This is a genomic window from Curtobacterium sp. Csp1 (assembly GCF_013347185.1).
The window spans coordinates 2,705,207-2,761,273 of sequence record NZ_CP054594.1 but is presented as its reverse complement, the minus strand read 5'-3'; the positions used below and the strand labels follow the sequence as shown (position 1 = coordinate 2,761,273).

Below are 56,067 nucleotides of genomic sequence, written 5' to 3'. Positions count from 1 at the left end.
GCTCGTCGCCTCCGGCGGGCACGGCGACCGCGGGGACGGTCGGGCACCGGACGCCGACACCGTGTACCGCATCGCTTCGTGCACGAAGAGCGTCACCGCGGCGACCCTCCTCACGCTCGTCGCCGAGGGCCGCGCCGACCTGGACGCCCCGATCACCGACGCGGTCCCGGCGTTCGCCGAGGTCACGCTGCCGTCGCGGGACGCCCCGGTTCCGACCCTGCGCATGCTCCTCACCATGGCCGGCGGGTTCCCGACGGACGACCCGTGGGCCGACCGGCAGGAGTCGATCGCCGACGCGGAACTCGACGACGTGCTCCGGGGCGGGCTGCTGTTCGACTCGGTACCCGGGACCCGGTTCGCCTACTCGAACACCGGGTACGCCCTGCTCGGTCGCGCGGTGGCCGTCGCAGCCGGGACGACGTTCCTCGAAGCCGCGACCAGCCGCGTGCTGGCACCCCTCGGCCTGGACGACACGGTGTTCCGCGCCGAGGATGCCCGCGGGTACGTGGTGACCGGGCAGCGCGACGACGACGGGTCGTGGACCCCGCAGCCGATGACCGGACCCGGGGCGTTCTCGTCGATCGGCGGACTGTTCTCGACCGTCCGCGATCTCGCCCGGTGGGCACGACACCTGGCCTCCGCGACGTCGACCACCCCGGAGCCCGGACCACTCTCCCCCGCCGACCGACGGCTCATGCAGCAGGCGATGCGCGTCGTGCCGCCGTCGGTGGTCCCGACCTCGACCCGGGCGACCGCGTACGGCTTCGGGCTGTTCGTCGAGCAGGACCCGCGGTTCGGTGAGCTCGTCAGCCACTCTGGCGGCTACCCCGGCTTCTCCGCGCACATGCGCTGGTCCGTCGAGCACGGCCTCGGCGTGGTCGCGTTCGAGAACGCCACGCAGGCCAAGGTCTCCGCGGCCGCCGACCGGGCGCTCGACGTCGTGCTGGAACGAATCCCGGGCCAGCCGTCCCCGGTCGCACCGGGCGTCGAGCGGACCGCCGCCGCCGCCCGGGACGCCCAGCGCTCGGTCACCACCCTGCTCCAGCAGTGGGCCGACGCCCCGCAGGACCCCGCCGGCGACGCCCTCGCCGACCGCGTCTGCAGCCCGAACGTCCCGATGGACCAGCCGTACGAACGGCGACGGCGGGCACTGGCCGAGGCCGTCGCCCGCGTGGGTGCCGACCTGCACGCGGACCCGGTCGAGGAGCACGCGACCGTGCCCTCACAGCTGCGCTGGTGGCTCCCGGGGACGAACGGACGGCTGCGGGTCGAGATCAAGCTCGCGCCGCTCGCCGCCGGACTCGTGCAGACCCTGACGGTGATCGCGGAGCCCACCGAGCGCTAGGCCCCCGCACCGAGCGGGAGCGGCCGGCGGGACCTCCGGCGGTCAGACCGGCGGCCGTCCGCCCACGAAGCCCAGCGCACGCGACGCCACCCGGGTGCCCTCGCGCGCGGCGGCGCCGACCCGCACGGGGTCGGTCGCCCACGCACGCAGGAACCCGGCGGCGAAGGCGTCCCCGGCCCCGAGCGTGTCGACGACCGTCGCCGGGGTGGCCGGGACCCGCTGCGGGCTCCGGCCCGGGCGTCCGAGCAGCGCCCCGTCGGGCCCGGTCGTCACGACGACGAGCGGCACGACCTCGGTGAGCCGGCGGGCGCCCTCGGCTGCGGTCGCCGCGCCGGTCAGCGCGCGGGCCTCGGCCTCGTCCGGGAAGAGCACGTCGACGCCGTCCAGGGCGGCGAGGAACGCCTCGGGGCCGACGGAGCGGACCACGGCCTCGGCGGACGGGTCGAGCGACACCCGCGCACCCGCGGACCCCGCTCGTGCGACGAGCCCTGCGATCCGCTCGGCACCACCACCACCGAGCATCGCCGCCCCGGTGAGGTGCACGATGTCCGCGCGCGCGACGAGGTCGCCCGGCACGTCCGCCGCGTCGAGGTCACCGCTCGCCGCGGGATCCGTCATCGCGGTCCGGCCGCGGCCGTCACGTACGGAGACGATCGCCCCGGTCGCGGCGCGCGCGTCGTAGCGCACGTGCGCCCGGACGCCGGCGTCCGCCAGGGAGCGCTCGTGCCGGAGGACGTCGTCGACGCCGACGCGGGCGACGAGGTCGACCTCCGCCCCGAGCCAGCCGAGCCAGGTGGCGGTGTTGCCCGCGGCGCCGAGCGACCGGTGTTGGATGACGGCCGCCGGGTCGTGCGTCCCCACCGCCTCGGCGCTCGTCTGCACGAGGACCCCGTCGAGCACGTCGCCGACGACCAGGAAGCGCTTCCCGACGCCGCGACGACGACCCGTGACCTCTCGTCCGGCGCGGGTGGCTGCGGGCCGTGGGGGCACCACGACGGGCTCGGAGGACGATGACACGTCCGCCATCCTAGTCAGACCCGAGCATTCCTCTACTTCAGGGAAGCTGCGAGCAGATGTCGATCCTCGCAGGTGCGGGATGTCATGGTGATCGGCTAACATTTCAGGTGATCGGCTGCGTCGTGCGCGTCGACCGACCACCACGCGACCGCGACCCCCGGAGATCCCATGCCCAGGAAGCCCGACCCGACGCTCAAGCCCGCGATCGTCGAGAAGGTCGCGCAGCACCTGCTCGACACCAAGCTCGAGGACGTCTCCGTCCGCAGCCTCGGCCGGGTCCTCGGCACGAGCGCGTACCCGATCGTGTACCACTTCGGCTCGCGGGAGTCCCTGATCCAGGCGGTGGTCGACCACCTCGAGGCCGACGTGGTCGATCTCGTCCTCGATCCCGAGGGCGACACCGACGCACTGGGCCGGCACCTCGTCACGGTGTTCGGCGGACTGGACTCCCCCGAACGCGCACTCGCCGCGCGGCTGACGTTCGAGCTCGGCTGCGTGGAGTCCATCGACGGGCGGGATCGCGAACGGCGATCGTTCCGGCGTCGGATCGCGGAGATCGCTGCCTGGTGCACCGCGCACGGCGCCTGCCCGGACACCGCCGAGCGCACGGCACGCGCCGCCGTCGGTGCCGCACGTGGCGTGCAGTGGGGCGCCCTCGTCGACCCGGCCGGCACGGACGTCGACGGCGCACTCCGGGCGATCGCGCTCGAGGTGTCCGTCGGCTCCCTCGCCACCGCCTGACGGCGCCCGTCCGCCCGCCGGTAGGTCACACAGGATCGATGAACCGCCGGCAGACGCGTGCCGGTCAGCCCACCCGCGGCCACCAGCCGACGCCTGCCACCCGACCGCGCGCGACCGCCAGACTGCGCACGGCGACCAGACGACGGACGGGAGGCGCGGTGCCAGCTGGCACCGCGCCTCCCGTCCGTGGGCCGGTCACCGTGGTGACCGACGTCGCGTCACAGGGTGACGAACGACTGCGCCTTCGCGTTCGCGAAGCGGGCCGCCACGTTCTCCCAGTCGACGATGTTCCACACGGCCTTGACGTAGTCCGCCTTGACGTTGAGGTAGTCGAGGTAGAAGGCGTGCTCCCACATGTCGAGCATGAAGATCGGGACGACGCCGAGCGGGACGTTGGCCTGCTGGTCGAAGAGCTGGAACGTGACCAGCTTCTGGCCGACCTGGTCCCACGCGAGGACGGACCAGCCGGAGCCCTGGATGCCGTTCGCGACCGCAGCGAACTGCGCCTGGAACTGCTCGAAGGAGCCGAAGAACTCGTCGATCGCCGCGGCGAGCTCACCCTCGGGGACCTTCGTGTCCGGGCCGAGGTTGGTCCAGAAGATCGAATGGTTGACGTGCCCGCCGAGGTGGAAGGCGAGGTCCTTCTCGAGCTTGTTGATCGCACCGAAGTTGCCCGACTCACGAGCCTCGCCGAGCTGCTGCAGCGCGGTGTTGGCACCGGTCACGTAGGCCTGGTGGTGCTTGTCGTGGTGCAGCTGCATGATCTTGCCGCTGATGTGCGGCTCGAGGGCGGCGTAGTCGTACGGCAGGTCGGGCAGGGTGTACTCAGCCATCGGAGGTCCTTTCGTTCGTGGTTGTCGGACGGTGCTCCGCGGCTCAGGAGAGCCGGGAACGTTCGGAGAGGGAGTGGAACTCCCGGTTGTGGTAGACCAGCGGCTCGCCGTGCTCGCGGCCGACGACGATGTCGAGGACCTCGGCGACGACCACGGTGGACGAACCGATCTCGGTCGTCGAGCGAGGCCGGCAGCGCAGGGCGGTGGCCGCGGCCGGCAGGTAGCGCTCACCCGTGGGCAGGGTGCCCCACATCGGGTCGTCGGCCGCCGGGCTGCCGGTCGCGGCGAAACGCTTGGCGAGTCCGACGCTCAGCGAGTCGACGAGGTGCACGACGAAGACGTCGGCGCCGAGCACGACCCCCGCGGAGCCGGACTTCGTGGAGAGCGAGAACACCAGGACGGGCGGGTCGACCGCGACGCTCGCGACGCTCGACGCGGTGAGACCGGTGGGCCCGTCGGGTCCCTCGGCGGTGATGACCGCGACACCGGCGGGGTGTCCGCGGAAGGCGGCCTTGTACGCGTCGGCGGTCGTGGCCGGGGCTTCGTCGGGCATGGCAGTCGTGGGGTTCCTCCGGGGTGGGGTGGGCCGCGGCTGCGCGGCCACGTCCCAACGTAGGACTTCAACCGTGGTTCAGGTCAACGATTCCCAGGTTCGTCCGATCCCGGGCGCGCCGGAGGAGGCGCCGGAGGGGGCTCGGTCGCGCCGGAGCCTACCCGGGGCCTTTCGATGGAGCAGAAGACGTCGGGTGGCGGTCACCGACCCGACGTCTTCTGCTCCACAGAGTGTGCGCGAGCAAGCACGGGACCACGCAGGACCGCCCGCGCCGGTCGCGCGCCGTCGGGTCAGTCGCGCTTGAGCATGACGACCGAGGCGGCCGCGGCGACGAGCATGAGCACCGCGGCGACGCCCGCCGTGATCGTCACGCCGGAGTCGAACGCCGACCGGGCGCTCTCGAGCAGCGCCTGCCCGGCCGTGCCGCCGAGGCCCTGCGCCGCCGACACCGCGCCGCCGAGGGTCTCCTGCGCCGCCGTGTGCGCCGACCCGCTCAGGCCACCGGGCACCACGACGTGCGCCCGGTAGGCGGTCGCGAGGATGGTGCCGAGCACGGCCGTCCCGAGGACCGCGCCGATCTCGTACGCCGTCTCGGACACCGCCGACGCCGCACCGGCCTTGTCCGCGGGCGCCGTCGAGATGATGAGGTCGTTCGTGACCGTCTCGGACGCCCCGATCCCGATGCCGAGCAGCACGAACGCGAACGCCAGGGCGACCACCGACGCGTGGTGCCCGAGGACCGAGACCATCGCGTACGCCGCGGCCGAGAACGTCAGCGACACCGCGACGACCCACCGCGGGGCCACCCGGGCGACGATCGGCACGACGACGAGTCCGGCGACGATCGTGAGCACCGACCCGGGGATGAGCACCATCCCGGAGGCGAACGGGTCGAGCCCGGCGACGAGCTGCAGGTGCTGCGCGATGAAGAACAGGAAGCCGGTGAGCGAGAACATCGCCGCCATGTTCATGAGCACGCTGCCGCTGAAGGCCGTGCTCCGGAACAGCCGGAGGTCGAGCATGGGCGTGCGCGACCGGAGCTGCCGGCGGACGAACGCGATGCCGCAGAGCACGCCGACGGCGAGCATCGCGATCGCGAAGCCGCGCTCCTCGGGGTGCACGACCGACTTGATCGCCCAGGCGATCGGCGCGAGCGTGCCGAGCGAGAGCAGCATGCTCGGGACGTCGACGGGCCCCGGCGCGGGGTCGCGGGACTCCGGCACGAAGAACGGCACGCCGACGAGCACGAGCACGAGGATCGGGACGGCGACCAGGAAGACGCTGCCCCAGTGGAAGTGCGCCAGGAGCACACCGCCGACGAGCGGGCCGAGGGCGTTGCCGGCGGCGAACATCGTCGACCAGACGGCGAGCGCCATCCGCCGCTCCCCCGCGACGGTGAACACGTTGCGGATGATCGAGAGCGTGGCCGGCATGAGCATGGCACCGAACACGCCCATCGCGATGCGGGCCGCGACGAGCATCCAGGCCTCGGTCGCGAACGCGGCGGCGACGGAGAACAGCGCGAACCCGGTCGCGCCGACGACGAGGATCCGGCGGCGTCCGATCCGGTCGCCGATGCTGCCCATGACGACGAGGAGACCGGCGAGGACGAGCGGGTAGGCGTCGACGATCCAGAGCTGCGTGGTCGCGCTCGGGTCGAGGGCGCGGGCGATCGTCGGCAGCGCGAAGCTCAGGACGGTGTTGTCCACCGAGATGAGCAGGACGGGCAGCATCAGCACGGCGAGCGCGGCGAACCGTCGGGCGCGGCTGCCGGTGACGGCGGTGGCGACGGGGCTGGTGAGCAGTGCGGACACGGTGACTCCCTGGGGGTTCGAGCCGGACCAGGTCGACGGCGGAGCAGACGAGACGGGGCGCGGTGTCGACACGCGCCTCGTCAGGACTCCGTAAGTGTACCGTCTGGACGGTGTTGGTTGCAAATGCAACCGAACGGCGGACGGGAGGCCCGTGGCGGCGCCGCCACGGGCCTCCCGTCCGCCTCGTGGTCACCCTGCGGACGCGGGTCGCTCAGGCGGACTCGCGCACCAGCAGGCGGTGGCGCACGGTGCGCTGCACCGACGTACCGGAGCGCGGCAGCTCCCCCGCGAGCATGCCGAGGGCGAGGTCGAGCGCTTCGCGCGCGACCTCGCCGAGGTCGACCGCCAGGGTGGTCAGGGTGGGGGCGACGAGCGTGCCGACCGCGAGCCCGTCGACGCCGACGACACGGACGCGTCCGGGCACGTCGACACCGGCCCGACGGCACGCGGCGAGGACGCCGAGCGCCATCACGTCGTTGAACGCGACCACCGCGTCGACAGCGGGGAACCGTTCGAGCGCCCGCGCGGCCATCGCGGCTCCGTGCTCGGACGTCGACGCCTCGGCGATCGCGATCTCCGGGCGGTGCCCACGGCGCCGGAGTGCGTCGAGCACGAGGAGCCCGCGACTGCTCGGACGGCCGGTGTGCGAGGCGTCGACGATCACCGGGTGCCGGACCCCCGTGGCCGTCAGGTGGTCGGCGAGGTCCTCGACGGCCGACGCCGGGTCGATGCGGACGGCGCCGCGGAGGACCTCGCCGGCGGGGTCGAGCTCGACCACGGGGACCGTGCCGAGCCGCTCGATCCACTCGGGCGCGCGGATGCCGAGGTACCCGATCACCACGTCGGTCTGCGCCCCGAGGGCCTGCACCGCGCGGTCGGAGTCCCCCGCGAGCCCGACGTCGGCGAGCATCACGTTCCACCCGCGGGCCGCCGCCAGGCCGAGCACCGCGGCCGCGAGCTCGGGCGAGTAGGGGTTCCGGAGGTCGTTCACCACGAGGCCGAGCTGACGGTCACCGCCGGTGACGAGCCCGCGGCCGAAGCGCGACGGCCGGTAGTGCAGGGCCGACGCGGCGGCCAGGACGCGCTCCTTCGTCGCCGCGCTGATGCCGTACATGCCGTTCATCGCACGGGTCACGGTCTGACGAGAGACCCCGGCAGCCGCGGCGACGTCGTGGATCGTGGCGCGGGTGGCCGACCGCCCCGCGGACGCGTCGGCGCCTGCTGCTTCGTCTGCTGCTGCTCCGTCCGCTGCTGCTTCGTCCGCGGGGTGGGTGGTGTCGGTCGCGCCGGGGGGCGTGGTGTCGGTCACGTTCGGGTCGTGCTGTCGGCCGGGCGCCGCGGTCAGGCGCGCAGGTCCAGCCAGGCGACCTGCTCGGGGCTCAGCTCGACGGACAGTCCGGTCATCGACGAACGGGCCTCCTCGATGGTGCGCGGACCGAACAGCGGGAAGGTCGGGAACGGCTGGTGCAGCACGTACGCCAGGGCGATCGCGGTCGCGGGCACGCCGTGCTGCGCGCCGAGCTCGCGTGCGCGGCGGAGGCGCTCGAAGTTCTCGTCCGAGTAGTAGCAGCGCACGAGCTCCGGGTCGCTCGTGTCGCCGGGAGCGGCACGGCCGGTGAAGAACCCGCGGGCCTGGGACGACCACGGCAGGAGCGGGACCTGTCGTTCCTCGAGCCAGCGCTTCGACTCCGGGTCGGTCGCGTGGCGGCAGCCGGCCCACGGCACGTCGTACGCCTCGGCGAGACCGAAGTGGTTGCTGAGGACCTCGAACCCGTGCTTGCCGTTCGCCCGGGCGTACTCGTTCGCCTCGTCGAACCGGGCGGTGCTCCAGTTCGAGCCGCCGAACACCCGGATCCGACCGGCGCGGCGGTGCTCGTCGAGCACGTCGACGAACTCCCCGACCGGCACGTCCTCGTTGTCCCGGTGCATCATGTAGACGTCCGCGTGGTCCGTGCCCTGGCGCTCGAGGCTCTCGAGCAGCTGCCGGGTGAGCGACTCCGGGTCGCAGTACGGGGTGTGGGCGCCCTTGGTGATGACGACCACGTCGTCCCGGATGCCGCGGTTCTCGATCCACTTGCCGAGCCGACCCTCGAGCACGCCGCCGCCGTAGACGTAGCCGGTGTCGAAGACGTTGCCGCCCTGCTCGACGAACATGTCGAAGAGCGCGCTCGCGTGAGCGAGGTCGGGCTGGTTGTCGACACCCATGACCAGCCGGGACATGCGCTTGCCGACGCCGGGGACCTCGCCGTACCGCATCGGGGCGTCGTCGCGGACGCGCAAGGGGGCACCGCTCACCGTGGGGATGTCGGCCGTCTCCGCCTCGAACGGGTAGCGCAGGCCGATCGCGGCGCGCCAGCGGTCGAGCGTGCGGGCGGTCGCGAGCGTCTCGTCCAGGGTCATCTGCGATGCCTCGACGGCTCCGGCGCGCAGGGCGTCGGTCGTCGCGTCGGCCTCGCGGGCGTAGGGGTGCTCGCCGGCGAAGGAGATGGTGCGGGGCTCCTCGTCGACGGTGCTGACCGTGATCGTCGGGTCGGCCGACAGCGTCCACGGGTCGGCGAGGACGATGCGGCCGCGGCTGCCGTGGACGGTCACCGCGTTGTCGTCCTGCAGGTGCACGCCGGTCCGGACGCTCGCCGTGATGCCGCCGCGGTAGGTCAGCTGCGCGACCGTCCACTCGTCGACCCCGGTGGGGCCGAGGGTCCCGGTGGCCGTCAGGTCGACCGGCTCGGCGACGGCGACACCGGTCGCCGCCTGGACGATCGCGGCGGACATCGTGACCGGGTACCCGCCGACGTCGAGGATGCCGCCGCCCGCCGTCGCCGGGTCGTACAGTCGACCGCTGCGCTCGCCCGTGCGGAACGCGAAGGACGCGTCCACGTGCAGGACGTCGCCGATCGCACCCTGTCGGACGAGGTCGAGGAGCGCCGCGGTCTGCGGGTGGAAGCGGTACATGTAGGCCTCGACGAGGGGCAGACCCGCCTGGCGTGCGGCGTCGACGAGCGCCATCGCGGTGCCGTGGTTCGGGGCGAGCGGCTTCTCGCAGAGCACGGCCTTGCCGGCGGCGAGGGCGCGGAGCACGAGGTCGGCGTGGCCGGTGTGCACCGTCGAGACGTAGACGGCGTCGACCCGGTCGTCCGCGAGCACCCCGGCGTGGTCGACCGCGGCGACGTCGGCGAACCCGTGCTCGGCGGCCTCGTCGGCGAAGGCCTGCGCGCGCTCCGGAGACGAGCTCCCGGCGGCCACGAGCGTGCCGGTGCTCGCAGGCAGCTGCGACAGGAAGCGGCGGGCGATGCTGCCGGGGCCGAGCACCGCCCATCCGGGCCGGTCGGCGCCCGTGGACGGCGTGGTCGAGGGGGTCGCGGTCTGCGCTGACATGCGGTTCCTGTTCGTGCGGTGGGCCGTGCGGTCGCTGCGACGCTACCCACCGCCGAGCGCGTGGACAAGGAGTTCGTGAACGTTCACGGAACCGGCCGTTCGTCGGCGTGCGGGCGGTTGCCTAGACTCGTGCGCATGGCAAGCGCCCGAGACCGTGTCCTGGACAGCTTCGTCGCCATCGTGTGCGAGGAAGGCGAGCGTCCGGCGACCCTCGACGCCGTCGCCGCGCGGGCGGGCGTCTCGAAGGGTGGACTGCTGTACCACTTCGGCTCGAAGGCAGCCCTGGTGGAGGGGCTGTGCGAGCGGCTGTCCGACCTCGGGGCGATCGACGTCGAGCGGATGCGCGAGGCCGAGGACGGCGCCGCGCGCTACTTCGTGCGGAACTGCCTGTTCGTCGGCAGCGAGCTCGACCTCGCCCTCCTGGCGGCCAGCCGGCTGCAGCAGGCCGGGTACGAGGAAGCCGGCCGGACCCTCGACGACACCGAGAACGCATGGCTCGAGACCCTCGTCGACGAGCTCGGCGACGCGCCCACCGCGCAGGCCGTCAAGCTCCTCGGCGACGGGCTGTACCACCAGGCCTCCCTCGGCGCGGTGACCGGCTCCGAGGTCCGGCCGAACCGCGGCACCGTCGACATGGAGACGCTGCTCGCCGTCGTCGACCGCCTCATCGCCACCCGCCCCGCTGCGTGAACCGGCGCCCCGTCGTCGGGGCGTGCACCGGCCCCGGCCGACCTGGGGATAGACTGGTCGGGATCCACCCGCTCGAACCGGAGGTACCACCGTGGGCCGCGTCATCGCCGCTTTCTTCTCGATCCTGCTGCTGCTGGTGTCGATGTACCTGTTCGGGTTCGCGTTCCAGGTGCAGTCCGGCCAGGCGTTCGTCTTCATGGGTGGCCTGCTGCTCATGTCGCTCTCGTTCTACCTGCCGATCCACGTCTTCGGCAAGCGCTGACCTCCGCGCCCCCGGCGCTCGTCAGGACGGCCCCGCACCGATCGGTGCGGGGCCGTCCTGCGTCTGCCCGGCTGTCGCGCTCCGCGTCCGCCGGTCGCGCTGCGCCCGACGGCCGGCGTCGAACCACGGAGCCGACGTCGAACCACCCCCCACAGCTGGTTCGACGTCGGTTCCCTGGTTCGACGCGGCGTCGCCCCTACCCCAGCGGCGTCGGCAACGGCTCCACGGCCGGGACCGGGACCACGGCGGCGGCGCGGCGCAGCTGACCGATCCGGGCAAGGGCACCCGCGACCGCGGCCGCGATGCCGAACGGCACCGCGTAGACCAGCCCGAACAGGAGCGCGTCGGCACGGAACGGGGCCGTGTACGAGGTCGCCCCCGCGATCACCTCGATCATCACCGCGGCGGTGAGCCCGGCCGTCACGGCCGTCCATCCGACGTGTGCCGCGTCCGAGTCCACCCGCCGCAGGCACCGGCCGACCCCGTACGTCACCGGCAGGACGACGATCGCCGCCCCGAGCGCCGGCAGCGCCGAGGTGAGCGGGACGGCGACCGCCCACCACAGGACCGACCAGTCGAGGCCTCCGTTCCCGGGGCCGAGGACGACGACCTGCATCGCAGCGAGGGTGACGGCCGGCAGCGTCACGAGGACCAGCCAGCCGTACGCGCGGGCCTCGAGCTCGACGGACTCGGCGACGGTCCAGCCGCGCTGCGGTCCGGCGGTCACGCGTCCCGCCCGGCGACGATGCCGACGATCTCGGTGACCGTGCGGCGGAAGGGCCGGACGCGGAGCATCGGCAGGGCGAAGCGGAGCACCCCGAGGGCCGTGTCGACGAGCCGGTCCGTCCGACGCTGGTCGGGCGAGGTGTCGTACACCCAGAACAGCGTGACGAGCAGGTAGGCGGTCCAGAGGGCCCGCGGCAGGTCCTCGCCGAGCGGCGCGGGGAGCTTCGTACGGGAACCGTCGACGGCCTGACGGAAGAGCCCGAGCACGACGTCGCGCGCCGGCGCGGACTCCGGCGACATCGGGTTGTTCGGGGACCCGGGCGCGATCGCGGTCGTCAGGAACTGCGGCGCGATCCCGTGCCAGGACCGCAGGTTCGCCAGGCCCGTCCGCACGACGACCCCCACGCGGTCGGCGAGCTCCTCGACGCCCTCGAGCTCCGGAGTGGCTCGGACGACGTGCTCGTGCTGCACCTCGACGTAGAGCTCCTGGACGAGGTGGTCCTTCGTCGGGAAGTGGTAGTAGGCGTTGCCGACCGACAGCCCGGCCTCGTCCGCGATCCCCCGCATGGTCGTGCCGTCGTACCCGTGTTCGCGGAGGGACCGGATCGCCACCTCTCGGATCCTGGCGCGGGTGCGGTCGCGCTTCGTCATCGGCACCGCATCATTTTCGAACATGTTCAAAACCTACACCCCGGACCGCTCCCGGGCACAACGACGACGAGCACCCCGCACGAGGTGTGCGGAGTGCTCGTCGGGTGGGTCGGGTGGTCAGCCGGCCATCTGGCGCAGGCTCCGGAGGGACACAGCCGTGGCGATCGCGGCGTGCGCGGCCTCGGCTCCCTTGTCCTCCTTCGACCCGGGCAGGCCGGCGCGGTCGAGGCCCTGCTGTTCGTCCTCGAGCGTCAGCACGCCGAAGCCGACGGGCTTGCCGGTGTCGATCGCCACCCGGGTCAGGCCGCTCGTCGCCGCGTCCGAGACGAACTCGAAGTGCGGGGTCCCGCCGCGGATGATCACCCCGAGGGCGACGACCGCGTCGAAGCCGGACTCGAGCGCCGCCTTCGCGACGACCGGCAGTTCGAAGCTCCCCGGAACGGGAACGACCTGCGCCGTCGCGCCGAGCCGCTGCACCTCGCGCTGGGCGCCGGCGAGCAACCCGCCCGCGATCGTCTCGTGCCACTGCCCGGCGACGATCGCCACCCGGACGCCCGTCCCGTCGACGTGGTCGCGCTCCGCGGCTCCTGCTCCGCTCATCGTGTGGTCCCTTCGGTGGACGCGACGTCCGTCGCTGCCCGGTCGGCCGCGTCGAGCCAGTCGACGAGTGCGGCGATGGTGATGACGGGCACGCCCTCGCGTGCCCCGAGTTCGACGAGCTGCGGCAACCGCATCATCTCGCCGTCGTCGCCGACGATCTCGCAGATCGCCGCGGCGGGCCGGAGCCCTGCCGCGGTGACGAGCTCGATCGAGGCCTCGGTGTGCCCGGCGCGCTCCCGGACCCCACCTGGTCGCGCGCGCAGCGGGACGACGTGCCCCGGACGGTGCAGGTCGTCCCGCACGGACGTCGGGTCCGCGAGCACCCGGAGCGTCCTGGCGCGGTCGTGCGCGCTGATGCCGGTCGTGACCCCGACCGCGGCGTCGACGGTGACCGTGTAGGCGGTGCCCCGGACGTCCTCGTTGTGCGCGACCATCGGCGGCAGGTCGAGCGCGTCCGCGATGTCCGCGCTGACCGGCGCGCAGATGAACCCGGACGAGTGCGCCACGGTCCAGGCGATCCACTCCGGCGTCGCGAGCTCCGCGGCGAGGACGACGTCGCCTTCGTTCTCGCGGTGCTCGTCGTCCGCCACGATCACGGGCCGACCCGCCGCGATGGCCGCGACGGCGTCCTCGACCGAGGAGAGACCCCGGGTCGCGGACGGGCCCGAACCAGCCGCGGACGGGCCGGAGCCCGCCACGGGCGCGCCGGAGTCGGCCACGGGCACGGGCACGACGTGGGCGGCGTCGAGGGCACTCACCGTGCCTCCAGGGCGGGTTCCGCGGCGACCGCCGCGTCGAGCCGGAGCATGCGCCGGACGTGGCGGGCGAGGACGTCGGTCTCGATGTTCACGCGGTCGTCGGGGACGCGTTCCCCGAGGGTCGTCGCGGTGAGCGTCTCGGGGATCAGGCTGACCTCGAACCAGGCGGACGCCGGGTCGGTGGTCTCGTCGGAGACGGCGCTGACGGTGAGCGAGACGCCGTCGATCGCGACCGAGCCCTTGTCGACGACGAGCGGGCTGAGGTCCGGTGCGAGCGAGAACCGCACGCGCCGCCACCCGTCGCCGTCGTTCGTCGACAGGACGGTCGCGGTGCCGTCGACGTGCCCCTGCACGATGTGGCCGCCGAGCCGGTCGCCGACCGAGGCCGCGCGCTCGAGGTTCAGGCGGTCCCCCACGGCGAGCGAGCCGTGCGCGCTCATGTCGAGGGTCTGCGCCATGACGAAGGCCGTGAAGGTGTCGTCGGTCCGCTCGACCACGGTCAGGCAGACGCCGCTCGTGGCGATGGAGTCGCCGTGCCGGGCGTCCGCGACCACGACCGGTCCGCGGACGGTGAGCGCGACGGAGTCGCCGTGCTGCTCGACGGCGGTGACGGTGCCGAGTTCCTCGATGATGCCGGTGAACACTGGTGTCCTCTCAACGGGACTCCGGGTGTGCTCGACGGACGTCGGCATCGGCGGGAGGGGACGACGGATCGCCCTGCCCGCCAGCGCTTCCTCCCATCCGGACTCTCACCGTCGGTCCCGGAGTCCCACCGGGTCAACCTCGGTCGGGCGTACCCGACGTCAGCTCGTGGACTGTCACCACCGGTTCGGAATTGCACCGACCCCGGAGCGCTTGCGTACCCCGAACCATACCCCACCCCACCGGCACGACGTCCGGCCGGTTGCGCGGTGTGACGTGGCGGGACTGGGTGGGCCGGAGAACGCGGGCGCGAGACGGCTCGGAGTCACCGAGACGCCCCCGGATCCGGCGGCGTCTCGCGCACAAGGCGGCGTCTCGCGCACACGGCGGCGTCTCGACAGCTCGGCGGCGCCTCGACAGCTCGGCGGCGCCTCGGCAGGGCGGGACCGTCCCGTCGTGTGGGGGCGGGACGGACGGGAGGATCGTGGCGGGGCCCGCCACGATCCTCCCGTCCGTCGTCGCGGACCGCCCGTCAGCCGCGACCGCGCACCAGGGCGACCGCCTGCCGGAGCGACAGGTCGGGCAGGTACGCCCGCACGACCGCGATGCCGATCGACGGCAGCGCGACCGGGTCCGGGTATGCGAGCACGAGCGGGTGCAGGTCCGGACCGAACTTCGCCTTGAACCGCAGGAGCGACCGGAACCCGTAGACCGGCTCGAGCACCCCGCCGACCAGGTCGAGCAGGTTCTGCACGCCGTCGCTCGACGGCGGTGCGTCCCCCGACGACGCGAGCGGCGCCGCGGACAGGCTGAGCCGCTCGACGCCGTCCTCGCGCATCCGGTCCGCGGCGCTGGCGACCAAGAACTCCATCACGCCGTTCGGGGCCGCGGCGGTGCGGCGCATCACGTCGAGGGTCCAGCCGACCACGCGCCCCTCGCGGAACGTGGGCAGCCAGCTCGTCACCGCGAGGACCGTGCCCTCGGCGTCGAGCGCGACCAGGGTCCGGACGGCCGGGTCGCGCATCTCGTCGATCCCGCCGAGCGTGAAGCCCATCTCCGGCAGCTCACGCTCGGAGACCCACTCCTCGGAGATCGCCTCGATCTGCCGGGTGGTGGCCACCGGCAGGTTCTGCCACGACGACCACAGCGCGGTGATGCCCTCGCGCTTCGCCTTGTTCACCGAGGTGCGGACGTCTTGCTTCTTCTTGCCGGTGGTCGTCCACGTGCGGGGGTCGAAGTCGGCGTCCTCGGCGACGGGGAGCGTCGCCCAGCCCTGCCCCGTGAGGTGCTCCGCCGCGGTGGCCTCGATGCCGTAGAACACCGCGGTCCACCCGTTGTCGTCGCAGTACCGGGCGAACTCGGTCATCGCCCGGTCGCGGGCGTCCGGCCACCCGAACGGCCCGCCGACCGTCACCGCGACCCGGCCGTTGCGCCGGAACGCGACCCCGGCGCGGCCGTCGGCGGCGAACCAGTAGGCGTTGCCCTGCCACGTCGTCATCCACCCGAAGGTGTCGCCGCCCGCCGCCTCCAGGAGTGCGCGGGCGCGGGCGCGGTCCACGCCGACCTCGTCGGTGTCGAGCGCGTGCGGCGCGGCGCCGGTCGGCCGGATCGCGGCGAGCGCGGTGACGGTCCACAGCAGGGGGCCGGAGACGCCGAGCACGAACCGGAGCGCGGGGTCCATCGCGGGCAGCCGGTCCCAGAACGTCACCGGGGACAGCGGGCCGAGCACGGCGATCACCAGGCGGAAAGGGTCGGGGACCCGCTGGGGCGACGAGGCCGCGGTGACGAGCACGACCACGACGATGACCGCGGCGGCCGCGAGCACGACGACCGCGAAGGTGGCGATGCGACGACGGGACGGCAGCACCGTGAACGACCGGCGCAGGACGACGAGCACGAGCGCGGTCGCGAGCGGCACGACGATGGACGCGGCGATCGACAGGTCCACCACGACCAGGTTCTCCGACGCGTGCAGCTGCTGGACCCGACCGGGGACGGCACTGTAGGTGACCGCCGCGGCGATCGCGGTGACCAGGTCGACGGCGACGACGAGCCAGACCGCGAAGCGGCTCCCCCGGAACAGCCCGAGACCGCCCACGACCAGGACGAGCAGCGGTGCGACGGCGAGCAGGAGGGTCCACGGGTCGGTCGCCCGGTAGTCGAGGAGCCCGCGGAGGCACGTGTCCACGGCACCGTCGGCGTGGCAGCCGCGGACCGGGGTGACCGGGCCGGCCCCGACGACCGCGGCGAGCGGCGCGAGGAGTCCGACGCGGGCGCGCGACACGAGCGCGATGACCGGGCCGATCGCGGACACGAGCACGACGGTCCCGAGGAGCACCCGGGTCTCGCGGTGCGAGCTGCGCACCCAGCCGATCCGGGCCGGACCGCTCCGGAGCATCGTCCCGAGGCCCCAGCCGACGACGGCCGCGAACGCGGCGTACAGGTCCGAGACGTGCCCGGCGTAGAGCAGGAGCGCCGCGACGACCGCGAAGGCGTTGACCCGGATGCGCCGACGCCAGAGCGGCCCGGCGAAGGCGCTCGCGGTGACGATCGTCCCGACCATCGCGGTCCACGGGTCGAAGCTCGTCGCCCGGCCGAGCAGGAGCGAACCGATCGGACGGCCGTCCGGGTCGAGGAACGCGGTGAGCGCGCCGAGGCCGGTGCCGACGACCGTCGTGACGACGAAGGCGGTGACCGTGCGCCACGGCCCCATCAGGCGCTCGGACGCGCCGAGCAGCACGACGACGCCGACGATCGTGGCGACGAGTGCGAGCAGGCCGGTCGACGCGGCGAAGACCCGGAGCGGCCCGAAGTGTGACGGCGTGATGCCGTGGGAGACCCGGAGGACCACACCGACCACCGAGGTCACGAGCACGAGCAGCACGACGACGGTGGTGACGGGGTACCGGCGGACCGTCCGGCCGACGGTCCGGGCGGCTGCGACGGTGGCCGCCTGGACCTTGCCGGGCATGCGCGGCTCCCGTGGTCCGGGGGCGCGCTCGGGGGACGCGCCCGGCGCGGTGCCGGAGTCCGGCGACGCCGTCGCCGTCTGGTCGTTCACAGGGTGCCTTCCGCTGCCGGGAGACCGAGGTGCGCCAGCACCGGGGGCAGCCCGTGCGCGAGCACGTACCGCACGGTGTTCCAGTCGTGGGCGGACCCGGGCGAGACGAAGGTCTGCGTCTGTATCCCGGCCCGCTCCGCGGCGGTCCGGAGCGTCTCGGTCGACGCCGTGTACGGGGCGTCGTCCTGACCGTAGCCGAAGACCGTGAGGTGGTCGCGGTACGGTGCGTGTGCCGCCATCAGGGCGACGGGCATCGCGGCGCGGTAGGCGGCGGCGTCCCCGCCGAACCCGAGCGCGATGGTCTGCTGCACGCTGCCGTTCTTCGGACCGATCTCGCTCGAGATCGCCAGGGCGGTACCGAACACGTCCGGGTGCGCGGCGGAGAGCTGCATCGCGCAGGTCGCCCCCTCGGAGAAGCCGGCGACGGCCCAGTGCGACGGGCCGCTCTCGACCGGCAGGTGCGACTGGATCCAGTCCACGGTGTCGGTCATGATGTACGTCTCGCTCCGGCCGAGTCGACGCGAGTCCAGGCACATCGGGTTGCGGTTCGGCGCCCCGAGCTGGTCCGGCGACACGACGATCGGCCCGAGGCCCTGGTGCGCCGCGGCGTAGCGGTCGAGGTACTGCCCCATGTTGCCGGTCTGGAACAGGTCGGCGGGCTGTCCGGGCTGCCCCGAGAAGGCGATGATGACGGGGAGCTTCGGCGGGTTCGCGACACGGGCCGCCGGCGGCAGCCACACCACGGCCTTGCGGGCGCGGAAGTGCGACACCGTGCCGGGGATCGCCACGCTGATCGTCTCGCCGGTCTTCGGCATGCCCGCCGGTGCCTGCCACCCGGAGAGGTCGGTCGCGGGGGTCGCCGAGCTGCTGCGCACCGGCAGCTTCACGGTCTTGTAGGGGCTCGTCGCGATGGCCTGCTGCACGTTCTTGTAGAAGCCGAAGTCGACGTTCACGCCGAGCCCGGCGGACAGGACGACCGCGGCCGCGGCGGCCACCGCCAGGCCTCGTCGGCGCCACCCGCCCTGGACGAGGACGACCAGGAGCAGGGCGACCCCGGCGAAGGCGAACGCGATCCACATCCGGGTGATCGGCGTGAAGGCGACGCCGAACAGGTCCTGCACGTCGCCCGTCCACCACACCGCGACGAGGCCGATCACGGCACCGAGCACACCGGCACCGACGCGGAACGCGAGCCGCCGTCCGCGGTGCCGTTCCCGCGCCGGTCCGACGAGGACCCAGGCCGCCAGGACGGCCGTGATGACGTAGACCGGGACGAGGACCGCCCGGCCGGTGATCGGGATGCGCAGGAGTTCGTGGAGCACGCTCTCATCGTGGCGCTCCCCCGCTGCCGCGGGGCCGCGCAAGCGCTTCCACTGCGCACAGGTTCGGTACCGAATGCTCCCAGGGAACGTCCGGTGTCGTCCAAGCCGGCGCTTCGACGGCGCACGGGTCGGAGGGGCACCGCGGACGGTGCCCCTCCTCGCCGTGGTGGTGTCAGCTGAGCCGCTTGCGCAGGACCAGCGCCCCGACTCCCGCCATCAGGAGCAGCAGCGCGACCGCCGCGGGCAGCGTCTGCGACGCGGCTCCGGTGTACGCGAGCTGCGGCTGTCCGGCCGGCGCCGTCGACGTGGTCGCGACGGTCGGACGGGAGGCGGTGGTCACCTCGGTCGCGGCGGCGACCGTGGTGGTCGTGGTCGCGACCGGCAGGGTGGTCACGACGGGCGTCGTGCCGTCGGTCCCGTTGCCGGGCGCGCCCGGGGTGCCGGGCGTGCCGGGCTCACCAGGGGTTCCCGGAGTGCCGGGCGTTCCGGGGGTGCCGGGCGTCCCGGGCGTTCCCGGAGTGCCGGGCTCACCGGGGGTGCCCGGGGTGCCGGGGGTGCCCGGGTCGGTCCCGCTGCCGGGGGTGGTGCTCGTGCCGTCACCGACGACGCCGATGCCGTTCCCGCCGATGGTGACCGGGATGCTGATCACGGGGACGATCTGCGTCCCGGACAGCAGGCCGCCGGCGCCGGAGGTCGTGCCACCCGCCGACGGGCTCGTGGAACCCGTGCCCGAGCCGGTCCCACCGGTCGAGGTCGACGTGCCGTCACCGACGATGCCGATCCCGTTGCCACCGATCGTCACCGGCAGGCTCACCACCGGCGACACCTGCGTGCCCGAACCGATGCCGTCCTGACCCGAGCTCGTACCACCGGCCGTCGGGGTCGTGGAACCCGTGCCCGAGCCGGTCCCACCGGTCGAGGTCGACGTGCCGTCACCGACGACACCGATCCCGTTGCCACCGATCGTCACCGGCAGGCTCACCACCGGCGACACCTGCGTGCCCGAACCGATGCCGTCCTCACCCGAGGTCGTACCACCCGCCGACGGCGCCGCCGGACCGGCGGGAGCCGCCGGGCCCGTGGCGGTCGACGTGCCGTCCCCGAGGAGCCCGATCCCGTTGCCGGTCACGGTCACCGGGACCGAGACGACCGGGGCGACCTGCGTGCCCGAGGCGACGCCGTCCTGACCCGACGTCGTCGGCTCGGCAGCGGGCGCCGCGGGTGCTGCGGGCGTCGGCGGTGCTGCGGGTGCCGGGGTCGGCGCCGTCGCGGTGGCGTCCCCGAGGACACCGACCGCGTTGCCGCCGACCGTGACCGGAGCGGTGACGTCACCGACGACCTGGGTGCCGGAGCCGATGCCGTCCTCGCCGGACGTCACGGGTGCCGGAGCGGCCGGAGCGGGAGCCGGAGCCGAAGCAGCCGGGGCGGGAGCGGCGGCCGGGGCCGGAGTGCTCGTGGTGGCGTCGCCGCCGACTGCGACCGCGGTGCCGGAGACGGCGACCGGGGCGGTGACCACCGGGGCCACCTGGGTCCCCGAGGCCACGCCGTCCGCGCCCGACGTGACGGGCGCAGGAGCGGGGGTCGAAGCCGCAGGAGCGGGGGCCGGAGCCGCGGGAGCGGGCGCCGCCGGGGCCGGAGCGGGCGCTGCCGGAGCGGGAGCGGAGACGGTGTCGCCGAGCACCCCGAGAGCGTTCCCGGCGACGGACACCGGGGCGCTCACGGACGGCGCGACCTGGGTGCCGGACAGGATGCCGTCCGCGCCGGAGGTCGTCGCGGCGTTCGCGGCCGCTGCCCCTCCGAGCGTCAGGCCTCCGAGGCAGAGGGCGAACCACAGCCCCCTGGAGACGTGCTTGTTCATGGTCGTGTCACTTCCTGATCGAGATCGTCACCGACCGCAGGTGCGGTCGGGTGGTGCGTGCCTGCCGTGCTGGACAGGCGCACCGACCTCAGTCAGGAGCGACGTCGTGGTCGCCGACGACCGACGCGGGGACCACGTCGTCGTCGAGCGTGCCGCGTGACCCCGCGGCGAGGGAGACCTGGGTGCCGACGGTGCCGTCGACGCCGACCGGTGCGGCACCGGCGGAACCGGAACCACTGCCGGAGCCGGAGCCCGTCGATCCGCCACCGACCGGCAGCGGGACGGCCCGGTCGCCGTCGGCGGGCACGCGGAGTGCGGTGCCGTCGACCGTGACCGACCCCGCGGCGCCCGTCGTGGCGTGCTCGGCGGCGACCGCACGGACGGTGACGATCGACGTCGTGCTCGCGGCCGGCTGGTCGCCGCTCGCGGGTCCGGCGCTCGCGGACGGCGCGGCCGCCGCGAGGACGACCGGACCGGCCGGATCCCCTGCGGACGCCGGTGCCGGCACCGCGACGGAGCTGCCGCCGGGGAGCGCCGGGGACGTCGGCACGGTCTGGCCGGGCACGGGGACGCCGGGCGTAGGAAGGGCCGGGACCGGGAGCGACGGCACGGGCAGCACCGGCGCGGGCATGGTCGGCAGCGGCAGGACGGCCTCGACCGGTCCGACGACGTCACCGACGGTGGCGGGGAGCGTGCCGACCGTCCCGCCGACGGAGTCGAGGGTGTCGTCGACCACACCCGTGACCGGACCGACGACCGTCCCCACGGTGTCGTCCCCGAGGAGCGTGCCCGTCAGCGGCAGCGCGCCGACGACGGTGTCGACGGCCTCGACGACCGCGGTCACCGGCCGGGCGTCGGTCACCGACTGCACGGTGCCGGTGACCGGCTCGAGGACGGATACGAGCGTGCCGGAGAGCGGCCGGGAGGCGGTGCTCGTCTCGGACACGTCCGGAGCCCCCGTTGTCGTCCCGACTCCGGCAGCAGCGGGTGCGGCAGGAGCGGGAGCAGCAGGTGCGGCAGCAGCAGGTGCGGCAGGAGCGGGTGCAGGAGCAGCGGGTGCCGCAGGAGCCGGCGCCGCAGGCGAGGAAGCAGCCGGCGCGGGTGCCGCCGCGGCGGGGGCAGGCGCGGCAGGAACGGGAGCGGGAGCAGCGGGAACGGGTGCGGCAGGGACCGGAGCCGGGGCAGGTGCGGCCGGAGCGGGCGCCGGAGCCGGCACGGCCTTCCGGACGGGCGCAACGGACTGGTCGACCACGGAGCCGACCTCGCCGGTGACGCCCTGGACGGTCCCGCCGAGGTCCTGCACGAGTCCACCGACGATGCCCCGCTGCTGCGGCGCTCCCTCGGCGGCAGCGGCCGGCCGGGCACCGAGCACGAGCGAGAGCAGCACGAGGGCAGCGGCGACCCCGACGCCCGCGAGGACGATCCGGAGCAGCGCGCGCCAGGGGTCGCGCAACGGCTGGTCCATGCGCTCACCTCCTGATCTCGGCTGCGCACGTAGAGTGGTTGGCCGGTACGGTACGCCGTCCCGCTCCGGATCGGAACCCTTTCTGGAGGATTCTTCGAGAAAGGCCGGTCGTGACCTCGATCTTCCACGCCCCCACGCGCAACCTGGACGTCGTCACGCTGCACGAGCTGCTGCGCCTGCGGCAGGACGTCTTCGTCGTCGAGCAGGAGTGCGCCTACCCGGACATCGACGGCCGCGACCTCGAGCCGGGCACGCTGCAGTTCTGGGCCGGGCAGGGCTCGGTCGACGCCACCCTGCGCCTGCTCCGCGAGGCCGACGGCACGGAGCGGATCGGTCGCGTCGCCACCGCTCGGCACGCCCGCGGACAGGGCCTCGGTGCCCGGCTCATGGAGGCCGCCATCGCCGAGTCACGCTCCGGCTCGATCGCGATCAACGCCCAGGCGCACCTCGAGCAGTGGTACGCCCGGTTCGGCTTCGTGCGCTCCGGCGAGGACTTCTTCGAGGACGCCATCCCGCACGTCCCAATGACCCGGCAGCGCTGACCCGACAGGGCTGACCCGGCAGCGCTGACCGGACGAGGCGCCCCGCTCAGGCCCGCCAGCGCCGCAGCTCGTCGAACGACCGGCCCTGCTGCGCCCGGTCGGCCACGAGCCGCTCGAACACGATGTTCGTCTGCGTCGTCGCGACCGAGGGGTCCCCGCTCAGCTCGTCCGCGACGAAGTCCCGCAGCTGCTCGGTGGACGTGCACGCGATGTGCACGAGGAAGTCCTTGTCGCCGGCGAGGAACGACACGTCCTGCACGACCGGCACCCGCAGCAGGCGCTTCGCGAACTCGCGCAGCTCGTGCCGGGCGGCGGCGTGCACGCGGACGGACACCATCGCCTCGATCGCGAACCCGAGCCCCGCGACGTCCACGTCCGCCCGGTAGCCCCGGATCAGCCCGGCGTCCTCGAGCGCCCGCACCCGGGCGAGGCACGTCGACGGTGCCACCCCCACGGCGGCCGCAAGCCGGTTGTTCGGGATCCGGGCGTCGGCGGCAAGGGTCCAGAGGATGCGCTCGTCGACCTCGTCGAGGCGCGGCGCGGGATCGGGGCGGCGTGCTGGTCGGTCGGACACGCCCCGACGCTACCGCGAGACGGTCCGCTCGCGCACCGGAGCACGGGGCCGACCGCCGGACCCGGCGATCGGAACGGGGCGGGCCGACGGGCGGAGGCGGGTCGTGCCTCCAGGCCGGTGGGTCACATGGCGAGCGTCATGCCGATGACGGCGACCGTCATCGCGAAGACCTCGCCGCTGCGGACCGCGCGACGGTCCGCCCGGCCCCACTCGTACCGGAGCAGCCAGCCGCTGAACGCGCAGTAGCCGATCACCCCGGCGCCGAGCACGGCGGACAGGGCCACGCCGTGTCCAGCATGGTCGTCGACCAGGCCGGTCGCGTGCCCCATCAGGAGCATGCCGGCCATCACGACCGACGACAGCGCTCGGTGCACGTCCATGGGTTCCGCCCGTCGCCCGTCGGGGCGGCGACGACGCATCACCGGCAGCGGGGCGAGGAGGAGCAGCGCCGTGGCGGCCAGGAGCGTCCAGACGGAACCGACCTGCGCCACCGGCATCACCATCGCGACGAGCATGACCGTCGCGGGCACGATCACGCCGGGCCGGGGACGGTAGCGATCGCCGACGATGCAGCACACCGACGCGAACTGCGGCACGACGAGCATCGCGTCGGCGACGGTCTCGTGCGCGGCGGTCATGGCGTGCGGTGGTCGGGGTGGGGGCGGGTGGTCAGTCCTGGGCGGCGCGGGCCGCGGCCTTCTCGGCGCGCTGCTGCTTCACGCGGGCGTTCTCGGCGTGCACCTCGGCCTGGGTCGCGCGCTCACGGACGAGCCACTCGGGCATCTCCTGCAGCAACTCCTTGACCTGGGCGGTCGTGAGCGGCTCGTCGATGCCGGCACGGTTCAGGCCGGAGATCGAGACGCCGAGCTTCTGGGCGACGACGGGGCGCGGGTGCGGGCCGTCGCGACGGAGGTCCTCGAGCCACGCCGGCGGCTGCGTGCGGAGCTCGTCGAAGGCGGTCCGCGTGACGAGACCCTCGCGGAAGGACTCCGGGGCGGCCGCCAGCAGGATGCCGAGCTTCTTCGCAGCCGTCTCGGCCTTCATCTTCTGTTCCTGCGCCATGGGTCTAGGGTACGGCCCCTATGCTCGGTTGCATGACCGCGGCCCTCACCATCGCCTTCGTCCCGGGGGTCTCCCCCGCGAAGTGGGTCCGGGTCTGGCGGGAACGCTTCCCGGACGCCACCCTCGGCCTGCTCCCGATCGGCCACGACGGGGTCGACGAGGCCCTCGCCGGCGAGGCCGACATGGCCTTCGCGCGGATGCCCGTCGGCGTACACCTGAACGCCATCCCGCTCTGGACCGAGACGGCCGTCGTCGCGATGCCGAAGGACGCGCCCCTCGCCGCCTCCGACGTCGTCTCCGACACCGACCTGGCCGACGTGCACGTCGTCGACGCCGGCCCGGTCCCCGCCGACGTCGCCGCGGTGCTCGACCTGGTCGAGGCGAACGTCGGCGTCGCGGTGCTCCCGCAGTCGCTCTTCCGCGCCGCGAGCCGGAAGGACCTGGTCGCTCGCCCGCTGGCGGACGCCGCGGGGACCCGGATCGCGCTCGTCTGGCGGGACGCGGACGCGTCCGAGACGACGGAGGAGTTCATCGGCGTGGTGCGAGGGCGGACCGCCAACAGTTCGCGTGCTGCGCAGGACCGGCCAGGAGGCACTCCGGACGCCGACGACGACGGCTCGCGTGGGTCGCGGGGTGGCTCCGGCACGGGTCGGTCCGGCACGGGTGGGCGCGGCGGAGGGCGCGGCTCGGGCACCGGGAGCGGCGGCGGCAAGGCCACCGCGAAGCAGGCGTCCGGCGGCAAGGCCGGGGGCAAGGGCGCGCGGAAGCCCCGCGGGACCGGCCGACCGGGCACGCAGCGGCTCGGGAACGGCAAGCCGAAGCGCGGCTCCAAGGGGAACCGGTGACCGGGACGCAGCTCGTCCCGATGCCGGCGGACCGGATCCCGGGGTGGCTGGACCGCACGATGGCCGAGTACGTCACGTCCCGCATGCGCTCCGGCGAGACCCGCGAGCAGGCCGAGGCGAACAAGCAGAAGTCGCTCGACCAGTGGTTCCCGGGCGGCGCTCCCCTGCCGGAGCACTTCGTGTGGGACGTGGTCGACGACGCCGGAGACGTGGTCGGGTACCTCTGGATCGGACCGTTCTCGGTCGGCAGCGCGGAGTGGTGGGTGTTCGACGTCGAGGTCGACGAGGAGCACCGGCGGCGCGGGCACGCCCGACGGGCGCTCGAGGCCGGGCAGCGGGTCGCCCGTGAGCACGGCGCGACGTCGATCGGCCTGAACGTCTTCGGCTACAACACCGGGGCGCAGGACCTGTACGCGCAGCTCGGGTACCGCGTCACCGCGACGCAGATGCAGCTCCCGCTGGACTGAACCGTCAGGGCAGCACCGCTGCGGCGGCCTGCGCGACGCGGGCACCCCGACGTGCCTCGGTGTCGGCGCGGGCCGCGGTGACCACCAGGGCGTCCGCGCGGAGGGCCGACCCGGCGTCGAACGGCGGCTGCGGGTCGTACTCGAGCTGCAGCTGGATCCGCTCGGCGACGGGCTGCCCGGCGAGCTCCGCCGCGAGCCACAGCGCCATGTCGATCCCGGCGCTCACCCCGGCCGCGGTCACGACGGAGCCGTCGGTCACGACCCGCTCCGGCACCGGCTCGGCGCCGAACGCCTCGAGCAGGGGCGCCGACGCCCAGTGCGTCGTCGCCCGCTTCCCCGCGAGGAGCCCGGCGGCCCCGAGCACGAACGCTCCCGTGCACACCGAGACCACCCAGGTGGCACGCTCGGCCTGCCGTCGGACGAACGCCACCACCGCGGGGTCGAGCATCGCGTCGAAGGCGCCGTCCCCGCCCGGGACGACGAGCACGTCGGCGTTGGCGGCGGACTCGAGGGTCCGGGTCGGGACGACGGCGAACCCGCAGTCGGTGGCGACCGGGTCGAGCGTCCCGGCGACGTACTCGACCCGGGCACCCGGCACGCGGGTGAGGACCTGCGCCGGGCCGGTCAGGTCGAGCTGCGTCACCGCGGGGAACAGCAGGAACGCGATCCGTACCTCGGCCGGGTCGTGCCCGCGCTCGGCGTCCGGTGTCGTGTCGGCGTCCATGCCGCGACCCTAGCCCCGGCGGGTCGGGTCGGGTCGTTCCGCTCGGTGCCGGTCCCGCTCAGGCCCAGACGCCGGAGGTCCCGCGGCGGTGGCTGCCGAGCAGGTGCGTGTCGACGATGCCGAGCGCCTCCATCAGGGCGTGCATCGTGGTCGGTCCGACGAACGCGAACCCGCGCTTCCGCAGGGCCTTCGACAGGGCGACGGACTCGGGGCTCGTGGTCGGCACCTCGGCGGCGGTCCGGGGCGCCGGGGTGGCGTCGGGGCGGAAGGACCACACGAGGTCCGCCAGACCGCCGTCCGCGCGGAGGGCGACCGTGGCGTTCGCGTTGGTGATGGTCGCCCGGATCTTCGCCTGGTTCCGCACGATGCCGGCGTCGGCCATCAGTCGTGCGACGTCGTCCTCGTCGAAGCGCGCGACCGTGTCCGGGTCGAAGTCCGCGAAGGCTGCGCGGAACGCCGGACGCTTCGCCAGGATCGTGCGCCAGGAGAGCCCGGACTGGAACGCCTCGAGCGAGAGGCGCTCGAACACCCCACGCTCGTCGTGCACGGGCATGCCCCACTCGGTGTCGTAGTAGTCGCGGAGCATCGCGTCGGTGGCGGCCCACACCGGGCGGGCGAGACCGTCCTCCCCCGTGACGAGGTCGGTCGTCGCGATCGTGCGTTCGTCGTCGGGCAGGGCCACGGGTTCGTCGGTCACCCTGCCATCTTGGCGGCCGGCACCGACGACGTCGGGACTACTCGGCCGGCGGGCCGTCCGTCATCGCCTGCTCGTCCATCCAGACGTACTCCCAGCGGTGCCCGTCCGGGTCCGTGAAGCTCCGCTGGTACATGAAGCCGAGGTCCATCTCCGGCCGGTCCTCGTTCCCGCCGCTCATCACGGCCGCGTCGACGATGCGGTGCACCTCGTCCTTCGACGCGGCGCTCAGGGAGTTGATCACCTCGATCGTCCCCGGGTCCGCGATCGTCTTGTCGGTGAACTCCTGGAACTTCGCGTGCGTGAGCAGCATCACGTACACGGTGTCGCTCACCACGACGCACGCGGCGGTCTCGTCCGTGAAGTCCGGGTTGATCGAGTAGCCGAGCGCCTCGTAGAACCCGGTCGCCCGGGCGAGGTCGGTCACGGGCAGGTTGATGAACACCATCGTGGGCATGGGGACTCCTTCGTCGAGGTCGAACCTCTCGCAGTACCGGACCACGCGCAACCATCCTTCACGACCGGTACCAACGTGGAACGCAACATGCTACCGAGATGCGCACCGCCTTCGTCGACGAATCCGAGCCGGGCGGCGGTCTCGACCACACGACGTACCTGATGGCCGCCGTCATCGTCGCGATCAGCGATCGTCAGGCGGCACGAACAGCGATCCTCGCCGCGACGCCACGTCGGATGCGCAAGCTGCACTGGTACGAGGCCCTCCCGGCACAGCGGGTCTCGTGGCTCGATCTCCTGCGTCACGCAGTCGAGGTCCTGGTCATCCGGTACGACGGCCCGGTTGCCCGGGTGGAACGCAGGCGACGACACTGCCTGGAACGCCTGGTGTGGGAGCTCGAACAGCGGCACGTCGGCGAAGTCGTGTTCGAGACACGAGGACCGGCACGCGATCGCGACGACCGGTCGATGTTGCGGGCACTGCGCGACCGCGGCATCGGACGGGCCGTCCGGTACGAGCATGCGCACGCCTCCGACGAGACGCTCCTGGCGCTGGCGGACCTCGCCTGTGGTGCGCACAGCGCGGGACTCGATCACGGGAGGCCGAGCGCGACCGTCGTCATCCCGTGAAGACCGATCTCGATGGCGGGATCCTGAACAGCGGGGATCCTGAACAGCGCAGCACCTGAACAGCGCAGCACCTGAACAGCGCAGCCCCTGAACAGCGCAGATCCCCGGGCCCGCGCTGGCTGCAGGACATCCGGGGATCGCTTCCGGCCGAGAGCACCCGACCGACATGTCAATGTTAGGCGCGGAGCGCAGCGTGCGTCAATCGCGCGAAGCACGACGTGGCCCGCGCGCCGGAACCGCACCGTGCCTCCAGGCCGTCGCCGCAACCATCTCCGCGACGCGACGCAGTCCGACCCGCTGGACCGAGCGAGGACGGGCGTGCCCGGTCGGGTGATCCGACCGGGCACGCCCGTTCCTGCCTGGTGCGCCGTGGCGCTCCCCCGGGTCAGACCGCGTCGCGGCCCTCGCCAGCGGCGCGCTGGTCCGCCTCGGACTCGGCCTGGCCGATGATGTCCTCCGCGGGGACCGGGTTGAGGCGGTCCCAGAGGAAGAAGAGCAGGCCGCCGACGAGCAGCGACAGGCCCACCCACAGGTTGATGTGGATGCCGCCGGTCTTCTGCGGGTCGGTGTCCCAGTGCACGATCCCGACGATCGTGGTGATCACGCCGTAGAGCACGAACAGTCCGCCGAGGATGCGGCGCAGGTCGAGTCGACGGGTGGAGCGGACGAGGGCGACCTGCTCCTCGGTCAGCGTGGTGGTGTCGTCACGCATGGTGGTACTCCTTCGGGTCCGGGCCTAGAGGAACGGCAGGTAGAGGGCGACGCAGAGCACCAGGGCGACGGTGCCGAGCAGGGCGGGCGAGCGGTACCAGGCGGTGTCGGTCGCGACGGCCCCGGCGGTCATGTCGATCTTGCCGACGCCGTAGACCAGGCCGCCGAGCTCCGAGACGTCCTTCGGCTTCGTCGCAAGCGAGACGAGCACGCCGACGACGAGCACCGTGACGAACGAGATGATCGCGCCGTACATCGTCTCCGCGGTCGCGGTGGAGAACAGCTCCGGGTTCACCAGGTACGCGATCCAGGTGATGGTCGGCGTGACGATGCCGAGGACGTAGCCCCACAGTGCGCCCTGCGTGGTCATCCGCTTCCACAGCAGGCCGAGGATGAAGACGCCGAACAGCGGTGCGTTGAAGAACGAGAACAGCGTCTGCATGTACGTCATGATGTTGCCGGCCTGCGCTGCGAGGAACGCCGTGCCGATGCCGACGACCACGCCGACGACCGTGACCCAGCGGCCGGTCTGCAGGTAGTGCAGGTCGGGCATGTTCGGCTTGATGTAGCGCTGCCAGATGTCGTACGTGAAGACGGTGTTGAAGGACGAGACGTTGGCCGCCATGCCCGCCATGAACGAGGCGAGGAGGCCCGTCACCGCGATGCCGAGCACGCCCGTCGGCAGGTACATCTGGATGAGCTTCGGGATCGCGTCGTTGTAGGTCAGCTCCCCCGAGGCGAACTGGTTGCCGACGACCGCCGCGGCGATGAGGCCCGGGATGACGACGATGAACGGGATGAAGAGCTTCGGGATCGCGGCGATGAGCGGCGTCCGTCGGGCGGCCGACATGTTCTTCGCCGAGAACGCGCGCTGCACCTCGGTGAAGTTCGTCGTCCAGTAGCCGAAGGACAGGACGAAGCCCAGGCCGAGCACGATCGCGAGCCAGTTCGCGCCGATCGGGTTGGTGACGTCGCCGATGCCGGTCCCGGCCCAGGTCTGCAGGTGCCGCACGCCCTGGGTCTGCTCGATGGCCTCGGTCAGGCCGCTCCACCCGCCGACGCGGTGCAGACCGACGATCGTCAGCGGCACGAGGCCGGCGATGATCACGAAGAACTGCATGACCTCGTTGTAGATGGCGCTGCTCAGGCCGCCGAGGGTGATGTAGGCGAGCACGAACGCGGCGGACACCAGGATGGCGAGCCACTCCGGCCAGCCGAGCATCGCCTCGATGACGATGGCCATCGCGTAGAGGTTGATGCCGGCGATCAGGACGTTCGACACCGCGAAGGCGATGGCGTTGACGAGGTGCGGGGCCTTGCCGAAGCGGCGGAGCATGAACTCCGGGACGCTCCGGACCTTCGAGCCGTAGTAGAAGGGCATCATCACGAGGCCGAGGAACACCATCGCCGGCACCGCACCGATGAGGTAGTAGTGCAGCGTCGCCATGCCGATCTGAGCACCGTTCGCGGCCATGCCCAGGATCTCGGTCGCGCCGAGGTTCGCGGACACGAAGGCCAGACCGGTGATCCACGCGGGCATGGACCGTCCCGACAGGAAGAAGTCCATGCTCGTGCGCACCTGCCGCCTGGCGGTGAACCCGATGCCGATCACCACCGCGAAGTACACGATGATCATCAAGTAGTCGACCCAGCCCAGTTCGAGCCGGATCCCGTTGGTCGCCGCAGCGAGGACCATGCGATCTCCACATCCATGTGTTGCAGTCGGCAACTGCGCCGACCCGGACGGAGACGTTACACCGCGATGTGACCGTTCACACAGCCGAGACATCCGTGGCCGTGCCGACGCTCGCGTCCGGGCCGTGTCGCCGTGCGTCCCGCTCGGTAGGCTCTCCCCCATGAGCGAGCCGGCCACCGACACCACGACACGCCCGCGGCGGATCCTCGTCCTGAACGGGCCGAACCTGGACATCCTCGGGCGACGGGACGCGACGCAGTACGGCACCGTCACGCTCGCCGAGATCGAGGCGATCGTGCACACCGAGGCGGCCGTGCACGAGCTCGAGGCGGACTTCCGTCAGACCAACCGTGAGGGCGAGCTGGTCGAGTGGCTGCACGAGGCACTCGACGACTTCGCCGGCGTCGTGATCAACCCCGCCGCCTACGCGCACACCTCCGTCGCACTGCACGACGCGGTCGAGGCGCTCGACGTCCCCGTCGTCGAGGTGCACCTGTCGAACACGTGGAAGCGCGAACCCTTCCGGCACGTCGACCACGTGGCCACCGCCGCGACGGCCGTGATCGCCGGCGCGGGCGCCGACGGCTACCGCCTGGCGGTCGCGCACGTCGCGTCCCTGCTCGGCTGAGCCGCACCGGACGGGAGGCACGTGGCGGGCCCGCCACGTGCCTCCCGTCCGCCCTGCGTGACGCGCACGGCCGGCTTCCCCGAGGTGCCGAGATCTCGGCATCTCGACGGACGTTCCGGGATTCTGTGACACCTCGACGCCGCGTCAGCGGCGAGTTGCGGCACCTCGCCGAAGCCGAGCCGGGTAGGTCGGCGCGGTCGCGCCGCGCGCGGCGGGTCTAGAAGTCGGCGGGGCGGCGGACGTCGGCCAGGCCCGCCGTGGCGAAGCCGCCGCGGATGATCGGCAGCGCCCGCCGGACGGCCTGGTCGATGCGGAGCTCGAGGTCGACGCTGCTGATGTCGTAGCCGCCCTCGCGCTTGGTGAAGTCGCGCTCGTTGCCGAACACGCCGAGCGGCAGGGTCGTGGACTGGAAGAAGCCGAACAGCGGCCGCATCTGGTGCTCGACGAGGAGCGCGTGCCGGTCGCTGCCGCCGGTGGCCGTGAGCAGCACCGGGGTGTCGACGAGGTCGTACTGCCCGACCCAGTCGAAGAAGAGCTTGAAGGCCCCGGAGTACGCCGCGCGGAACGCCGGGCTGCCGACCACGAGCACGTCCGCGGCCTCGACCGTCTCGAGCGCCCGACGTGTCCGGTCCGACATCGCCTCGCGCGAGGACGCTGCGCCGAGGTCGGCGAGCAGGGGCCCGATCTCCACCGTCTCGGTCCGGGCGTCCTCGATCTCCTCCCCGAGCCGTGCGACCGTGGCGGCCACCAGGGTGGACGTCCGGGACGGGTCGGAGGGGCTGCCACTGACGCCGACGACGAGTTCTCCGCTCATGCGGTCGATGCTCACACGCCCGCTCCGCGCCCGCCCGGGTGTGACGACTTGTGTCGCGCTCCAGCACCTGCGCGTACCGTGGCGGGGATGCAGACGTTCCTGCCCTACGCCGACTTCCGGGCCTCCGCCGAGGTGCTCGACGACAAGCGACTGGGGAAGCAGCGGGTCGAGACGCTGCAGGTCATGCGCGCCCTGACGCTGCCGGACTACGGCTGGCAGCACCACCCCGTCGTCGCGATGTGGCGCGGGTACCGTCCGGCGCTGATGGCGTACCAGGACGCGACGTGCCGGGTGTGGCTCGAGCGCGGGCACGCCGACACGTGCCTGGGCAAGACGCTCGTCGACCTCGCCCGTGTCCCGGAGGACCTGGCGGCGTACGAGCGCGGCGACTTCCCGGTGCCCGCCTGGAACCACGACCCCGCGGTGCACGAGTCGCACCGCTCGAAGCTCGTGCAGAAGGCCCCGGAGCACTACCGCCCGCTGTTCCCCGACGTGCCGGACGACCTGGAGTACGTCTGGCCGGGGACGACGCCGCCCCCGTCCGCGGACTGACAGGGGGTGCGGCGCCGGTCAGGGTCCGGCGCCGCGTCCACGGCGGGGGCGGCGCTGCAGGGTCCGACGACAGGGGGGACGTCGTGCCCTGCTCCGGACGCGGTCAGGGGTCCTGCGTCCGGGGTTCGGGTGGTTCAGTGCTGTTCGGCATCCCCCTGGTCAGGGGTGGTGACGGCCGGCGTCAGCGCCGTGAGCGTGGCCGCAGCGTACCGGTCGGCCTCCCGCGGGACGGGCATCGACCGTCGGACCGCCGCGGGGCGGACCATCGGGAGCAGCGCGCTGCCGAGGGTCGCGAGCGCACCGACGGACGCGATCACGCCGAGCGGTGCGGTCCCGAGGTCGTGCTGCGCGGCGATGGCGAGCGCGACGACGGTGGCCGGAGCCGGGAGGAGCTGGACCACCCGGAAGCGGTCCTCCTGCCGGAGACGGGTCGTGATCGCGTTGGCCATGCCCCCATCGTGGCGGACCACGCCGGTCCGCAGAAGGGGGGACATCACCCCATTCATGGAGTAGAACGTCTAGTTCACTCCGAGTCGCCGCACGGTCGACACCGCATCGGCCACCGCCCGGACCACCGCGGCCGCGTCGTCCTCGGTCAGGGACGCGTCGAAGGTCAGGCGGAGCGCGGTCCTCGCGACGTCCTCGGACAGCCCGGTCGCGGTGAGGACGTGCGAGGCCTCGGTGCTGCCGGCCGCGCAGGCGCTGCCCGACGAGGACACCACGTCGTGCTGCTCGAGCTCGAGCAGCACGGTCTCCCCGTTGACGGGCTCCCCCGGGAAGCAGAACGACGCGTGCCCCGGCAGGCGCGAGCGCCGGGACCCCGTGACGACCGCCCCGGGGACCGCCGCGGTGACCCCGTCGAGCACGGCGTCCCGGGTCGCCGCCGCCATGGCCGCCGCGTCCACCCGCTCCCCCGCCGCGAGGGCGAGCGCGGTCGCCACGGCCACCGCTCCGGCGACGTCCTCGGTGCCGGATCGCCGACCACGTTCCTGCCCACCGCCGTGCAGGAGCGGCTCGAGCGGCACCCCGGCGCGGAGCACGAGGACGCCGGTGCCCTTCGGCGCGCCGAGCTTGTGACCAGAGAGCGAGAGCGCGTCCACGCCGAGCAGGTCGAGCCCGACCGCCAGCCACGGCGCGCTCTGCACGGCGTCGGTGTGGAACCGCGCGCCGACGGCGTGTGCGGCCGCCGCGAGCGCCGGCACGTCCTGCACGGTCCCGATCTCGTTGTCGGCGTGCGCGATCGAGACGAGCGTGGTGTCCGCCCGGACGGCCGCGGTGAGCGCCTCGACCGTGACGACCCCGTCCGCGTCCACCGGCACGAGCGTGACCGTGAAGCCGTGGTGCCGCTCGAGGTACCGGCAGCTCTCGAGCACCGCCTCGTGCTCGATCGCGCTCGTGACGACGTGCCGACCGCGGGGTGCGGCGAGGGCGATGCCCTTGACCGCGGTGTTCGCGCCCTCGGTGCCGCCCGTGGTGAAGACGACCTCGCCCGGACGGCAGCCGAGCACCCGCGCCACCGTCGCCCGGGCGTCGGCGAGCCCGCGCGCGGCCGCGTCCCCGACGCCGTGCGTGGAGGACGGGTTGCCGAAGACCCCGGTCAGGTACGGCCACATCGCCTCGAGCACCTCGCGGCGGACCGGGGTCGTCGCGGCGCGGTCCAGGTAGAACACGTCAGCCGCGACCCGGGGCGGCGAGCGACGCGGACGGCGACGGAACACCGACGGCGCCGTCGGACACCGCGATGTCGAGGCCCAGGTCGAGCGCCCTCGCCGAGTGCGTCAGCGCCCCGACCGACACGACGTCGACCCCGGTCGCCGCGATCGCCGCGACGGTCTCGAGCGACACCCCGCCGGAGGCCTCGACCACCGCGCGCCCGGCCACGGCCGCGACGCCGGCGACGAGCTGCTCCGGGGTGAAGTTGTCGAGCATGATCGTGTCCACGCCGGCGGCGACGACCGGCTCCACCTGGTCGAGCCGGTCCACCTCGACCTCGACGTGCACGGTGTGCCCGAGCCGCTCCCGGGCCGCGGTGATCGCGTCGCCGATCGGCACCCCGCGTGCCGCGAGGACGGCGAGGTGGTTGTCCTTCGCGAGCACCGCGTCGGACAGCGAGGTCCGGTGGTTGTGCCCGCCGCCGCAGCGCACGGCGTAGCGCTCGAGCGCCCGGAGGCCCGGGGTGGTCTTCCGGGTGTCGGCGATGCGGGCGCGCGTGCCCTCGACCGCGGCGACGTACCGGGCGGTGACGGTGGCGATGCCGGACATCCGCTGCGCCAGGTTGAGGGCGACGCGCTCGGCACGGAGCACCGAGCGTGCCGACCCGTGCACGGTCGCGAGCACGTCACCGGCCGCGAACCGAGCACCGTCCCGCACGTGCAGGACGGTCTCGACGGACGGGTCGACCGCGGCCATGACGGCGGCGAAGACCGTCCCGCCGGCGAACACGCCGGGCTCACGCGCCGCCAGGGTCGCCGTGGCGGTCGCGTCGACGGGGATGAGCGCCTCGCTGGTCACGTCGCCCCAGGGGGCGTCCTCCTCGAGCGCCGTCTCGATCACGCGTCGCAGCGCGTGCGGCGGGATGGTGCCGGGATCGACGGGGACGGTGGTGGTCATGCGGGGACTCCCTGCTGGACGGGCGTGTTGACGGTGACGGGGGTCCGGACCCACGCGGTGCTGGCCGGCGCGGTCGGGTCTGCGTCGGGGTGGTCGGTCCGGGCGTGCGCGCCGCGGGACTCGCGCCGCGCCTCGGCGGCGCGGGCCGTGATGCGCGCCAGGTCGAGCAGCGCGCGGTCCTCGGCGGCCCGCACCCCGGTCGGGGCGGGGTCCGGCAGGGCGTCGAGCGTCCGCCGCGCCGCGGCGAGCCCGGCGGCGTCGCGCAGCAGCCCGACCCGCTCGGTCATCTCGGTCTGGACCACCCGGCGGACATCGGCGACGTCGCGGGGGTGGGTCGCGCCTCCAGGCCGGTCACCGTGCACCGGACGGGAGGCACGGTGTGCGCTCGCCACGTCGGTCACCACGGGCCGGACGGTCACCACGGGCAGGTCCGCGTCGCCGCGGAGCCGGAGGTGCGCGGGGCGCGGCACGGCGACCGCGTCGGCGGCGCGGACGCCGAAGACGAGTCCCTCGAGCAGGGAGTTCGACGCGAGCCGGTTCGCGCCGTGCACGCCTGTGCAGGCGGTCTCGCCGACGGCGAGGAGGCCGGGCAGGCTCGTGCGCCCCTCGGCGTCCGTGACCACACCACCCATCGCGTAGTGCGCGGCGGGCGCGACCGGGACGCCCTCGCGGGTCCAGTCGAACCCGGCGGCCCGCGTCGCGCGGGTCAGGCCGGGGAAGCGGCGGACGAGGTGGTCGGGGTCGAGGCCCGTCGCGTCGAGGAGGACGGGCGCACCACCCTGCTCGCGGACCGCGGCCGCGATGCCGCGGGCGACGACGTCCCGCGGGGCGAGCTCGGCGTCCGGGTGCACGGCGGTCATGAAGCGGCGGCCGGCCGCGTCCCGCAGGACGGCGCCCTCGCCGCGGACGGCCTCGGAGACCAGACCGCCGTCCGGCACCGCGAGGCGGGTCGGGTGGAACTGGACGAACTCCAGGTCCGCGACCACCGCGCCCGCACGCCACGCCGCGGCGACCCCGTCGCCCGTCGCGACGAGCGGGTTCGTGGTCTCCCGGTACAGGTGCCCGGCCCCGCCGGCGGCGAGCACGACGGCGTCGGCGTCGATCCGGCGGGGCTCGCCGAGCAGGTCGAGGACGTCGACCCCGACCACGGCGCCGTCCCGCAGCACGAGGCCGGTCAGGCAGGTGCGCTCGAGGATCGTGACGTGGCACCGGTGCAGCGCGTCGACCAGGGTCCGCTCGACGGCGGCTCCCGTCGCGTCGCCGTCCGCGTGCAGGACGCGCCAGCGACCGTGGGCGGCCTCGCGCCCGCGGGCGAGGTCGTCGCCGTACCGGTCGAGGCTGGCGGGGTCGGTGGTCCGGTCGAACGGCACCCCGAGCGCGAGCAGGTCGCGGACCCGGGCCGGGCCGTCGGCGCAGAGCACCGCGACGGCGTGCTCGTCGGCGCTGCCGGCGGCCGCGGCCCGGGTGTCCTGCTCGTGCAGGGCGACACGGTCGTCGGCGCCGAGCGCGACGGCGATGCCGCCCTGGGCGTACGCGGTGGCGCCGTCGCGCAGCGCACCCTTCGTCACGAGGGTGACGTCGTGGCGGGCGCTCGCGCGGACGGCGGCGGTGAGTCCGGCGATCCCGGATCCGACGATGACGACGTGCACGGTGCGGTGCCGTCCGTCAGCCGCGCGGCTTCGCGGCGAGCATGCGCTCGAGGGCGACCCGGGCGTCGGCCTGGACGCCGGCGGGGACGACGATCTCGTTCAGGACCTCACCGCGGACGAGCGCCTCGAGGACCCACGCGAGGTAGCCCGGGTGGATGCGGTACATCGTCGAGCAGGGGCACACGACGGGGTCCAGGCAGAAGATCGTGTGCTGCGGGAACTCGGCGGCGAGCCGGTTCACCATGTTGATCTCGGTGCCGATCGCGAACGTCGTCGGTTCGGTCGCCGCGGCGACGGTCCGGCGGATCAGGTCGGTGCTGCCGGCGGCGTCGGCGGCGTCCACGACGGCCATCGGGCACTCCGGGTGGACGATGACCTGCACGCCCGGGTGGTCCCGTCGTGCCTGCTCGATCTGGCCGACCGTGAAGCGACGGTGCACCGAGCAGAAGCCGTGCCAGAGGACCACCTGCGCGTCCTGCAGCTCCTGGGCGGTGTTGCCGCCGAGGGGCTTGCGCGGGTTCCACATCGGCATGCGGTCGGTACTGACGCCCATGGCCTTCGCGGTGTTGCGGCCGAGGTGCTGGTCGGGGAAGAAGAGCACGCGCTGCCCGCGCTCGAACGCCCACTCGAGCACCGTCGCCGCGTTCGAGCTCGTGCAGACGATGCCGCCGTGCCGACCGCAGAACGCCTTGAGGTCCGCGGCGGAGTTCATGTACGTGACGGGGACGACCGGGACGCGGCCGTCGGCGTCCGGTTCGGTGCCGTAGACCTGCTCGAGCTCGGCCCAGGCCTGCTCGACGCTGTCGATGTCGGCCATGTCGGCCATCGAGCACCCGGCGGCGAGGTTCGGCAGGATCACGCGCTGGTCGTCGCGCGCCAGGATGTCCGCCGTCTCCGCCATGAAGTGCACACCGCAGAAGACGATCGCCTCGGCGTCGGGCTTGGTCAGGGCGGCGTTCGCGAGCTGGAACGAGTCGCCGAGGAAGTCGGCGTGCCGGACGACCTCGTCGCGCTGGTAGAAGTGCCCGAGCACCACGACGCGGTCCCCCAGGGTCGCCTTCGCGCGCTCGATGCGGGCGTGCAGCTCATCGTCGCTGGCGGTCTTGTACTCCTCCGGGATCTGCCCCTGCCGCGGAGCACCCGTCGGGATGACGTCGGACATCGAGGAGCCCGGGCCGTAGCCGGGGCGCGCGTCGAAGTCCCACGTGGGCGCCGCGAGGTCGGGCGTGCACGTGCTGCCGTCGGCCCGGCCGTTGGAGATGAGCTCGATGGTGGTCGCGATGGACACGGTGCTTCCTTCGGTTCGGGGTGGCTAGTGGGACGCGGCGGTGACGGTCGTCGCGGCGGCCGTCGCGGCCGTCGCGGCGGTCGTCGGCGTGAGGGGGCCGTTGTCGGCGTACGCGAGGTCGGGGTTGGAGCGGTAGAGCCGGGCCGGACGGTGCCGCCCGCCGCTCGTCGTCTCGTCGGTGGGGAGCACGGCGTCGCCCTGCGCCACCTGCCGACGGAAGTTCGCGGGGTCGAGCGCCCGCCCGAGCACGGCCTCGTACACACCGCGGAGCTCGGTCAGGGTGAAGCGGTCGCCGAGGAACGCCTGGGCGATCCGCGAGTACGACACCTTGGTGCGCAGGCGCCAGAGGGCGTACTCGACGATGCGGTCGTGGTCGAACGCGAGCGGCGGGTGCTCGTCGGCGAGGAACCACCGCACGTTCCAGTCCTCCGGCACCGAGCTCGCCTCGTCCGGGTGCACGAGGGCCCAGTACACGATCGACACGACCCGACTCGGGGAGCGGTCGACGTCACCGAAGGCGTAGAGCTGCTCGAGGTACCGCGGCTGCACGTTCGTCGTCTCGCGGAGGCGGGCGGCGGCGGAGTCCTCGAGCCCCTCGTCCGGACCGACCCAGCCGCCCGGCAGCGCCCACGAGCCCTCGTGCGGCTCGGCGACACGGCGCACGAGCGGCATCCAGAGCGCCGGTGCCCCGGTGTCCGGGTGCGGGCGCAGCGCCACGATCACGGTGGAGACCGCGACGCGGATGGCGGTGGGTGCGGGTTCAGGAGATAGTGTCATGGTGACTCGATGTGTTCGGGTTGCAGTGACACTATCACCGTTCACGCGATCGGAACACGGCGGAAATGCCGGAGGACGCATCGCGACCTACGTTCGGGTCCATGACGACGGTGACGAGGATGCACGCCGTGGTGTCGGGCACGGTCCAGGGGGTCGGGTTCCGGTACTGGACCGCACGGAAGGCCGACGGGCTCGAGCTCGTCGGGTACGCCAGGAACCTGTTCGACGGGACGGTGGAGGTCGAGGCGGAGGGCCCGTCGGCCGCGGTGGACGCGCTCATGGCGTTCATCCGGACCGGGCCGCCGTCGGCGACCGTGACGGACGTGTCGTTGCGGACGGTGGTGCCGCACGGCGACGGGGACGGGTTCGCGATCCTGCACTGATCGGGATCGTTCCTGCACGGATCGGGAATGTGGACGTCCGCTCAGGATGTTCCCCCGTCTGCGCCCTCGGCGCCCCGCCCACGCCGTGACCCCGTCAGGAGCCCAGCATGACCCAGGCCGTCGATTCCGCACCCCGCACCGGGAGCGTCGTGCAGCCGTCCCCCGGCGAGACCCGACTCGTGATCGGGCTGCTGCTCGTATCGGCGTTCGTGGTGATCCTCAACGAGACGATCATGGGCGTCGCGCTCCCCCGGCTCATGGACGACCTCGGCATCAGCGCAGCGACCGGCCAGTGGCTCACCACGGGCTTCCTGCTCACCATGGCCGTGGTGATCCCGGTCACGGGCTTCCTGCTCCAGCGGTTCCACACCCGCCCGGTCTTCACCTGGGCGATGAGCCTGTTCGCCGCCGGGACGCTGATCGCCCTCGCCGCGACGGGCTTCCCGATGCTGCTCGTCGGCCGCATCGTGCAGGCCAGCGGCACGGCGATCATGATGCCGCTCCTCATGACGACGGTCCTGAACCTCGTCGAGCCCGCGCACCGCGGCCGGATCATGGGCAACATCTCGATCGTCATCTCGGTGGCACCCGCCGTCGGACCGACGATCTCCGGGCTCATCCTCAACGCGTTCTCGTGGCGCTGGCTGTTCGGCTTCGTCCTGCCGATCGCGATCGTCGCGCTCGTCCTCGGCGCCATGAAGGTGCGGAACGTCTCGACACCGCGGAAGGCGCCGCTCGACGTGCTCTCCGTCGTGCTGTCGGCCTTCGCGTTCGGCGGCATCGTGTTCGGCCTGTCGAGCCTCGGAGAGGCGGGGTCGACCGGTCCGCTCGTCCCCGTCGCGGCCCTGGTCGTCGGGGTCGTCGCCCTCGTGGTGTTCGTCCTGCGGCAGACCCGTCTGCAGCGCACCGACAGCGCCCTGCTCGACCTGCGGACCTTCCGGACGCGCGGCTTCACGATCCCGATCGTCGCGATGGGGCTGAGCTTCATGGCGATGTTCGGGACGCTCATCCTGCTGCCGATCTACCTCGAGCGCGTGCTCGGGCTCGAGGTCCTGCAGGTCGGGCTGCTCCTGCTCCCCGGTGGGCTGCTCATGGGCCTCCTGTCCCCCGTCGTCGGGCGGATCTACGACCGTCGCGGTCCGCGCGTGCTGCTGATCCCCGGCTCGATCATCATCAGCGCCGTGCTCTGGGCGCTCGCGACGGTCGGCGCGGACACGAGCGTGTGGTTCGTCCTCGGCGCCCACGTCGTCCTGAGCCTCGGCCTCGCCCTGACGTTCACGCCGCTGTTCACCGCGGCGCTCGGCGGGCTGCCGCAGCGCCTGTACTCGCACGGCAGCGCGGTGCTCGGCACCACGCAGCAGCTGGCCGGCGCAGCCGGGACGGCCCTGTTCGTGACGCTCCTGACGATCGGCGCCGCGTCGGCCGGTGCCGGGGCGGACGCCGAGGGCGTGCGCTCCGCGACGGCGTCCGGTGTCGCCACGGCGTTCCTCGTCGGGGCGGTGATCTCGCTCGCCGGGATCGCGACCTCGGCGCTCGTGCGCCGGCCGGAGACCCCGGAGGGCGCACCCACGCCCGTCGTGCACTGACGCCGGTCGGCGCGCGCAGCACCTCGGGTCGAACCACGTTCCCGACGTCGGACCAGCCCTGATCCCTGGTTCGACGTCGGGAACGTGGTTCGTCGACGTCGTGGTCCGCGGACACCGCTACCGCGCCGGGCACCCGCGTGGCATCGTGAGGGCATGCGGTCGACGGCGCGCGAGCTGAACTGGTCCGGCACGGTCACCTACTCGGCCCGGCGGGTGGAGCGGCCGCGCTCGATCGACGAGGCCGCCGAGATCGTCGCCCGGGAGTCCCGCGTCCACGGTCTCGGCACCCGGCACTCCTTCAACGACGTCGCCGACGCCCCCGGCGTGCTGCTCGACCTGTCGGACATCCCCGTCGACCTGGTCGTGGACACCGCCGCCGGCACCGCGACCATGGGCGCCGGGACCCGGTACGGGGTCGTCGCGCCCGAGCTCGACCGGGCCGGGGTCGCGCTGCACAACACCGGGTCGCTCCCCCACATCTCCCTCGGTGGCGCGATCGCCACCGGGACGCACGGCTCCGGCACCGCCCTCGGCTCGCTGAGCACCGCCGTCCGCGCGTTCGAGCTGCTCGGTCCGGACGGGTCGCGGCGGACCGTGCGCCGTGGTGACCCGGACTTCGACGGCGCCGTGCTGCACCTCGGGCTGCTCGGCGTCGTCACCCGGGTCGAGGTGGACGTCGAACCGGCCTACCGGATGCGCCAGGACTCGTACGGTCCGCTTCCATGGGACGTCTACGTCGCGAACGCCGCTGCGGTCCACGCGAGTGCGTACTCGGTGTGCGCCTACACGGTCTTCGGTGACGAGGTCGGCGAGGTCCTGCTGAAGTCGCGCGTCCCCGACGGTGCGGACGACGTCCCGGTCCCGGACGACCTCGTCGGCGCCCCACGGCTGCCCGGTCGCCCCGCGGACGGCCACCACACCGCCCGGGACGGATCCGTCGGCCCGTGGTGGGACCGGCTGCCGCACTTCCCGATCGACACCGTCCCGTCCCACGGCTCCGAGGTGCAGAGCGAACACTTCGTGCCGCTGCGGCTCGCGGCGCCCGCGCTGGACGCCGTCCGCACGATGGCCGCCCGCATCCAGCCACACCTGCACGTGTGCGAACTCCGGACGATGGCCGCCGACCCGTTCTGGCTCAGCCCGACCCAGGGCGAGGACCTGCTCTGCATCGCCTTCACCTGGCAGAAGCACCCGGAGGCGGTGGCAGCCCTGCTCCCCGACCTCGAGGGGCTCCTCGCCCCGTTCGACGGCCGACCGCACTGGGGCAAGATGAGCTCCCTGGACGCGGAGACGGTCGAGCGCCTGTGGCCGCGGCTGCCCGACTTCCGTCGACTGGTGTCCCAGGCGGACCCGCAGCGGAAGTTCGCGTCGGCGCTCGGCGAGCGGGTCCTGCGGACCTGACCCGTGCCTCCCGTCCGACCGTCGATCCCGATCACGCGAGCCGGGTGACGGTCTTCGTCTCGCCGTCCCAGTGACGCACGCCCGCCACGCCCAGCCTGTCCGGCAGTGGTGCCGAGCGCAGCGCGGCGACCGCCGGCCCGAGGTCGACGTCCCGGACCCGACGCGCGAAGGTGACGTGCGGCGACCACGCCCCGGGTGCCGAGGTGTCGACCGTGTCCCGCGCGGCTCGGTGCACGGCCGCGTGGAACGCCGCGAGGGCCGGACCGACCACGACCGCCCGGGCGAGCACCGACCGCCCGGGCCCCGCGGGGAAGAGCAGCACCCCGCCGAGCCGCAGCTGCACGGGCGGCGTCGCGATCGTGTCCGGGACGGTGACACCGTCGCCGGCGACCACCGTGACGTGCGGGTCGTTCGTGCCGGACCGTCCGAGGCTCGGCAGGTCGGCGAGGGTCAGGGCGTCCCACGCCGCCCGGACCGCCAGGTCGGCGTCGGGGGTGAGGACGAGTTCGATGCTGCGCACAGGACGAGTCAACCAACCGGGCACGTCCGACGGGCTCGTGGACGGCGTCCTGTGGAGAACCACGGGATGTAACACGACGGAACGGGATTGGCCCGGTGCCGCGACCGCCCGTCACACTCGATCGCACACCGCGGACCACCGCGACCCCACAGCACGGCCCACGAGGAGCACCCATGTCCGCAGCACCCGTCCTGCCCGAGAAGCCGAGGAGCAAGCGCCCGATCGGCTGGATCATCGCCGCCGCGGTGGTCGTCGTCGCGATCGTCGTCGCCGTCATCGTCGGTGCCGTCCGTTCCGGCGGTTCGGAAAGCACCGCCGCCGGCGGCGCGCAGAAGACCGTGACGATCGGTGTCGCCGACAAGTCGCTCGGCTACTGGAGCACGTACACGAAGCTGGCGAAGGACGAGCTCGGCGTGACCGTGAAGCTCACGAACTTCTCGGACTACTCGCTGCCGAACCCCGCGCTGAAGGACGGCCAGCTGGACATCAACCAGTTCCAGCACATCCAGTACCTGGCGGACTACAACGTCACGTCGGACGACGACCTGCAGCCCATCGGTTCGACCGCCGTCTACCCGCTGCCGCTCTACGCGACGGACTACACGAAGACGAGCGAGCTGCCGAAGGACGCCAAGGTCGCGATCCCGAACGACTCGATCAACCAGGCGCGGGCGCTCCTCATCCTGCAGTCCGCGAAGCTCCTCGAGCTGAAGGACGGCGGCTCCGCGTTCTCGACGACGACCGACATCACGTCGTCGAAGGTCGACGTCCAACCGCTCGACGCCTCGCAGACCGCGAACGCCCTGCAGCAGGGCTCGGTCGCCGCGGCCGTCGTGAACAACAACTTCGCCACCGCGGCCAAGCTGCCGACGAGCGACATCATCTTCCAGGACGACCCCGCGAGCGCGAGCGCCGCCCCGTACGTGAACGTCTTCGCCGTGCGCGACGCCGACAAGGACAACAAGACCTACCTGGACCTGGCGAAGCTCTTCCAGGACTCGGCCGTGCAGAAGGCCTTCAAGCAGGACCTGCCCGAGGCGGTCGCCCGCGACGAGAGCGCCACGAAGCTGCAGGACGAGCTCGCGAAGGTCGAGCAGGACGCGAAGGCGGCCAAGCAGTAGTGCCGGTCCTCGTCGAACTCCGCGGCGTCTCGAAGCACTACCGCCGCGCCGACACCGGCGAGACCGTGGTGGCCGTCGAGGACGTCTCCCTGGACGTGCACCAGGGAGAGGTCCTCGGCGTCATCGGGTACTCCGGTGCCGGCAAGTCCACCCTGGTCCGGCTCGTCAACGCCCTGGAGCTGCCCTCGTCGGGCAGTGTCACGGTCGGCGGGCAGGAGCTGACGGCGATCCCCGAGCGGGACCGCCGTCTGGCGCGTCGGAAGATCGGCATGATCTTCCAGCAGTTCAACCTGTTCCGGTCCCGCACGATCGCCGGCAACGTCGCGTACCCGCTCAAGGTCGCCGGTGTCGCGAAGGCCGAGCGGGACCGCCGCGTGGCCGAGCTGCTCGACTTCGTCGGGCTGCTCGAGCGCGCCCACGCCTACCCGGAGCAGCTCTCCGGCGGGCAGAAGCAGCGCGTCGGCATCGCCCGGGCGCTGGCCTCGAACCCCGAGCTGCTGCTCGCGGACGAGGCCACGAGTGCCCTCGACCCCGAGACCACGGCCGAGGTGCTCGCGCTCCTGCGCCGCGTCAATCGGGAACTCGGCGTGACGATCATCGTCATCACGCACGAGATGGACGCCGTCCGCCAGATCGCGGACCGGGTGGCCGTCATGGAGCAGGGCCGCGTGGTCGAGGTCGGCGACGTCTACGACGTGTTCGCGGACCCGCAGACCGGCGCCGCCCAGCGGTTCGTCCGGACCGCGCTGCACGACCGGCCCTCCGGCGAGCAGCTCGCCCGGCTCCGCGAGCACCACGGCGGTCGGCTCGTCACGGTGCGGATCACCGACGAGGTCGGCCTGCAGAACCGGATCGACGCCGCCTGGCGCGATGCCGGCGTCGGCGCCGAGCTCGTCTTCGGCGGCGTCGGTGAGATCCGGGAGCGCCGGATCGGGTCCCTGACCTACGAACTGACGGCGCCGGACCCCGCGGCCGTCGACCGGGCGGTCGGCGCACTCCGCGCCGGGGGCATTACCGTGGACGAGGAGGTGGCAGCGTGAACGGCAACGGCTTCCAGAGCGTGATCGACACGTCCGACGTGTTCTTCGCCGCGATCCGCGACACCCTCGTGATGACGCTGGTGTCCCTCGTCGTCGCCGGGGTCATCGGCCTGGCACTCGGACTCGTCCTGTACGCCACCCGTCCGAGCAACCTGCTCGGCAACCGGACGGTCCACACGATCGTCAACGTGGTCGTGAACATCGTCCGACCGATCCCGTTCGTGATCTTCCTCGCGGCGATCGCGCCCCTGTCCCGCGTCGCCGTGCAGACCACGATCGGGGTCCCCGCGGTGACCTTCGCGATCTCCCTCGCGGCGTCGTTCGCGGTCGCCCGGATCGTCGAGCAGAACCTGCTCGCGGTCGACCCGGGTGTCGTCGAGGCCGCACGGGCCTCGGGCGCACACCCGGTGTCGATCCTGCTGACCGTGCTCATCCCGGAGGGCATCGGGCCGCTGATCCTCGGGTACACGTTCATCTTCGTGGGCATCGTCGACATGACCGCGCAGGGGGCGCTCATCGGCGGCGGCGGTCTCGGCGAGTACGCGATCGTGTACGGATCGCAGCGGTACGACTGGTGGATCGTGTACGTGTCCGTCGCGGCGATCGTGGTCATCGTCCAGCTCGGGCAGCTGGTCGGCAACCGGTTGGCGCGCGCCACGCTGCGTCGCTGACGCGACGCGACCACCCCACGGACGGGAGGCACGGTGCCGGCTGGCACCGTGCCTCCCGTCCGTCGTCGGTGCGGCAGACCGCCGGGCCGCGCGCCGAGCGGACCACATCTGTCGCGCTCGGCGCGACCACCCGACGTTCCGTGCACGCTCGGCGCCCCGCACGCGGGGTGTCGTGCACGCTCGCGCGTCGATGCCCGAGCCGAGCGGCCGCGCGCCGAGCGGGCCACATCTGTCGCGCTCGGCGGGTCCACGCGACGTTCTGTGCACGCGCTGCGCCCCGCAGGCGGCGTGTCCTGCACGCGCGGCGCCCGCATGCAGGCACCCCCGGCGCTCCGCCGCGCGACGCCGCCGCGTGCGAGTGGTCTGCCCGTCAGGCGGCGGGAGCCTCGGGCACGGGGACCGCGCCGGTCGCGCCGAGGTGTTCGTAGTGCGCCCGGACCAGGATCGGCCGGTGGTCGGAGATGCCCGCGGGCAGGGTCTCCACGCCCGCGATGTGCAGGCCGACGCTCGTGGCGAAGTCGAAGTGGCCCGTGAACTTGCGGTAGCGCAGGTAGGTGGGCTGGTCGGACAGCGACAGCGCGAAGCCGTGTTCCTCGATCTTCCGGCGCAGGTTCGTCTGGAACCACGGGTAGTTGAAGTCGCCGACCATGATCGCCGGAGCCTCGTCCGACAGGTCGCGGACGAACTGGTGCGCGGCCTCGATCTGCTTGCGGCGCAGGGAGTTCGTGGCGGTGAGCGGCGAGGCGTGGAACGAGGCGACGATGACCTCGGTGTCCGCCTCGGTGTCGCGGAGGCGCATCGCGATGAGGCGCTCGTGCGCAGGCGCGAGGACCCGGTCGTGCAGGGACTTCTGCAGCGAGTGGATGCTGAAGTCCTCGACCTCGAACCGGTCGTCCCGCTTGTAGATCGCCAGACCGAGTCGGTTCGCCTTGGTGGAGGCCGCGAGCGAGAGCCCACCGACCTGCTGCGCGAGGTCGTTGCTGTCGCACTCCTGGACGCAGATGACGTCGGCGTCGGAGGCCTCTGCGAGGGCGGCGAGCTCGCCGTTGGCGGTGTGCTCGCGCAGGTTGTAGCTCACGACGCGCAGGGCCGTCGGCTCCACAGCCGCGTCGGCTGCGATCGATCCCTGCTGCTGTGGCCCGGCCATGCTGCCTTCCGTCCTGGGTGTCTCGGTCACCCTGCCGCGGTCACCGTACTCGGCTGTCGCGGACAGTTGCTGTGACCGTAGCGCACCCCGGGTTTCGCGCGTGTGACCGTGTCGGAAACGGATGACGGCGCGGCCCGGGGCCGCGCGCCGCACTCAGGCCCGCACGCCCGGCCCCGCATCGCGCGCGCCGCGCTCCGGCACGCCGGACCGGCCGCGCGCCGCGCTCAGGCACGCGCGCGCCGCGCGGGCCGGACGGTGTCGCCGGCGGTCCGGCTCATGAGCACGCCCTCCAGGCAGGCCACCGCGAGCAGCGCCGCGACCACCCAGAACGCCACGTGGTACGGCCCGGACCCGCCGAGACCGGCCGCCGCCCGGATCGCGACGGCGGCGACCGCGACGCCGAACCCGGCGGCGACCTGCTGCAGCGTCGACGACAGGGTGTTCGCCGGCGTCATGTCCGCCTGCTCGACGTCCGCGAACGCGATCGTGTTGTAGGCGGTGAACCCCACGGAGCGCGCGGCGCCGCTCACCACGAGCAGGAGCGCGAGGAGCCAGAACGGGGTGTCCTCGGTCATGAACACCATCGCGACGACCGTCAGCGCGGCGACGGCACTCGACACGACGATGACCGGCCGGTACCCGAACCACCGCAGGAACGGCGTCGTCATGGGCTTGATCCCGAGGTTGCCGACGAAGACCCAGAGCACGGCCGACCCCGCGAGGACGGCGCTCCACCCCCACGCGTCCTGGAACAGCAGCGGCAGGACGAACGGCACCGCCGAGACGGCCAGGCGGAACAGGCTGCCGCCTGCGTGCGAGACCCGGAAGGTCTCGAGCCGGAAGGACTCCAGCCCCATGATCGGGTGCGGCGCGCTGCGGAAGTGCCGGACGGCCTGCCAAGAGCACACCGCGCCGACGATCCCGGACACGACGACGGCGACCACGGGGATGTCGTCGAGCGCGAGCAGCGAGGCCATCACGACGAGGGCACCGAGGCCGAGGCACGCCAGCAGCGACCCGAACCAGTCGAACGGTACCCGTTCCGGCGCGCGCTCCTGCGGGACGAGGACGAGCGCCGCGACGAACGCGACGACGCCGAGGGGGATGTTGACGAGGAAGATCCAGTGCCAGCTCAAGGTGTCGACGAGCACCCCGCCGACGAAGGGCGCGACGATCGGTGCCGCGAGTGCCGGCCAGGTCAGGATCGCGATGGCGCGGACGAGCTGGTCCCGCCCGGCGCTCCGCAGGACCACCAGGCGGCCGACCGGCACCATGAGCGCCCCACCGAGGCCCTGCACGATGCGCCAGATCGTCAGGTCGACGAGTCCCGTCGCCATCGCGCACAGCCCGGAGGCGACCGTGAAGAGCACGATCGCGCCCGCGAAGACCGTGCGGGAACCGATCCGGTCCGTGAGCCACCCGCTGACCGGGATGAACACCGCGAGGGTGACGAGGTACGCCGTGATCGCGACGCCGACGGCCGCGGAGTCGACCCCGAGGTCCCGTCCCATCGCCGGCGCAGCGGTCGCGAGGATCGTCCCGTCCAGGAGCTCCATGAAGTAGGTGCCGGCGACGAGCACCGCCACCGCCGTGCTCCCCCGCCGTCGGGTCGTCGTCATCGTCGTCATGTCGCCTCGAATGCTATGCCCGCTCGGTTTCCGCCACACCCGGGATGGTTCTGCACCGCACAATGGAGAGGACGACGACATTGCCCGGCCGCATCTCCCCCGTGGACGGTGGGACCACCGCGACCAGCAGGAGGACCGATGGCCACCACCCCCGACCGCCCGGCCGCACCGGAGCGCGAGGACGCCGCCGACCGCCCCGCCACCGTGACCGACAAGGGCGCACCCGACCCGGCGGCACCGGCCCGCCCCCACGTGCTCGACCACGCGCACCTGCCCGTCATGACCCTCCGCGGCTCCGCCCTGGCGCACAACACCACGGTCATGCAGGCCTACGTCGACCGCCACGGCCTGCTGCTCGCCCCGCACATGAAGACCCACATGGCCCCCGCCCTGGTCGAGCGGCAGCTCCGCGCCGGCGCGTGGGGCGTCACGGTCGCCTCCGTTCAGCAGGCGATGGTGGCGTGGGCGCACGGCGTGCGGCGGGTCCTCGTCGCGAACGAGGTGCTCGACCCGGCGGGCCTCGACTGGCTCGCCACCCGCGACGAGGCCACCGACGCGAGCACCGGAACGGACGCGAGCACCGGAACGGACGCGAGCACCGACGCCCCGGCAACGATCGCACCGGCACCCGCCGACGTCCTCTGCAACGTCGACTCGCTCGCCGGCGTCACCGCCGCCTCCGCCGCGCAGGCACGCACCGGCGGCACGGTCCACGTCCTGGTCGAGGTCGGCTTCCCCGGTGGCCGCACCGGCGTCCGCTCCCCCGCCGAGGCCCGCACCGTCGCACAGGCGGCCGTCGACGCTGGCCTGGTCCTCCGGGGCGTCACCGGGTACGAGGGCGGCCTGCCCGACGTCGACACCGCCGGACGCTGGGTCGCCGGCGTCGCCGCCGTCGCCGCCGACCTCCGCCCGCTCGTCCCCACCGACCGGATGCTCCTCAGCATGGGCGGCAGCGCCTGGTTCGACGGCGTGGTCGACGCGCTCGCGGACCGGCCCGCCGACGTCGACGTGCTGCTCCGCTCCGGCGCCTACCTGACCCACGACGACGGCTTCTACGCCGAGCGCACGCCCTTCGGTCGCCGCCCCGAGGAGGGCTCCCTCCGCCCGGCGATCGAGGTCTGGGGCCGGGTCACCTCGTGCCCGGAACCGGGTCGCGCCTTCGTCGCGATCGGCAAGCGCGACGTCTCCTTCGACGAGGGCCTGCCCGTCGTGCGCGGGATCCGGCCTGGAGGCACGGCGCACGACCCGCAGGTCGTCCCGCCACCCGGGGCGGTCACCGTGGTGCGCCTGGACGACCAGCACTGCTACCTCACGCTGACGGACGACGCACCCCGGCTCACGCCGGGCGACGTCGTCGTGCTCGGGGTCTCGCACCCGTGCACGGTGTTCGACAAGTGGCGGCAGGTGCGGGTCCTCGACGACGACGACACGGTCGTGCAGACGATCGGGACGTGGTTCTGATGACCGCGGAGGTGCCGGCCAGGAACGCCGCGCTGTCGCTCCGCCGCGGGCTGCGGCTGCTCGAGCACGTCGCGGACCGGACCCGGGGCGGCGCCGCGTCGGTGTCCCTGACCGAGCTCGCGGCGGAGCTCGGCACGGCGAAGTCGACCGTGCTGCGGCTGACGGCCCCGATGCTCGAGACCGACCTGCTCCGCCGGACGCCCGAGGCCGGTTTCACACTCGGGCTCGGGGCGCTGCTCCTCGGCCAGAGCTACCTGGAGGGCATCGACCTCCGCGCCGCCGCGGCACCGTTCCTCCGCCGGACGGCCCAGGCCACCGGGCTCACCTGCCACCTGGTCGTCCCGGACGGCACCGACATCGTCTACGTCGACAAGGTCGAGACCCGGGGCACCGTCCGGATGAGGTCGCGGATCGGGAACCGCCTGCCGATGCGGAACACGGCCTCGGGCAAGGCGATCGTGGCGTTCGGCGAGCCCGAGCTCCTGACCCAGGTCCTGGCCGTACCCGCCGTCGCGATGACCGACCAGACGATCACGGACGACGACCGCTGGCGGCAGGAGGTCAAGCGGACCCGGGCGCGCGGCTACGGCATCGACGACCGCGAGAACGAACCGGGCATCCGCTGCGTCGCCGCGCCCGTGCTCGACCACGCGAACCAGGTCGTCGGGGCGATGAGCATCTCCGGGCTGGCCTCCCGCTTCCCCGCCGCGGCCGTCCGGGAGCTCGGCGAGGGCGTCGTCCGGACCGCACTCGAGGTGTCGGTGGCGCTCGGGTCGTCCTCCGCCGGGCTGGCCCTCGCCCGCACCGCGAGCTCCGGCGGCGTCCGGTGACCGAGCCGACCGGCGCCGTGGTCACCGTCGGCGAGACGATGCTCCTGCTCAGCGGAACCGAGCCCGGCGAGGTCGCCGAGCTCGAGCACCTCCGGGTCGACACCGGCGGCGCCGAGAGCAACGTCGCGATCGGACTCGTCCGGGCCGGTGTCCCCGCGACGTGGGTCGGTCGGGTCGGGGCGGACCCGGCCGGCGACCGCGTGCTCCGCGACGTCCGCTCAGCCGGGGTCGACGTCGTCCCCGTGGTCGACCCGGACCGCTCGACGGGCCTCATGGTCAAGGAGCGCCTGCACGACGGCCGCACGCGGGTGACCTACCACCGACGGCACTCCGCGGCGTCGGCCCTCGTGCCGGAGGACGTCCCCGCCGGACTCGTCGAACGTGCGGTGGCAGTGCATCTGACCGGCATCACGCTCGCCCTGTCCGACACCGCGCGGGCGACCGTGCAGGCCGTCCTCGACCGCGCCGACGCCGCCGGGGTGCCGGTGTCGTTCGACGTCAACCACCGGTCGAAGCTCATCGACGCGCCGACTGCCCGGGGGGTCTACCGTCCGGTCGCCGAGCGCGCCGACGTCCTGTTCGCCGGTGACGACGAGGCCAGGCTGCTCCTGGGACTCGGCGACGACGAGGGCACCGACCAGGACCTCGCCCACGCGCTCGCCGCCGTGTCGCGCGGACCCGCGGTCGTGAAGGCCGGGTCGCGCGGGGCCGTCGCGGTCGTCGACGGCCGGACCCTGCGGCGCGCGGCCACACCCGTGCGGGTCGTCGACCCGGTCGGTGCCGGGGACGCGTTCGTCGCCGCCTGGCTCGCCGCGACGCTGACCGGGGCGCCGCCGGAGACCGCACTGGACCGCGCCGCCGACGCCGGGGCGCTGGCGTGCACGGTCGCGGGCGACTGGCGCCGACCCGACCCCGCCGCACTGCACCGTCCGGGCACGCCGGACACCGCGGACGTCCACGACCGCGTCGACCGCTGACACCGTACGACCCCACGACACGACCGCACCGCCGACCACGAGCCGCGACCACCAGGAGCCCGCATGACCGACACCGCCCCGCACCCCCGCCACCGGCACGCCGCGGGTCCCGCCGTCGCCATCCTCCGCGGCGGGACGGGCGAGCACGTCGAGGCCGTCGTCACGACCCTCGTCGAGGCCGGGGTCCGCGCGGTCGAGCTGACGACGAACACCCCGGGCTGGCGCGAGGGCATCGCCCGGACCGTCGAGCGCCACGGCAGCGGCGTCGCGGTCGGCGTCGGCACCGTGATGGAGCCCGGACAGGTCGACGAGGCGGCCGCCCTCGGTGCGACCTTCGCGGTCAGCCCGCACACCGACGCCGCGATCGGCGAGCGGGCCCACGCACTCGGACTCGGCTGGTACCCGGGCGCCGCGACGCCGAGCGAGATCGTCCGCGCGTGGCAGCTCGGCGCCCGTGCGGTGAAGGTCTTCCCCGCGGCGCAGCTCGGCGGCCCGGCGTTCCTGCGCCAGGCGCTCGCCCCGCTCGACTTCGTCGACGTCGTCCCGACGGGCGGCATCGGCATCGACGACGTCCGCGACTACCTGGCGGCGGGTGCGGTCGCCGTCGGGCTCGGGTCCCCGCTCGTCGGCGATGCGCTCGTCACCGGCGACCTGGCGTCGCTGCGGGAGCGCGCGACCCGGCTCGTCGCGGAGACGACACGGTGACCGCGGCACCCGGGGGCGCGTCCCCGGTGCTCCTCCGCGGTGGCGCCGTGGTCGGTCCGGACGGCCCGGTCCGCGCGGACGTGCTCGTCCGGGACGGCCGGATCGCGTCCGTCGGGCCGGCGGTGCGCCCACCGTCGGACGCCGTCACGGTGGACTGCGGCGAGCGCTTCATCCTGCCCGGCTTCGTCGACGCGCACTCCCACGCCGGTTCACGCGTCTTCGACGAGGACGTCCAGGAGACCCTGCTGCGCCAGGGCGTCACGACGATCGTCACGGGCCAGGACGGCGTCGGTCCGGCACCGGGCGACGGGACGTGGGCGGACCGGTACTTCGCGGCGATCGACGGCCCGCACCCGCGGTACCGCGGCGGCGGGACGGCGGCGCTCCTGTCGACGTACGACGGCACCACCCCCGTGAACGTGGCGACGCTCGTGCCGGCCGGGACGGTCCGGCACCAGGTGATCGGCGACGAGGACCGCCCGGCGACCCCCGACGAGACCGCACGGATGCGGGCGCTCGTGCGGATCGGGCTCGCGGAGGGGGCGGTCGGGCTCGCGAGCGGGCTCGACTACGTGCCGGGGGTCTCCGCCGACGCCGACGAGCTCGCCGCGCTGTGCGCCGAGGTCGCGGCGGTGGACGGGCTCTACGTGACCCACATGCGCGGTGGGTACGAGGCGAACGTCCGGGTCGGGCTCGACGAGGTCGCCGCGATCGTCCGGGCCTCCGGCGTCCGGGCGCACGTGTCGCACCTGCACGGGCCGGTGCCGACGGTCCTCGGGGCGCTCGACGACCTGGCGGCCGCGGGCGTACCGCTGTCCTTCGACGCCTACCCGTACTCGCGCGGCTGCACCATCCTGTCGATGCTGCTCCTGCCGTCGGCCCTCGCCCGTCCCGGCACCGACGACCTCGCCCACGCCCTCGCCGACCCCGCCGGCCGCGAGCGCGTGCGGGCCGGCGCACTCGAGCGGGTGACGGGCCGCGCCGACCTCGGCCCGGGGTGGGCGGACCAGGTGACGCTGTCGCACGTGCCGTCCGCCGCGCACCACGGACTGCAGGGCCGGACGCTCGCGCAGGCCGCCGCGGACACCGGGACGGAACCGGTCGACCTGGCGCTCGACGTGCTGCTCGCGTCCGCCCTGCAGGTGAGCGTGGTGATGCGGGTCCCGGAGCCGCGCACGCCCGAGCAGCTCGCGCCGCTCTTCCGCCACCCGGGGCACACGGCCGGGTCGGACGGCATCCACGTCGGCACCCACCCGCACCCCCGCGCGGCCGGCACGTTCGCGCGGTACCTCGGCGACTTCGCCCGACCCGGGCTGCTCACCTGGGACGAGGCGCAGCGGCACCTCGCGACGACGGCGGTCGGGCTGCACGGGCTCGGCGACCGCGGCGTGGTCCGGACCGGCGCGGTCGCGGACCTCGTCGTGGCCGACCCCGAGCGGGTCACGTCCAGGGCGACCTACGCGGCGCCGACGCTGCGGGCCGAGGGCATCGACGACGTCCTCGTCGCCGGGGTCCCGGTGCTCGCCGCCGGTCGCACGACGCACGCGACCCCCGGCGTCGGGCTCCGTCGCGCGCGCTGAGCGCGGGGAACGGACCGTCGCCGGGGGTCGGGCGTGAGGACCTGCTCAGTCCTGGCGGTCGGACAGCACGGCGACGACGTCGATCTCGACGAGGATCCCGGCGAGGTGCGACTGCACGGTGGTCCGGACCGGGTACGGCTCGGAGAAGTGCTTCGCGTACTCCTCGTTGAACGCCGGGAAGTCCCGGTCCGAGTGCTCGAGGTGCACGGTGGACTTCACGACGTCGTCCAGGGTCGCGCCGTGCTCGGCGAGGACCGCGGCCACGTTCGCCAGCACCTGCGCGGTCTGCCCGGCGACGTCGTCGGCCATCGCCCCGGTGGCGGGGTCCTGCGGGCCGAAGCCCGCGGTGTACAGGAAGCCGTTCGCGACGATGCCCTGGCTGTACGGGCCGGCGGGCTTCGGGGCGTTGTCGGTCACGATGGCGGTCTTCGGCACGGGGCCTCCTCGGTTCGGTCCAGCGGGTCGCCACCAGGGTAGGGGTGCCGACGTCGCCGGGACCGGCCACGGGGCGGAGCCGTTCCGGTGCGCACAACGCGGGGCGTGCCTCCCGGCCGTGCCCGGCGACCGATCACCCGCGTGACGTGCGCGTGGCACGCAGGGGTCCAGGAACGGACGGCTACCCTCGGGACGTGCCCACCCTGATGCCCGGACATCGCGGAGCGGGCCGGTGAGCCGGTACGACGGCGTCGTCGCCGGCACCCTCGCGAACGGTCGACGTCGTCTCGTCGACCTCGCCACCGCGATGCCCGCCTGGGCCGCGGTCCTGCTCGTGTGGACCGGTGGCCGGGTCGTCTCCACGTTCTGGCTCGCGCTCGCCTACCCGTTGATGGGGCGGGCGATGCCGGACAACGCGGTGTGGGGCAACGGGCACGGGTTCCTGGCGTTCCTGACCGCGTGGGACGGGCAGTACTACGAGCAGATCTCGGTGCACGGGTACCCGACGACGCTGCCGCTCGACGCCGGTGGGCACGTGGCGCAGAACTCGTGGGCGTTCCTGCCCGCGTTCCCGTTCGCGATCCGGGCGCTGACCGCCTCGACGGGGCTGCCGTTCGAGGTCGGGGCGCCGCTCGTCGCCCTGCTCGCCGGGCTCGTCGCCGCGTTCCTGCTGCACCGGCTCGTCGCCGACCACGCCGGGCACGCCGCCGGGATGTGGGCCGTCTTCTTCTTCACGTGCGGGCCGCTGTCGTTCCTGCTGCAGGTCGGCTACGCCGAGAGCACGTTCCTCGCACTGACCTTCGGGGCGCTGCTCGCGCTCGAGCGTCGGCGGTACGGGCTGCTCGCGCTGCTCGGCGTCGTCGCGGCGTTCACCCGGCCGGGGGCGTTGGCGATCCCGCTCGTGCTCGGGGTCGTCGCCCTGGTCCGGTGGATCCGCGCACGTCGGGCCGCAGCCGGCACCGGGTTGCGGTCGCTCGACGCGTTCCCCGTCGCGGAGCGGGTCCGGGTCGTCGCTGCGGGGGCCGTGATGGCCGCAGCCGGGGTCGCGTGGCCCGTGATCGCGTCGCACGTGACCGGTCGGCCGGACGCGTACCTCGAGACCGAGATGTCCTGGTGGGTGAACTTCATCGGTCGGGTCGACTTCGTGCCGATGACGCCGTGGTTCCTCATCGCCCTGCGCTGGATCGGCGTCGGCGGGGTGTTCATCGTCGTGTTCCTGCTCGTGGCGTACCCCGTGTGGCTCCTGCGTCGCTCGACCCGGAAGCTCGGGCAGACGACGGTGCTGTACTCGGCGGCGTACGCGCTGTACATCTTCGCGGTGTCGTTGCCGATGGCCTCGACGCCCCGGTTGCTCATGCCGCTCGCGCCGTTGTTCGGCTCGCCGGAGCTCGTCGCGCGGCCCTGGATGCGGTGGACGTTCGTGAGCTGCGCGCTCCTCGGGCAGCCGGTGCTCGTCGCCGTGCTGTGGCTGCTCGGCCCGCCCTGACCCGGCCCAGCCTGACCCGCCCAGGCCGCAGAACGCAACGTGGGCGGTTTCTCGCAGCGACATACCGCTGCGAGGAACCGCCCCGTTTGCGTTTTGCGAGCCAGCGAGCCAGAGCCAGCCGGCCCGCCAGCGGCCTAGATGTACTAGGCCGTTAGGTTGGTGACACTCGGGCTGCAGGTGTGAGTCCGTGGCTTGAGTGGGTCCGGCCAGTGTTGTAGTGCTCGATCCAGGGCGCAAGCGCGTCGGCGCGTGCTTGGTTGCTGGTGAAAGGTTGCCGGTAGGCCCACTCGGTCGCGAGGGTCCGGTTGAATCGTTCGACCTTGCCGTTTTGCCATGGGCAGTGGGGTTTGATGAACTTCTGCTTCGCCCCGAGCGCGGCGACGGCGTCCTTGAACGCGGCCGAGTGCCGGTAGGCGAACGCGTTGTCCGAGATCACGCGCTCGATCGTTGCGATGCCGTGCTCAGCGAAGTAGGCCGCCGCGCGTGTCAGGAACGCTGCTGCGGTCGCGCCTTTCTCATCTGGGTGGATCTCCGCGTAGGCGAGTCGAGTGTGATCATCGACGGCCGCGTGGACGTAGTCGAACCCGATGCCGCGCCCCAGGAACTCCTAGCGGCGGCGGTGGCCCAGCCAGCACACGCGGTTCGGGATCAGAACGAGATTATT

General features: G+C 73.5%; 55 protein-coding genes, 2 pseudogenes and 1 riboswitch (1 of these 58 running past the window's edge). Of the genes and pseudogenes, 22 read left to right on the top strand and 35 right to left on the bottom strand.

Features of this window, described 5'->3' with window-relative positions:
* Positions 1-1,345 carry the 3' portion of a serine hydrolase gene (locus HUN58_RS13225; protein WP_180224904.1) on the top strand. Its footprint begins 107 nt before the window's first position, so only the last 1,345 of its 1,452 coding nucleotides appear in the window; its start codon lies off the left edge, out of view; the stop codon is at positions 1,343-1,345.
* Between the two features lie 42 nt (positions 1,346-1,387).
* On the opposite strand, the gene HUN58_RS13220 is transcribed toward HUN58_RS13225, so the two are convergent.
* On the bottom strand, positions 1,388-2,362 hold the full coding sequence (locus tag HUN58_RS13220) for a carbohydrate kinase family protein (protein WP_180224903.1): 975 nt from the start codon (positions 2,360-2,362) through the stop codon (positions 1,388-1,390).
* 168 nt (positions 2,363-2,530) lie between these two features.
* Here HUN58_RS13220 and HUN58_RS13215 point away from each other — a divergent pair, with 168 nt between their 5' ends.
* Positions 2,531-3,103: a TetR/AcrR family transcriptional regulator gene (locus HUN58_RS13215; protein ID WP_144804396.1), complete on the top strand. Its 573-nt coding sequence runs from the start codon at positions 2,531-2,533 to the stop codon at positions 3,101-3,103.
* 218 nt (positions 3,104-3,321) lie between these two features.
* Here the strand turns inward: HUN58_RS13215 and HUN58_RS13210 are convergent, their stop codons facing one another.
* The 5 genes from HUN58_RS13210 to HUN58_RS13190 all read right to left on the bottom strand — a co-directional run bounded on the left by HUN58_RS13210 (position 3,322) and on the right by HUN58_RS13190 (position 9,678).
* Positions 3,322-3,936 (bottom strand): superoxide dismutase, encoded by a 615-nt coding sequence (locus tag HUN58_RS13210; protein WP_058742645.1) that lies wholly within the window; start codon positions 3,934-3,936, stop codon positions 3,322-3,324.
* 43 nt (positions 3,937-3,979) lie between these two features.
* Complete coding sequence (locus HUN58_RS13205; RefSeq protein WP_058742644.1) at positions 3,980-4,489, bottom strand: flavin reductase family protein; 510 nt, start codon at positions 4,487-4,489, stop codon at positions 3,980-3,982.
* 290 nt (positions 4,490-4,779) lie between these two features.
* Positions 4,780-6,303 carry an MFS transporter gene (locus HUN58_RS13200; protein WP_180224902.1) on the bottom strand — a complete coding sequence of 508 codons (1,524 nt, stop codon included), beginning with the start codon at positions 6,301-6,303 and terminating at the stop codon, positions 4,780-4,782.
* A gap of 211 nt (positions 6,304-6,514) precedes the next feature.
* Positions 6,515-7,612 carry a LacI family DNA-binding transcriptional regulator gene (locus tag HUN58_RS13195; protein ID WP_254631500.1) on the bottom strand — a complete coding sequence of 366 codons (1,098 nt, stop codon included), beginning with the start codon at positions 7,610-7,612 and terminating at the stop codon, positions 6,515-6,517.
* Positions 7,613-7,644: 32 nt separating this feature from the next.
* Positions 7,645-9,678, bottom strand: a complete 2,034-nt coding sequence (locus HUN58_RS13190) for an aldo/keto reductase (protein ID WP_180224901.1) — start codon at positions 9,676-9,678, stop codon at positions 7,645-7,647.
* Positions 9,679-9,813: 135 nt separating this feature from the next.
* Between HUN58_RS13190 and HUN58_RS13185 the strand changes: the two genes are divergently transcribed.
* Both HUN58_RS13185 and HUN58_RS13180 read left to right on the top strand, forming a co-directional pair.
* The gene (locus HUN58_RS13185; protein ID WP_058742641.1) at positions 9,814-10,368 is read left to right on the top strand and encodes a TetR/AcrR family transcriptional regulator; all 555 of its coding nucleotides are present in this window, start codon (positions 9,814-9,816) and stop codon (positions 10,366-10,368) included.
* A 91-nt stretch (positions 10,369-10,459) separates the two neighbouring features.
* Positions 10,460-10,630: a hypothetical protein gene (locus HUN58_RS13180; RefSeq protein ID WP_174777903.1), complete on the top strand. Its 171-nt coding sequence runs from the start codon at positions 10,460-10,462 to the stop codon at positions 10,628-10,630.
* A 196-nt stretch (positions 10,631-10,826) separates the two neighbouring features.
* On the opposite strand, the gene HUN58_RS13175 is transcribed toward HUN58_RS13180, so the two are convergent.
* The 9 genes and pseudogenes from HUN58_RS13175 to HUN58_RS20285 form a co-directional block, all read right to left on the bottom strand.
* Positions 10,827-11,357 carry a hypothetical protein gene (locus tag HUN58_RS13175; protein ID WP_180224900.1) on the bottom strand — a complete coding sequence of 177 codons (531 nt, stop codon included), beginning with the start codon at positions 11,355-11,357 and terminating at the stop codon, positions 10,827-10,829.
* A complete protein-coding gene (locus HUN58_RS13170; protein ID WP_180224899.1) occupies positions 11,354-12,031 on the bottom strand; it encodes a TetR/AcrR family transcriptional regulator in 678 nt (225 codons plus the stop codon). The genes HUN58_RS13175 and HUN58_RS13170 overlap by 4 nt, the downstream gene beginning before the upstream one ends.
* A 93-nt stretch (positions 12,032-12,124) precedes the next feature.
* Positions 12,125-12,607, bottom strand: a complete 483-nt coding sequence (ribH, locus tag HUN58_RS13165; RefSeq protein ID WP_114849743.1) for a 6,7-dimethyl-8-ribityllumazine synthase — start codon at positions 12,605-12,607, stop codon at positions 12,125-12,127.
* Between the two features lie 50 nt (positions 12,608-12,657).
* Positions 12,658-13,305: pseudogene (gene ribB, locus HUN58_RS13160) on the bottom strand (3,4-dihydroxy-2-butanone-4-phosphate synthase); the annotation flags it as partial.
* Between the two features lie 56 nt (positions 13,306-13,361).
* Positions 13,362-14,009, bottom strand: a complete 648-nt coding sequence (locus tag HUN58_RS13155) for a riboflavin synthase (protein WP_180224898.1) — start codon at positions 14,007-14,009, stop codon at positions 13,362-13,364.
* Positions 14,010-14,090: 81 nt separating this feature from the next.
* Positions 14,091-14,222, bottom strand: a riboswitch (FMN riboswitch).
* 317 nt (positions 14,223-14,539) lie between these two features.
* Positions 14,540-17,068: a bifunctional lysylphosphatidylglycerol flippase/synthetase MprF gene (locus HUN58_RS13150; protein WP_180224897.1), complete on the bottom strand. Its 2,529-nt coding sequence runs from the start codon at positions 17,066-17,068 to the stop codon at positions 14,540-14,542.
* Entirely contained in the window at positions 17,065-18,390 is a 1,326-nt protein-coding gene (locus tag HUN58_RS13145) for an esterase family protein (protein WP_254631499.1), read from the bottom strand. The genes HUN58_RS13150 and HUN58_RS13145 overlap by 4 nt, the downstream gene beginning before the upstream one ends.
* Before the next feature lie 172 nt (positions 18,391-18,562).
* The gene (locus HUN58_RS13140; RefSeq protein WP_180224896.1) at positions 18,563-20,248 is read right to left on the bottom strand and encodes a hypothetical protein; all 1,686 of its coding nucleotides are present in this window, start codon (positions 20,246-20,248) and stop codon (positions 18,563-18,565) included.
* 88 nt (positions 20,249-20,336) lie between these two features.
* Positions 20,337-21,713 carry a hypothetical protein gene (locus HUN58_RS20285; RefSeq protein WP_217488532.1) on the bottom strand — a complete coding sequence of 459 codons (1,377 nt, stop codon included), beginning with the start codon at positions 21,711-21,713 and terminating at the stop codon, positions 20,337-20,339.
* Between the two features lie 110 nt (positions 21,714-21,823).
* Between HUN58_RS20285 and HUN58_RS13130 the strand changes: the two genes are divergently transcribed.
* On the top strand, positions 21,824-22,255 hold the full coding sequence (locus tag HUN58_RS13130; RefSeq protein ID WP_180224895.1) for a GNAT family N-acetyltransferase: 432 nt from the start codon (positions 21,824-21,826) through the stop codon (positions 22,253-22,255).
* 46 nt (positions 22,256-22,301) lie between these two features.
* On the opposite strand, the gene HUN58_RS13125 is transcribed toward HUN58_RS13130, so the two are convergent.
* The 3 genes from HUN58_RS13125 to HUN58_RS13115 form a co-directional block, all read right to left on the bottom strand.
* Positions 22,302-22,829 (bottom strand): Lrp/AsnC family transcriptional regulator, encoded by a 528-nt coding sequence (locus HUN58_RS13125; protein ID WP_058741376.1) that lies wholly within the window; start codon positions 22,827-22,829, stop codon positions 22,302-22,304.
* 122 nt (positions 22,830-22,951) lie between these two features.
* On the bottom strand, positions 22,952-23,467 hold the full coding sequence (locus HUN58_RS13120) for a hypothetical protein (RefSeq protein ID WP_144804416.1): 516 nt from the start codon (positions 23,465-23,467) through the stop codon (positions 22,952-22,954).
* A gap of 31 nt (positions 23,468-23,498) precedes the next feature.
* Positions 23,499-23,891, bottom strand: coding sequence for a DUF5997 family protein (locus tag HUN58_RS13115; RefSeq protein ID WP_180224894.1), 393 nt, complete (start codon positions 23,889-23,891; stop codon positions 23,499-23,501).
* Between the two features lie 32 nt (positions 23,892-23,923).
* On the opposite strand from HUN58_RS13115, the gene HUN58_RS13110 reads away from it, so the two are divergent.
* A complete protein-coding gene (locus HUN58_RS13110) occupies positions 23,924-24,736 on the top strand; it encodes a LysR family transcriptional regulator substrate-binding protein (RefSeq protein WP_175325388.1) in 813 nt (270 codons plus the stop codon).
* Positions 24,733-25,203 carry a GNAT family N-acetyltransferase gene (locus HUN58_RS13105; protein WP_180224893.1) on the top strand — a complete coding sequence of 157 codons (471 nt, stop codon included), beginning with the start codon at positions 24,733-24,735 and terminating at the stop codon, positions 25,201-25,203. The genes HUN58_RS13110 and HUN58_RS13105 overlap by 4 nt, the downstream gene beginning before the upstream one ends.
* A gap of 4 nt (positions 25,204-25,207) precedes the next feature.
* Here the strand turns inward: HUN58_RS13105 and HUN58_RS13100 are convergent, their stop codons facing one another.
* The 3 genes from HUN58_RS13100 to HUN58_RS13090 are packed head-to-tail and all read right to left on the bottom strand — an operon-like array spanning position 25,208 to position 27,078.
* Entirely contained in the window at positions 25,208-25,927 is a 720-nt protein-coding gene (locus HUN58_RS13100; protein WP_180224892.1) for a DJ-1/PfpI family protein, read from the bottom strand.
* Between the two features lie 58 nt (positions 25,928-25,985).
* Positions 25,986-26,624: a DNA-3-methyladenine glycosylase I gene (locus HUN58_RS13095; protein WP_180224891.1), complete on the bottom strand. Its 639-nt coding sequence runs from the start codon at positions 26,622-26,624 to the stop codon at positions 25,986-25,988.
* Positions 26,625-26,661: 37 nt separating this feature from the next.
* The gene (locus tag HUN58_RS13090) at positions 26,662-27,078 is read right to left on the bottom strand and encodes a VOC family protein (RefSeq protein ID WP_058741383.1); all 417 of its coding nucleotides are present in this window, start codon (positions 27,076-27,078) and stop codon (positions 26,662-26,664) included.
* Positions 27,079-27,176: 98 nt separating this feature from the next.
* Here HUN58_RS13090 and HUN58_RS13085 point away from each other — a divergent pair, with 98 nt between their 5' ends.
* Positions 27,177-27,707: a DUF3800 domain-containing protein gene (locus HUN58_RS13085; protein ID WP_058741384.1), complete on the top strand. Its 531-nt coding sequence runs from the start codon at positions 27,177-27,179 to the stop codon at positions 27,705-27,707.
* Positions 27,708-28,092: 385 nt separating this feature from the next.
* On the opposite strand, the gene HUN58_RS13080 is transcribed toward HUN58_RS13085, so the two are convergent.
* Together HUN58_RS13080 and HUN58_RS13075 are read right to left on the bottom strand one after the other, a co-directional pair.
* The gene (locus HUN58_RS13080) at positions 28,093-28,419 is read right to left on the bottom strand and encodes a hypothetical protein (RefSeq protein ID WP_114849753.1); all 327 of its coding nucleotides are present in this window, start codon (positions 28,417-28,419) and stop codon (positions 28,093-28,095) included.
* Positions 28,420-28,443: 24 nt separating this feature from the next.
* Entirely contained in the window at positions 28,444-30,114 is a 1,671-nt protein-coding gene (locus HUN58_RS13075) for a sodium:solute symporter family protein (protein WP_141862327.1), read from the bottom strand.
* Between the two features lie 160 nt (positions 30,115-30,274).
* Between HUN58_RS13075 and aroQ the strand changes: the two genes are divergently transcribed.
* Entirely contained in the window at positions 30,275-30,742 is a 468-nt protein-coding gene (gene aroQ / locus HUN58_RS13070) for a type II 3-dehydroquinate dehydratase (protein WP_180224890.1), read from the top strand.
* 217 nt (positions 30,743-30,959) lie between these two features.
* Here aroQ and HUN58_RS13065 read toward each other — a convergent pair whose 3' ends face one another.
* Positions 30,960-31,556 (bottom strand): NAD(P)H-dependent oxidoreductase, encoded by a 597-nt coding sequence (locus tag HUN58_RS13065; RefSeq protein ID WP_114849880.1) that lies wholly within the window; start codon positions 31,554-31,556, stop codon positions 30,960-30,962.
* Positions 31,557-31,643: 87 nt separating this feature from the next.
* On the opposite strand from HUN58_RS13065, the gene HUN58_RS13060 reads away from it, so the two are divergent.
* Positions 31,644-32,108, top strand: a complete 465-nt coding sequence (locus tag HUN58_RS13060) for an MSMEG_6728 family protein (RefSeq protein ID WP_058741387.1) — start codon at positions 31,644-31,646, stop codon at positions 32,106-32,108.
* 134 nt (positions 32,109-32,242) lie between these two features.
* Here HUN58_RS13060 and HUN58_RS13055 read toward each other — a convergent pair whose 3' ends face one another.
* The 6 genes from HUN58_RS13055 to HUN58_RS13030 form a co-directional block, all read right to left on the bottom strand.
* Positions 32,243-32,557 carry a hypothetical protein gene (locus tag HUN58_RS13055; protein ID WP_114849754.1) on the bottom strand — a complete coding sequence of 105 codons (315 nt, stop codon included), beginning with the start codon at positions 32,555-32,557 and terminating at the stop codon, positions 32,243-32,245.
* 69 nt (positions 32,558-32,626) lie between these two features.
* Positions 32,627-33,778: a cysteine desulfurase family protein gene (locus HUN58_RS13050; protein WP_114849881.1), complete on the bottom strand. Its 1,152-nt coding sequence runs from the start codon at positions 33,776-33,778 to the stop codon at positions 32,627-32,629.
* Position 33,779: 1 nt separating this feature from the next.
* Positions 33,780-34,718: a carboxylating nicotinate-nucleotide diphosphorylase gene (gene nadC, locus HUN58_RS13045; RefSeq protein WP_180224889.1), complete on the bottom strand. Its 939-nt coding sequence runs from the start codon at positions 34,716-34,718 to the stop codon at positions 33,780-33,782.
* Positions 34,715-36,367 (bottom strand): L-aspartate oxidase, encoded by a 1,653-nt coding sequence (locus HUN58_RS13040; protein ID WP_180224888.1) that lies wholly within the window; start codon positions 36,365-36,367, stop codon positions 34,715-34,717. Before HUN58_RS13040 ends, nadC begins: the two co-directional genes overlap by 4 nt.
* 16 nt (positions 36,368-36,383) lie before the next feature.
* Positions 36,384-37,655: a quinolinate synthase NadA gene (gene nadA, locus HUN58_RS13035; protein WP_180224887.1), complete on the bottom strand. Its 1,272-nt coding sequence runs from the start codon at positions 37,653-37,655 to the stop codon at positions 36,384-36,386.
* Between the two features lie 24 nt (positions 37,656-37,679).
* Positions 37,680-38,432 (bottom strand): NUDIX domain-containing protein, encoded by a 753-nt coding sequence (locus HUN58_RS13030; protein ID WP_180224886.1) that lies wholly within the window; start codon positions 38,430-38,432, stop codon positions 37,680-37,682.
* Between the two features lie 101 nt (positions 38,433-38,533).
* Here HUN58_RS13030 and HUN58_RS13025 point away from each other — a divergent pair, with 101 nt between their 5' ends.
* The 3 genes from HUN58_RS13025 to HUN58_RS13015 all read left to right on the top strand — a co-directional run bounded on the left by HUN58_RS13025 (position 38,534) and on the right by HUN58_RS13015 (position 41,802).
* Positions 38,534-38,815: an acylphosphatase gene (locus HUN58_RS13025; RefSeq protein WP_058741392.1), complete on the top strand. Its 282-nt coding sequence runs from the start codon at positions 38,534-38,536 to the stop codon at positions 38,813-38,815.
* A 107-nt stretch (positions 38,816-38,922) separates the two neighbouring features.
* Entirely contained in the window at positions 38,923-40,401 is a 1,479-nt protein-coding gene (locus tag HUN58_RS13020; RefSeq protein ID WP_180224885.1) for an MDR family MFS transporter, read from the top strand.
* Between the two features lie 153 nt (positions 40,402-40,554).
* Entirely contained in the window at positions 40,555-41,802 is a 1,248-nt protein-coding gene (locus tag HUN58_RS13015) for a D-arabinono-1,4-lactone oxidase (protein WP_180224884.1), read from the top strand.
* Between the two features lie 31 nt (positions 41,803-41,833).
* On the opposite strand, the gene HUN58_RS13010 is transcribed toward HUN58_RS13015, so the two are convergent.
* Positions 41,834-42,322 carry a 2'-5' RNA ligase family protein gene (locus tag HUN58_RS13010; RefSeq protein ID WP_180224883.1) on the bottom strand — a complete coding sequence of 163 codons (489 nt, stop codon included), beginning with the start codon at positions 42,320-42,322 and terminating at the stop codon, positions 41,834-41,836.
* Positions 42,323-42,495: 173 nt separating this feature from the next.
* On the opposite strand from HUN58_RS13010, the gene HUN58_RS13005 reads away from it, so the two are divergent.
* The 3 genes from HUN58_RS13005 to HUN58_RS12995 are packed head-to-tail and all read left to right on the top strand — an operon-like array spanning position 42,496 to position 45,154.
* Positions 42,496-43,443: a MetQ/NlpA family ABC transporter substrate-binding protein gene (locus HUN58_RS13005; protein ID WP_114849762.1), complete on the top strand. Its 948-nt coding sequence runs from the start codon at positions 42,496-42,498 to the stop codon at positions 43,441-43,443.
* The gene (locus HUN58_RS13000; RefSeq protein WP_180224882.1) at positions 43,443-44,483 is read left to right on the top strand and encodes a methionine ABC transporter ATP-binding protein; all 1,041 of its coding nucleotides are present in this window, start codon (positions 43,443-43,445) and stop codon (positions 44,481-44,483) included. The genes HUN58_RS13005 and HUN58_RS13000 overlap by 1 nt, the downstream gene beginning before the upstream one ends.
* The gene (locus HUN58_RS12995) at positions 44,480-45,154 is read left to right on the top strand and encodes a methionine ABC transporter permease (protein WP_217488531.1); all 675 of its coding nucleotides are present in this window, start codon (positions 44,480-44,482) and stop codon (positions 45,152-45,154) included. Before HUN58_RS13000 ends, HUN58_RS12995 begins: the two co-directional genes overlap by 4 nt.
* Before the next feature lie 370 nt (positions 45,155-45,524).
* On the opposite strand, the gene HUN58_RS12990 is transcribed toward HUN58_RS12995, so the two are convergent.
* Positions 45,525-46,301, bottom strand: a complete 777-nt coding sequence (locus tag HUN58_RS12990) for an endonuclease/exonuclease/phosphatase family protein (protein WP_114849764.1) — start codon at positions 46,299-46,301, stop codon at positions 45,525-45,527.
* Positions 46,302-46,525: 224 nt separating this feature from the next.
* A complete protein-coding gene (locus tag HUN58_RS12985; protein WP_217488530.1) occupies positions 46,526-47,929 on the bottom strand; it encodes an MFS transporter in 1,404 nt (467 codons plus the stop codon).
* A 138-nt stretch (positions 47,930-48,067) separates the two neighbouring features.
* Between HUN58_RS12985 and HUN58_RS12980 the strand changes: the two genes are divergently transcribed.
* The 5 genes from HUN58_RS12980 (at position 48,068) to HUN58_RS12960 (ending at position 53,482) form a co-directional block, all read left to right on the top strand.
* Positions 48,068-49,390, top strand: coding sequence for an alanine racemase (locus tag HUN58_RS12980; RefSeq protein ID WP_180224881.1), 1,323 nt, complete (start codon positions 48,068-48,070; stop codon positions 49,388-49,390).
* Complete coding sequence (locus tag HUN58_RS12975) at positions 49,390-50,220, top strand: IclR family transcriptional regulator (protein ID WP_180226149.1); 831 nt, start codon at positions 49,390-49,392, stop codon at positions 50,218-50,220. The genes HUN58_RS12980 and HUN58_RS12975 overlap by 1 nt, the downstream gene beginning before the upstream one ends.
* Positions 50,217-51,197 carry a sugar kinase gene (locus tag HUN58_RS12970; protein ID WP_180224880.1) on the top strand — a complete coding sequence of 327 codons (981 nt, stop codon included), beginning with the start codon at positions 50,217-50,219 and terminating at the stop codon, positions 51,195-51,197. Before HUN58_RS12975 ends, HUN58_RS12970 begins: the two co-directional genes overlap by 4 nt.
* 63 nt (positions 51,198-51,260) lie before the next feature.
* On the top strand, positions 51,261-51,902 hold the full coding sequence (locus tag HUN58_RS12965) for a bifunctional 4-hydroxy-2-oxoglutarate aldolase/2-dehydro-3-deoxy-phosphogluconate aldolase (protein WP_180224879.1): 642 nt from the start codon (positions 51,261-51,263) through the stop codon (positions 51,900-51,902).
* Positions 51,899-53,482 carry an amidohydrolase family protein gene (locus HUN58_RS12960; RefSeq protein WP_208745539.1) on the top strand — a complete coding sequence of 528 codons (1,584 nt, stop codon included), beginning with the start codon at positions 51,899-51,901 and terminating at the stop codon, positions 53,480-53,482. Before HUN58_RS12965 ends, HUN58_RS12960 begins: the two co-directional genes overlap by 4 nt.
* Positions 53,483-53,527: 45 nt before the next feature.
* Here HUN58_RS12960 and HUN58_RS12955 read toward each other — a convergent pair whose 3' ends face one another.
* Positions 53,528-53,917: a RidA family protein gene (locus HUN58_RS12955; protein WP_141862358.1), complete on the bottom strand. Its 390-nt coding sequence runs from the start codon at positions 53,915-53,917 to the stop codon at positions 53,528-53,530.
* Between the two features lie 232 nt (positions 53,918-54,149).
* Between HUN58_RS12955 and HUN58_RS12950 the strand changes: the two genes are divergently transcribed.
* The gene (locus HUN58_RS12950) at positions 54,150-55,403 is read left to right on the top strand and encodes a hypothetical protein (RefSeq protein WP_114849771.1); all 1,254 of its coding nucleotides are present in this window, start codon (positions 54,150-54,152) and stop codon (positions 55,401-55,403) included.
* A gap of 151 nt (positions 55,404-55,554) precedes the next feature.
* Here the strand turns inward: HUN58_RS12950 and HUN58_RS12945 are convergent.
* Positions 55,555-56,067, bottom strand: a pseudogene (locus HUN58_RS12945) (integrase core domain-containing protein); the annotation flags it as partial.

Excerpts from the sequence above, each read along its gene's own strand:
- HUN58_RS20285 (WP_217488532.1), bottom strand. The coding sequence starts at position 21,713 with ATGGACCAGCCGTTGCGCGACCCCTGGCGCGCGCTGCTCCGGATCGTC.
- HUN58_RS13190 (WP_180224901.1), bottom strand. The coding sequence starts at position 9,678 with ATGTCAGCGCAGACCGCGACCCCCTCGACCACGCCGTCCACGGGCGCC.
- aroQ (WP_180224890.1), top strand. The coding sequence starts at position 30,275 with ATGAGCGAGCCGGCCACCGACACCACGACACGCCCGCGGCGGATCCTC.
- HUN58_RS13115 (WP_180224894.1), bottom strand. The coding sequence starts at position 23,891 with ATGGCGCAGGAACAGAAGATGAAGGCCGAGACGGCTGCGAAGAAGCTC.
- HUN58_RS13120 (WP_144804416.1), bottom strand. The coding sequence starts at position 23,467 with ATGACCGCCGCGCACGAGACCGTCGCCGACGCGATGCTCGTCGTGCCG.
- HUN58_RS13080 (WP_114849753.1), bottom strand. The coding sequence starts at position 28,419 with ATGCGTGACGACACCACCACGCTGACCGAGGAGCAGGTCGCCCTCGTC.
- HUN58_RS13075 (WP_141862327.1), bottom strand. The coding sequence starts at position 30,114 with ATGGTCCTCGCTGCGGCGACCAACGGGATCCGGCTCGAACTGGGCTGG.
- HUN58_RS13055 (WP_114849754.1), bottom strand. The coding sequence starts at position 32,557 with ATGGCCAACGCGATCACGACCCGTCTCCGGCAGGAGGACCGCTTCCGG.
- nadC (WP_180224889.1), bottom strand. The coding sequence starts at position 34,718 with ATGACCACCACCGTCCCCGTCGATCCCGGCACCATCCCGCCGCACGCG.
- HUN58_RS13060 (WP_058741387.1), top strand. The coding sequence starts at position 31,644 with ATGCAGACGTTCCTGCCCTACGCCGACTTCCGGGCCTCCGCCGAGGTG.
- HUN58_RS13140 (WP_180224896.1), bottom strand. The coding sequence starts at position 20,248 with ATGAACAAGCACGTCTCCAGGGGGCTGTGGTTCGCCCTCTGCCTCGGA.
- HUN58_RS13210 (WP_058742645.1), bottom strand. The coding sequence starts at position 3,936 with ATGGCTGAGTACACCCTGCCCGACCTGCCGTACGACTACGCCGCCCTC.
- HUN58_RS13090 (WP_058741383.1), bottom strand. The coding sequence starts at position 27,078 with ATGCCCACGATGGTGTTCATCAACCTGCCCGTGACCGACCTCGCCCGG.
- HUN58_RS13015 (WP_180224884.1), top strand. The coding sequence starts at position 40,555 with ATGCGGTCGACGGCGCGCGAGCTGAACTGGTCCGGCACGGTCACCTAC.
- HUN58_RS13205 (WP_058742644.1), bottom strand. The coding sequence starts at position 4,489 with ATGCCCGACGAAGCCCCGGCCACGACCGCCGACGCGTACAAGGCCGCC.
- HUN58_RS13030 (WP_180224886.1), bottom strand. The coding sequence starts at position 38,432 with ATGACACTATCTCCTGAACCCGCACCCACCGCCATCCGCGTCGCGGTC.
- HUN58_RS12975 (WP_180226149.1), top strand. The coding sequence starts at position 49,390 with ATGACCGCGGAGGTGCCGGCCAGGAACGCCGCGCTGTCGCTCCGCCGC.
- HUN58_RS13215 (WP_144804396.1), top strand. The coding sequence starts at position 2,531 with ATGCCCAGGAAGCCCGACCCGACGCTCAAGCCCGCGATCGTCGAGAAG.
- HUN58_RS13005 (WP_114849762.1), top strand. The coding sequence starts at position 42,496 with ATGTCCGCAGCACCCGTCCTGCCCGAGAAGCCGAGGAGCAAGCGCCCG.
- HUN58_RS12985 (WP_217488530.1), bottom strand. The coding sequence starts at position 47,929 with ATGACGACGATGACGACGACCCGACGGCGGGGGAGCACGGCGGTGGCG.
- ribH (WP_114849743.1), bottom strand. The coding sequence starts at position 12,607 with ATGAGCGGAGCAGGAGCCGCGGAGCGCGACCACGTCGACGGGACGGGC.
- HUN58_RS13025 (WP_058741392.1), top strand. The coding sequence starts at position 38,534 with ATGACGACGGTGACGAGGATGCACGCCGTGGTGTCGGGCACGGTCCAG.
- HUN58_RS13110 (WP_175325388.1), top strand. The coding sequence starts at position 23,924 with ATGACCGCGGCCCTCACCATCGCCTTCGTCCCGGGGGTCTCCCCCGCG.
- HUN58_RS13065 (WP_114849880.1), bottom strand. The coding sequence starts at position 31,556 with ATGAGCGGAGAACTCGTCGTCGGCGTCAGTGGCAGCCCCTCCGACCCG.
- HUN58_RS13085 (WP_058741384.1), top strand. The coding sequence starts at position 27,177 with ATGCGCACCGCCTTCGTCGACGAATCCGAGCCGGGCGGCGGTCTCGAC.
- HUN58_RS13185 (WP_058742641.1), top strand. The coding sequence starts at position 9,814 with ATGGCAAGCGCCCGAGACCGTGTCCTGGACAGCTTCGTCGCCATCGTG.
- HUN58_RS13100 (WP_180224892.1), bottom strand. The coding sequence starts at position 25,927 with ATGGACGCCGACACGACACCGGACGCCGAGCGCGGGCACGACCCGGCC.
- HUN58_RS12980 (WP_180224881.1), top strand. The coding sequence starts at position 48,068 with ATGGCCACCACCCCCGACCGCCCGGCCGCACCGGAGCGCGAGGACGCC.
- HUN58_RS12965 (WP_180224879.1), top strand. The coding sequence starts at position 51,261 with ATGACCGACACCGCCCCGCACCCCCGCCACCGGCACGCCGCGGGTCCC.
- HUN58_RS13020 (WP_180224885.1), top strand. The coding sequence starts at position 38,923 with ATGACCCAGGCCGTCGATTCCGCACCCCGCACCGGGAGCGTCGTGCAG.
- HUN58_RS13170 (WP_180224899.1), bottom strand. The coding sequence starts at position 12,031 with ATGTTCGAAAATGATGCGGTGCCGATGACGAAGCGCGACCGCACCCGC.
- HUN58_RS12990 (WP_114849764.1), bottom strand. The coding sequence starts at position 46,301 with ATGGCCGGGCCACAGCAGCAGGGATCGATCGCAGCCGACGCGGCTGTG.